Source organism: Granulicatella sp. HMSC30F09 (genome assembly GCF_001806915.1).
GTDB classification, from domain to species: domain Bacteria; phylum Bacillota; class Bacilli; order Lactobacillales; family Aerococcaceae; genus Granulicatella; species Granulicatella adiacens.
Window position 1 is genome coordinate 21189 of record NZ_KV786433.1, and the last position, 57671, is coordinate 78859.

Sequence of the window (57671 nt, forward strand, 5' to 3'; positions counted from 1 at the left end):
TCATCGCCTATAAACGCCTTTTCTCACATCCTTAACGCATCGTCACAAATTCTTCGCTTCCCGTAGGATGAATGGCTACGGTTGCATCGAAGTCAGCTTTAGTGGCTCCCATTTTAATGGCTACTGCGAAGCCTTGAATCATTTCATCAACGCCATATCCAATCCCGTGAAGTCCAACTACTTTTTCATCTTGTCCTGCTGTAATCAGTTTGAAGCTCATTTGTTGGCGATGACTTGTTACTGCTGAATACATTCCAGCAAAAGTTGATAAGTATGTTTTCACGTTTTCTTTCCCATACTCTTTAACGGCTTGTTCTTCACTAAGCCCTACTGTTCCAATGGCTGGGTGTGAAAAAACAACTGTCGGAATCGTTGTGTAGTCCATTTTGGCGTTTGTTTGTCCGTTAAATAAACGTTCTGCTAATGTACGGCCTGCTTTAATCGCTACTGGTGTTAATTCTTTTTCACCAGAAACGTCACCCAGTGCGTACACTCCTTCAGCCGTTGTTTCTTGGTACTCATTCACTTTGATAAATCCACGTTCTGTTAATTCAACACCTGCTGCTTCAAGGTTTAATCCAGCTGTATTTGGAACGCGTCCTGTTGCCCAAATCACTTTTTCAGCAGTGAAACTTGTTCCATCTTCAAATTGAATTTCCACACTATCATTTTCTAATTGAACGAGTTTTTGAGGCACTTTATTAGTATGCAAAGTTGGTCCTGATTTTTCCATTTCCTCAACTAGCACTTCAATAATCGAATGATCGAAGTTACGAAGTGGACGATCGCGGCGAACAAATAGGTCTGTCTTTACGCCTAGAGCATGTAAAACACCCGCAAGTTCTACGGCAATATATCCAGCACCTAAGATGGCTACTGATTGTGGCAACTCATCCCATGCAAATACATCGTCAGAAGTGCCTCCAAGTTCTTTCCCTTCTACATTTGGAATCGCAGGTTTTGCGCCTGTTGCAATCACAATATGTTTTGCACGATACTCTTCCCCATTCACTTCAATCGTGTGGGCATCAACAAAGCTTGCATATCCTTTAATTAAGGTCACGTTGTTACGTTCAAATGTTCCATTATAAGAAGCGCGTGAACGGTCAATATACGCTTCACGATTTTTCTTTAGTGTCTTAAAATCGAATTTTACATTTTCTGCTGTAAATCCATAATCTGGTCCATACGCGTGAATCGCTTCTGCAATTTGCGCTCCATACCACATAATTTTTTTAGGAACACAGCCGATATTTACACAGGTTCCTCCAAGTAAGTTTCCTTCCACTACAGCTACTTTTGCACCATGCATAGCAGCACGATTGGCTGTGGCAATACCACCACTACCGCCACCGATAGAAATTAAATCAAATTCTTTCATTCATTCTTCCTCCTTTTTGTCACATTCATTCTATCAGAACACTTTTGCTTTTGTCTTAAACCCTGCTCATAGAATTAGTTTAGGCACAGAAAAAAATGATTACTTCTAAGCCTTGCGGTTTTATTTTATAATCGCTGTTACGGGGCACCGGACCAAGCCTTAGTCTTGCTCCTTCGAAGCTTCAAACGGGAGTAAGACCAAAGACAAAACAGGACTCACAGTGTGAGTCCTGTTTGCTTTGTAGTCTTACCCCCGCAAGGCTGATTAGGATTAAGCGAATCACAAGTGATGAAGCTTGATTCAATCAGCTACTGCGTCTAACTTTATAAACTGTTTTAACTACGGAACAAGTTCCGACTCCGCGTAGTTCACATTCGATGCGATTCCCGTTACTGCGATTATAAAAATCCGCAGGCTTTTTCGTAATCATTTCTTTAGTGCTATTCATTTTTATGAGACAGAGTTTAAAAATACTCTGATAGAATTATGTGCCCAATAACGGCCTCTTCGCTCCTTACTAATGTGCTAGAACATTATTTCTGTTATTAAGTTTTGGAGCGTAGTGCTGTCTAGTTTGTTCGCTTAGTGCTCAACGATTATAGCTTTTCTAGCCAGATAGCGCAAAGAGTTTGGACAGCTGGGACAACAGTAGTAATCGAACCATGGTTATCGTATGCCTTATACCAGAGTTTGCCAGTTGAATCGAAGGCGTATTGGTACACCACAATCCAGTGATTTTTATACGGGCTACCTAGAGCGGCAGTTGTTCCTACAATAACAGGAACTCCGTCTTCTAGAAGGCTGGGTGTGACTTTTTCACTAAATAAATTAAAGCGTGTCTTATAGCCGTATTTCTTCCACTCGTCATTGAGTCCGCGTTGCACATCCCAATAAAAGGTTCCCCGATATGGGAACGCGTATTCAATGGAAGCTTCCATGCCTTTTAGAAGCTCATCCATCGTTTGTGTCACGACTTCTTCGCGTTTTGCCATCAGTACTGTTAACGCTGCAGCAGCATACGTCCCACAAATTCCTGGCGTCTTTCCATTTACATAAGCTTTAAACGGTTCCATTTCACTTTCAGGAAGACCTGTCCACTCAACAGTCTCTTCTAATGTGTGTTTTTTCTCCCACTTCATTCGCATCCTCCTTATTTTTCAAAATGGTATTCTTTTACTTGTAGATTTTCGTCTAAGTCAAATACAAGCGGTGTTCCAGTTGGGATTTCAAATTTTAAGATTTCGTCTTCACTAAGATTCAATAAATATTTCACTAAACTACGTAGAGAATTTCCATGAGCTACAACAAGAACATTCTTACCGTCTAGTAAATCCACTGCAATCTTATCTTGCCAAATTGGAAGTACGCGTTCTAAAGTTGTTTTCAATGTTTCCCCTTGAGGAAGGTCCTTCACTTGTAAATGTTTGTAGCGTGGGTCTTGGGCTTGTTTAGCGGCTTCTTCCTCACTAAGAAGTGGAGGCATCACGTCATAAGAACGTCTCCAAAGCAACACTTGTTCATCGCCGTATTTTTCACGGGTTTCTTGTTTGTTGAGTCCTTGTAAGGCTCCATAATGGCGTTCATTTAACCGCCAACTCTTCGTCTCTGGTAAATAGTCTTGATTTAATTCAGACAAGACGATATGACCTGTATGGATGGCTCTTTTTAATACGGATAAATATACATGATCAAATTGAATGCCTAATGAGCGTAATACTTTCCCTGCATGATGAGCTTCTTGTTCCCCTTTTTGAGTCAATTCCACATCGCTCCAACCAGTAAATAAATTGAGAGCATTCCATTCACTTTCTCCATGTCGAACAAATACTAATTTCATTTTTATTCCTTCTTTCTGTGAATCTATCTTTATTGTACGCCTGTTTTCTGAAACTTTCAAAGAAGGTTTCCCAACACCTTGCAATTTGCCCTCCCTTATCATTTAGTGGTAAAATAAACTGATATCATTTTCATTAGATTAATTGGTATAAAAATTACCTGAAAGGACCATTATGAAACTACTAACGATTATCGGAAAAATAAAACGATTCTCGAATCAGGACTTAGCGCTATACTTACTCATTATTAGTAGCTTCCTTCCGTTTTATTTATTCCTAACATTGTTTGGCTTATATATCATACTTCTTGCCTTTACCGGGAAATTAACACAAGTTCTAAAAGACCTCGTGTCACACCCATTTTTACTAACATTCATTGGATTTAGCTTTGCCGTTTCGATGGTGTCTGGAAACTATATTGGGGCTGTCATCTCAATTGGCTTTTTGATGTATGCTATATTTTTCAATTATTATCAAAGGCGATTAACACCGGACTTTTTCCATATTGTTCTGCAGACCATCTTACTGCTTAGCATTTTTGCCGCTGGATTTGCATTTTTAGAACATTATGAGATTGTTCATAAATTTAACTACACCTTCCTCTCACCGAAGATGCAAGTATGGCACCAAAACCGTGCCGAAGTAACCTTTTTTAACCCGAATTATTACGGAATCATTTGTTGCTTCTGCATTATGATTGCCTTCTACTTACTTAGCATCACAAAGAGTTGGTTCTGGAAATTCATTGGAGCTGTTGCGATTGGAATTAATCTATTCGGCCTCAGCTTCACTCAAAATAGAACGGCTTTCCCAGCGATTATCTGTGGAGCCATTATTTATCTCTTTACAACGATTCGAAACTCGAAAGCATTCTGGCTTAGTATTGCTGCTTTTGGAATTGGACTGATGTTCCTCTTCTCTAACGATATTGGGGTTCGTATGGGAACTCTTGATTCTTCTATGGAAGAGCGGATTTCGATTTGGAATTCAGGAATGGTTCTCTTTAAACAAAATCCATGGTTTGGCGAAGGTCCTCTAACTTACTTGCACAGTTTTGCAAGAATCGGTGCTCGCTACCATGAACACGCACATAGTTTATATATCGATACACTTTCAAGCTACGGAATTATCGGAACATTGCTTCTTGCAATAGCTTCTTTTAAACCTGTTCGCATGATTTTAGAAATGAGTCGTGATCCAAAGAAACGTCCAATCGTTGGACTCTATGTGTCACTCATCGTTGTACTTTTCGTACACGGCATATTCGATGTGGCCATTCTTTGGGTACAAAGTGCATTCCTATTCTTATTAGTGATGACAAGTATCCCTATGTGGCTAAAACAAGAAGAAAATAAAATGCCTCATGAATAGCAAACAGTAAAACTCCCAACTTTCACTTTCGTGAAGGTTGGGAGTTTTTGTTGCCTTATTTTGTTAAGTTACGGATGTTTTTGAAGATATCTTTATGGTTTTCAATCTTCGTATCATTTCCGATCACGACAAACGCGTTTTGATCCATGATGGCTTTCATCGTTGGAGCGTATGCGCGTACCTTTTCAGGAGTTGCCGCTAAGATTTCATCACGGAACTGTTGCACTTTCTCTTGCGTCAAATGCGTGAAATAACGAGTGAAGGCTACTGCACCTTTTTGAGCAGCTGAAAGTGGACGGTCAATCGTACTGAATGTACCAATCAAGTTCTTTTCAAATTCCGCCTCTGACAAGTTAAAGTTTTCTAAGTACTCCACTTGTCCATCATAACGTTCAAGAGTTTCAACAATATTCGGGTCGCGGTAAGAAAGACCTGCAACGTCCCCTTTATCATTGATGACACTCATACCGCCATACGCCCCCCCTTGAACACGAACCGTATTCCATAAGTAATCGAGTCCTAGAACTGATTTCAAGAATAAGTTCATACCGTTCACTGGAACCCCTAGAAGCGTTTGGTTATATCCTTTTGCGACATAGTTGATTTCTTGGGCTGTCTTGAACCCTTCATTTAAGACTTCCACTGGATTTGTAAAGGCTTGTTTTTCAACTTTGTGATTTCCAAGATGTTTGAAGAAGTCCGCTGATACTTGTTTGAAGTGGTCGAAATCTTCCTTGCTTCCGACAAAGGTTGCCACTAATTGGTCAGTTGTTAAAATCGTTTTTAACACGGCTTTTAAGCGGTCGATAAAGGCTTGAGGTTCTGCGTCAAAACCAGCCGCCACTTCGCAAATAAAGTCATAGTAGTCGATTCCTTCAAGCGATTGTGAGTATTTCGCGCCTTCGTAGTAGTAAGACTCTAAACGACGAAGTGCTGCCACGTGTGAACCATAGTTGAAGTTCATCTCTAAGTCCGCTTTCACATTGAGTAAGAGCTCTTTAATCTTCTCTACATCATCTAAGTTCGAACGATGAACGATTTCTTCAATCAAACTCAAAAGCTGTGGTTGATATTCCGACAAGGCTTTCCCACTCATAGTGAATTTAGGATAGTAGATATTGTCCGCTACGGATTCTGTAATCACTGTCGCGTTAGTGCCGATGCCACCAGTGTAGAAGTCGATTTCTGTGCTGAGTGCTTCATCTGTGAAGTTCTCCGTTCCAACTTCCCCTAACACTTCCGTTAAGAAGGCCACAACTGGAATATCTTCAGTCTTCACGCCTGATAAATCGAAGTAATATTTCACGTAAGAAATGCCTGCTGTGAAGTCTTCATAGTGTAAGAAGGTTGGTTTGCCTTCTTGTTCTTCAACAGTTAGTGGTAATGGCTTCACTTCGCGGTCGATATCTTCAATCGAGAGTTTTGGCAATTTCGCCAAATCTTCTTCCTTGTCAGGAGTTGTTTGACGTTCTAATAATTTTTGAGTTTCTTCAACCAATGCTTCTAATTCTTCGTCACTTAGTGAAGCCTTATAGGCAGCTAAATGTTCTTTTAGCGCTTGGTCTTTACGCTCTAGAAGTCCTGGTTCAGGAGAAAGTGTAATAACTGCTGAGTGCGTATTCTCTAATAGCGTACTTTGAATTAATTTTTCGAAGTATCCATTAGTCATTTCTCTTTGAATCTTATCTAAAATTGGTTGGTACTCAAATGTCTCGAACACATTTCCACCATATAGCCAGCTTGTTAGCGCGTTTAGAGAATACAGAATTCCTTTAGGAGTAGAACCTTCTAAAGCTGTAAGCTCTTTGTATCGGAAAGCTGCTTTGTTTAATGCCGCTTGAATAGCTTTTTGAGGAATTCCTTCTTCAACGAGTCGTTTTAATTCTGTTTCAATAATTGTAATAAATTCTTCTTTTGCAGAAGGATTTGTATCTTTCAGAACAATTTCAAATATAGGTGAATATGTTGCTGCGCCAAAACCACCAGATACATCAGAACCAAGGCCTGATTTCAAAAGTGCTTTTTTAATAGGTGCTGTATTACTTCCTAAAAGAAGTTCGTCTAATACCGCTAAAGCAATTAGCGATTCAGCATTCGTCCCTTTTCCTGCAGCCCAAACATAAGCGAGCAATGTTTTGTTTTCTTCAGATTCTTCTTGAGAAATCGAGAATTTTGCTTCTAATTCATGTCTTTTTTCAAACGGAACTTGTTCAACAGGACCAAAATCATATTCTTTTGGTTCGAACGCATCAAAGTATTCACTTAACTGACCAAAAGCAAGGTCTAAATCTAGATTTCCGTATAATGTTACGCGAGCATTACTTGGATGATAATATTTATCATGGAAATCCACAAATTTCTCTTGTGTTAAGGTTGGGATGCTAGCAGGCATTCCTCCTGAAATATGTTTATACACCGTATCTGGATATAAAGTTGGTTCAATTAAACGATATAATTCTGATTCTGGTTGGGAGAAAGCCCCACGCATTTCGTTATAAACAACGCCTTTATAAATCAGTTCATCGTCTGCATTTTCTAAGTGATAATGCCATCCCTCTTGCATTAAAATTTGAGGATCATGCTTGAAGTTCGGATAGAACACAGCATCTAAATAAACAGACATTAAATTGGTAAAATCTTTTTGATTACGAGAAGATACAGGATAAACTGTTTTATCCGAATAAGTCATCGCATTTAAGAAAGTATTTAGTGATCCTTTTAATAACTCTACAAAAGGTTCTTTCGTTGGATATTTTCTTGATCCATTTAATACTGAATGCTCAATAATATGCGCAATTCCATTATCATCATATGGTGGAGTTCTAAACGCGATATTAAAAGCCTTATTATCGTCTTCGTTCTCTAAATAAAGAACTTCCGCTCCTGTTTTTTCATGTTGATATAAATACCCTACTGAACGGATATCTGGTAAGTCTCTTTTTTCTAATAATTTAAAGCCTTTAAACTCTTTTGGCATAAAATTCCTCCTTCTTCTTAAAAGGTTTTCACTTATTTTAACATTTTTGGTACAAAAAAAGAAGATTAGGGACTGAATTAAGTTGTTTAGCGAAAATGCTGGATTAACAATAAATGAAATCACAAATTTATAGACGTGTGTGTCCATTTATTTACTAGAATATTTTCATATTTTTAAAATGTAACATATATGTTACATTTTACTTTTTTAAGACTTCTTTTCCGTCGAAAATTTACTATTCAAATATTTAATAGAAATTCATTGAACTCATATAATTTTAGTTCAGAATTAAAACGATTCCTCTTTGATTTTGGTAAACTAAGGGGAATATTTTGTTGTGGAAATATCTTTTTCCAATATTTTTTCTATATACGCTCTATTTCCTTGACTAATTATTAGATTTTTATTTATATAAAAATCGCTTCTTTTTATATACTAAAAGTTTACTTTAGGGAATATTTCTTATTTTTGTAAGAAATATTATTTTCAATTTTTTTGAATCTATTTTGTGGTCACCTTCATGAAAATCTCCACATATAGTGTGTTTTTCTAAAATCTATTATTGGTATCTCGCTCTTACCCCTATAAAAATAGAAAAGGAATTAAGCAACCTCCATCGCTTAATTCCTTCAAAAATGTGAGCACTCAAACTTTCTTTCCCTATATACAAAAATCCCTCAATTCACTTATAAGTAAATTGAGGGAGTTTGCTTTTCTATTGCTTGTTTTGTTTTAATTTGTAGGTCGCATATGCTTTTAAAGAAATCGTTCCAAAAATAGCGACGGTTAATAAATTTAGAATACTTGCGATCCAGCCTTGAGTAAATACAATCGTTGTAGAAGACTGATAGAATAAAACATCTAAGGTTGGGGCAATCAACCCAAAGATTGCAATATTCACTGCAGCTTGAACCACGTTAAATCGAATCATATCGTGTTTTGAAAACACTCCTTGTCGAAGGCTATTTCTTCGAATCGCAAATCCAAACGTAAAACCTAACGCAGCTGAACTTATAGCCCAAGAAATCCATAAATGATCTGTATTGATTAAATCAAACAATACATGGCCAGTAAACCCAACAATGGCAGCTGGAAGTGCTCCAGCAACACCAGCAAAGAGCGCAAGGTACCCATATGCCAACTGAATATATACTCCTTCAATCGGTGTTGTAATCGACGTTACGGTCATTAAAGCAGTCATAATTACAATTCCTAAAATTGTATAGACAACTGTTTTTTGTAATCCGTCTTTCACAATCCTCTCCTCCTCTTAATGCGATGTAGGTTCTTCTCCGATAATTCGAACTTCTGGTTCTAGAGAAACTCCATCTTTTTCTAAAATAACTTTTTGAATATGGCGAATTAGATCCATATAATCTGTTGCCGTAGCGTTGTCAATGTTCACGATAAATCCAGCATGTTTATTGGAGACTTGTGCCCCACCAATTTGATATCCTTGTAAGCCAGCGTCTTGAATTAATTTCCCGGTAAAATATCCTTCAGGACGTTTAAAGACACTTCCACATGAAGGATATTCAAGCGGTTGTTTACTTTGACGTAAATGAGTTAATTCTGCAATTTTTTCGTCAATCTCTTCTTGATTCCCTTTATCTAATTGGAATCCCACTTCAATCACTAAATCTCCAGTATTTTGAATGAAACTGTGTCTGTAACTAAACTCTAATTCTTCAGCAGAATACGTCTTTAAGTGGCCTTCTGGAGTAATCACCTCTACGTATTCTACAACTTCACTGACTTCTCCACCATAAGCACCAGCGTTCATATAAATGGCTCCACCTACACTACCTGGAATTCCACAAGCAAATTCCAAACCAGTTAAGCCATTTTTAGCAGCTTCCTTAGAAACGTCAATTAAGGCTACTCCGCCTTCAGCAACAATTTTTGTACCGTCTACTTTTAAATGAGACATATCATTCAACATAATTACAGCACCAGAAATTCCGCCATCTTTAATGATAACATTAGAGGCATTTCCTAAAATTGTCGTCTGAATATTTTGCTCGCGTAACCAATGGGTGACTTCACTTGCTTCTTGTTTATCCTTTGGAAAAATAAGAATTGCAGCATTCCCACCAGTCTTAGTAAATGTATATTTTTTTAGAGGTTCATTGTAAAAAACTTTTACATTCGGAAACTCTTTTGAAAATACTGTATAGTCCATACTATTCTCCTTAATCGTAATCCATTTAATACTACTATTCTAATGAGTTTACGTCAAATGTTAGGAAACCTTGGGGAGCTTTTGCCGTAACAATTCTTTCACAAATCACATGGCTTAACAAGCTACTTTTTGCAGAAACTGGATTTTCTGATTTTGTCTGAACTGCAATGATAAAGCTATGAATAATCGTCTCAAATCCACGTTTGTACAAAGTAGAATCCCAACTCGTAAATCCATCCAAAACATCATCTTGACCTTGAGTAATCACCAAATCCGTTAAGTTTCGAAGAGAATAAGTTCCACTAGGACTTTGCACTTCAATTCTTTCTAAGTTAGCTCCAGAAGTTTCATTGAATTGAACCAAAGCCGTTTCATTTTCATTTTCTAGGTAAACCGTACATTGTTCTAACACTCCATCCTTTTTCTTATAGAAATAAGTACCATTCGTTGGAAGTGAATCCATTAAGTAAAGTGCTGTATCTAAAGGATGAATAAAGACATCAAAGACTCTAGTTCTTGTATCTTGAGAAACAACAGTACAGTTCTTTTCTGCAATAATTCTCTTCTTATCTTCTACACTTTTTAAGACTTCTACTTTAGGAGCAAAACGTCTATTAAATCCAGCCATGATGAAGGTATCGTGTTTTTTTGCTACTTGATATAACTCCAGAGTTTTTTCATAGCTAGGAGCTACCGGTTTATCGATATAAACAGGAATTCCTTTTTCTAAAAATTGTTTTGCCACCTCGAAATGAGCTTTTGTAGACACATGAATAAAGACTCCATCTAAAGGAAATTGCAATAATTCCTCAATCGTATTACAAGGAATACATCTCCCTAATAATTTAGATTCTCGATTCAACACTTCTTGATTTCGAGTACACATATACCATTTGACATTCCCAATCGAACGCATCACCGGTAAGTAAGCTTTTTGACTAATCGCTCCAACACCAACAATCCCAATATTTAACATTCTTTATCCTTCCCATTCTTGTAGTAATTGATGAACCATTTGAGCAGAACGTTTCCCTGCTTGAACGATAAAAGTATCAAAATCAACAGCAGAGGTCCCACGCTCTGGAATATCTGAAATCGCACGAATCACAATAAATGGCACTCCAAATGCGTGACACGCTTGTGCAATCGCTGCCCCTTCCATTTCAGACGCCATGACATCTGGGAAGTGCTTTAAAATATGTGTTCTTTGCTCACGAGTATGGATAAAGCTGTCAGACGAAACGATAAGGCCTGTATGGCTCTTTAAATCCACCTTAGCAATCGCTTGTTCAATGGACGGTAAGAAGTCCTGGTTCATGGCAAAACGCGCTGGCATGCCCGGCATTTGCCCGTATGCGTAATTAAAAGCTGTTACGTCAGCATCGCAGTACGCAAGCTCTGTTCCAATGACGATATCACCAATTTCTAGAGTTGTGCCAAATCCACCAGCAGAACCCGTATTCATCACCAAGTCTACTCCGAAGCGATCGATTAAAATTCCTGCAGCAAGAGCTGACATCACTTTCCCAATCCCGGATTGGACAAGTACGATTGACTTTCCAACAAGTGTCCCTTCAATAAATTCCCAATTGGCAACGGTTGTTTTCTTTTCAATCGTCATCTCTTCTTCGAGCAGACGTTTTTCTTCTTCCATTGCCGCAATAATTCCAAATTTCATTCTTTCACCTCATCATTATCGTTCGATATGTTTCGCCATCAAGACGATATCTTCATATCCATCACCGATTTTTACACCGTTCTTAAGTCGACCTTCTTCTTCAAATCCACACTTTTTATAGAGGCGACGGGCCTTTTTATTGATAGCTACGACCTCAAGTTCAACACGAGAAAGAGTTGAATAATCCCTCACCCAATCAAGCATTTCTTCCATCATCACGGTCGCAATACCTTGCCCCCAATAGGACTTCAATACACTGATTCCTAACTCTCCACGGTGTGAAAATTTAGGATGTAAGCTACCAGCAATCGAACCGACCGCTATAATCTCGTCTCCATCTTTTGCTAGTAACATATATTGATTTTCGTTTTCGTAGAGCGATTCAATAAACAATTCTTCTTGAGCGATAGAATATCTCAACCCTTCAGCTCCAAAAGAGAGAAAGTCTGTTTCGCTTCCTACTTTTTTACTGTAATCTAATAACGCTTTGGCATCGTCTTTGACTGGAAGTGCGAATGTGATTTCTCTTTCTTTACTCATCTGTTGCCTCCAATTTGTTGATAAATTCTTCGTACTCTTTTCCGTGTGGTATTAGACGAATCACACGTTCAGACTCGCCGTCTCCTACACGGTCGATTTTCACCTTTAAGAACGTTGAAGGAAGTTCATCTTCAATATACTGCGCCCATTCAACGACGCACACGCCACCCGCATAGAAGTACTCTTCAAGCCCTACTTCACTGGCGCCACCACTTTCTTCAATACGATACATGTCCATATGAAATAGCGGCAGTCTTCCTTTACGATACTCGCGAATCAATGTATACGTTGGGCTTTTAATCACACGGTCGATGCCTAAGCCAACAGCTATTCCTTTGGTAAGAGTCGTCTTTCCAGCGCCTAAATCGCCTTCTAGGATTACACAGCTATTTTCAAATAACTCTTCGCCTAGACGCTTGCCTAGTGCCATTGTCTCCTCTTGTGATGTTGTATGTACTTCAAACATGATGATACTCCTTCAACCTTATCTCATTGTCTTGCATAAAAAAAGAGCCAAGACAAACTGTCTTAGCTCATTATAGCATATTTCGCTTATTTTAGAACGCGTCCTAAAAATTCTTTTGTACGGTCCACTTGTGGGTTTTCAAAGATTTGTTCTGGAGTACCTTCTTCTGCGATAACCCCTTTATCCATGAAGACAACACGGTCACTCACTTCTTTGGCAAATCCCATTTCGTGCGTTACAACAATCATTGTTAGCCCTGTGTGCGCTAAGCTTTTCATTGTTTCTAATACTTCGTTAACCATTTCTGGGTCAAGTGCTGACGTTGGTTCGTCGAAAAGCAATACATCTGGTTGCATCGATAATGCACGCGCGATAGCCACACGTTGTTTTTGACCACCTGATAATTGACGAGGTTTTGCATTGATATACGCAGACATTCCTACTTTTTCAAGGAATTCTTTTGCGATTTTTTCTGCTTCCTCTTTTGATTTTTTCAACACTTTCATAGGTCCAACAATACAGTTTTCTAACACGTTTAAGTTGTTAAATAAGTTAAATTGTTGGAATACCATTCCTACGTGAGTACGGTATTCGTAAATGCTCTTGTCATGTTCTAAAATGTTTTGGCCATTGTAGTAGATTTCGCCTGAAGTTGGTTTTTCGAGTAAGTTGACACAACGTAAAAGTGTTGATTTCCCAGAACCACTTGATCCGATAATCGTTACTACTTCCCCTTGTTTTACTTCAAAAGAAATATCTTTAAGAACTTCATTAGTACCGAAAGTTTTACTTAAGTTTTGAATGGAAATTACTGCTTCGCTCATTATGCATTTCCTTTCTGTCTAGTTTTTTCTTCGACTGCTGACATTGAATTTGAGTTTAATGGATCTGAATAAATCACTTCATAGTTATCTGGACCATCTAATTTACGCTCGAAGTAACGTAAGATACGAGTCACTGTGAATGTCATGATGAAGTATAAAATTAATGTGACAAAGAATGTATCAAAGTAACGGAAGTTTTGTCCCGCAACTGTTTTTGTCGCAAAGTACAATTCTGAAACTGAAATTACGTTCAATACAGAAGTATCTTTGATGTTGATAACGAACTCATTCCCTACTGCTGGAAGGATGTTACGAAGTACTTGTGGGAAAACAACATAGCGCATTGTTTGCCAGTGAGTCATCCCGATAGCTTGGCTGGCTTCAAATTGTCCTTGGTCGATAGAAATAATCCCACCACGAACGATTTCTGACATATAAGCCCCTGTATTAATCGATACGATGAAAATCGCAGCGAATGTAACATCTAAGTTAATTCCAAACATTAATGCTGTTCCGTAGTAAATTACCATCGCTTGTACGATCATCGGTGTTCCACGGAAGAACTCTGTATAGCAGTTTAAAATGATAACTGCAATTTTTAAAAGGATACGTTTAGGTCCTTTTTCTGGTAGTGGAATTGTTTTAACAAATCCGATGAACATCCCGATTAATGTCCCGATAATTGTACCAATAATTGAAATATATAGTGTAATCCAGGCACCTGTTAAAAACATTTGCCAGTTCTGTTGAATGATTTTTACAATCCAATCAATACTCATTTATTTTCCTACTTTCTATATTTTGTGTATGTATACGCCACACAATGTGGCGGTGTGTTATGTTTGCTTTTTGTATTTAGCGAGTGCCCCTGCGCAGTGGTGTAGTTGAGCTCGCAATCACCCAACATTCACACAGTGAATATTGGCTGAACGCTTTTCCTCACATCCTGTAGTTGAACTCGGGCTCACAGGACTGACGTCCACTTCCTGATATGTCCGCACGACTTGTCCCAAGTCCTTTGCGTCATATCAGTCCAGTGATTCAGTCCTGACCGTTCGCCCTCGTATCCTGTTTATTCTGCTGCAGGCTGATTCTTAATAGCTTCTTCCATGATTTTTTGACGTTCTTCGCTAGAGATTGTTTTTAATGCTTCGTTGATTTCTTTTGTTAGTGAGCTATCTTTTCTCACACCAACAGCTGTTTGTGTGTCTTCTGGTGATGTTTTGAATCCATCTGTTAATTTAACCATTACGAAGTCACTGTTTGCTGCTTGAGCTGAAATTGCTTCTGGTAATTCAGAAACGTAAGCGTCAATTGTTCCAGATTGTAAAGCTACACGCATTGCTGGGAAGTTATCCATCGCAGTTTGTTTGTCGACACCAGGAATTTGGTCGATTACTGAGTAGTGGAAAGTATTTAATTGAGCTGTTACTTTAGCACCAGAGAAATCCGCTAATGAAGTAGCATTTGCATATTTAGAACCTTTTTTAACAACTAATACTAATTGTGAATCATAGTAAGAATCAGTAAAGTCGATTGTTGCTTTACGCTCTTCAGTAGGACTCATACCAGCAATGATTGCATCTATTTTACTTGAAACAAGAGCTGGTGTTAAGCCATCCCACTCCGTTTTAACAATAACTAATTCTTTTCCTAATTGTTTAGCTACACGTTTTGCGATTTCAACGTCATAACCACCAGCGTATTGGTCTGTCCCTTGAATTTTTACCGCACCGTTTGAATCGTCGTTTTGAGTCCAGTTAAATGGTGGATAACCAGCTTCCATCCCTACCACTAATTGGTTTTGATTGGCTGTTCCTTGACTAACAGGGGTTCCACACGCTGCTAATCCTACTGTCATTGCTAAAGCTGCAATTGCGCCTAAAATTTTTTTCATTTTCTTTCTCTCCTTCTCGATTATCAAACCGGTTCACTCATCACACACAAAAAAGGAACCACGAACAAAAGCCGTGATTCCCCATAAAAAAAGTCATAAGTAGTCATTCTTTTGCCCGGTAATTGATTGCACTTCATGAGTATCTGGGCAGATATCATGACAGTGACTGACCTATTATGACCAGCCCCCAACGTTTTCACGTTTCGGCGAAATCCCCTTTCCAGTTTCCTGTACTCTTGTCATCCGCACCTCAGTTCAATAACCATTTGATTTAATTGTTGAACATAAATTAACACATAATTTTTTGAAAGTCAACCCCTATATTTACATTTTTTGAAAATAACTATCAAAACTCCTTTTTATCTCCTCCACCTTCTCTAACATTATGCCTCAGAAAAGCATTATATATTAGTCGATGAAGCAACAGATATATTAATTACGGAAAATCCGCAAGGATTTGGAGTAATTACTGTCTCCTTTCCCCCTCCACTATCAGGTTGCCTTAGAAATGACTGTTTTTTTTGCACTAAAAATTAAATGATTACGAAGGAACTTCGAGTTTCTATAATCGCAGTGGTGGGGAATCGTATTAAATGCGAATTAAAGGGAGTTAGGAATTTATTCCTTACTCCCTTTTTGAGGCTTTAAAGGCGCAAGACCAAGGCTTGCGCCGGTACCCCACTACAGCGATTAAAAAGAAACCGAAGGTTCCGAAGTAATCATTAATTATCTTTTAAGCACAAAAAAGAGTGCCTCATTTCTGAGGCACCCTGTTAGATGAATTATTTATTCACGTTTTCCCATTGCCAGCTCACAACTTCAGGAATATCTTCCCCGTGTTCGCGGATGTAGCTGTGGTGGAATTCCACAGTTTCGTCCATTTTCGCAGCAAATTCGCTAGCTTTGTCGCCGTATACAGCAACTGCAGCGTCTTTAGCAACGTGGAATCGGTCCATTTCAGATAACACACGCATATCGAATGGAGTTGTGATATCTCCGTTTTCACGGTATCCGTGGATATGAACATTATGATTGTTGCGATCGAAGAATAAATCACGAATCATACCTTCATAACCGTGGAAGCAGAATACAACTGGTTTATCAGTAGTAAATAATTTATCAAATTCTTCGTCAGATAAACCACGTGGGTCCACTTTTGGAGAACGTAATTTCAAGATATCTACTACGTTAATGAAGCGAATCTTCAATTCTGGGAATTGTTTGTGCAAGATTGAAATACCTGCTAATGCTTCTAAGTTAGGTTCAGTACCTGCAGCAGCAATTACTACGTCTGGTTCTTCTCCTTCTTTCACTGTTGAAGCCCAATCAATTACTTTGTAACCTTCACGTACTAATTCTTTAGCTTCTTCTACTGAGTAGAATTGTGGACGTGGGTGTTTTGAAGAAACGATTAAGTTAATTTTATCTTCTGAACTTAAAGCTTCAGCCATAACAGCCATCAAGCTGTTTGTATCCGCCGGTAAGTATTCACGAACGAATTCTGGTTTTTTCTCAGCTAAGTGTGTTAATAAACCTGGATCTTGGTGAGTATATCCATTATGGTCTTGTTGGAACACTGTTGATGTTGCAATCAAGTTTAATGATGGATAGTTTTTACGCCATGGAGCGTGAGTTTTAGCTTTACGTAACCATTTGAAGTGTTGAGTAATCATTGAGTCCACTACACGTAAGAATGATTCGTAAGATGCGAAGAATCCGTGACGGCCTGTTAATACATAACCTTCTAAGAAACCTTCTGCTTGGTGTTCTGATAATTGTGAGTCGATAACACGACCAACTGGTGAAATCCATTCATCGTAGCTTTCGTCACGACGACCAACCCATTGACGGTTCGTTGCTTTGAAGACTTCGTTTAGACGGTTAGATTTAGTTTCGTCTGGTCCAAAGATACGGAAGTTATCTGGGTTTGCTTTTACTAAGTCAGCAGCAAATTTACCAAATTCAATCATATCTTGTTTTTGGATAGCACCTGGTTTAGATGTATCGATGGCATGTTTAGTCCAATCAGTAATTTCCATTGGTTTTACAACCCCTGCGTTAGTGATTGGGTTCATGCTCATACGACGTGGGCCTTTTGGAGAAATTGCAGCAATTTCTTCTACTAATTTACCATTTTCATCGAATAATTCTTCTGGACGGTATGATTTCAACCAGTCTAATAAGCTATCGATGTGTTCCATAGCTTCTCCAGATACTGGAATTGGAACTTGGTGAGCACGGAATCCGCCTTCGATTGGTTCATGGTTCCATTCTTTTGGACCTGTCCAACCTTTAGGAGTACGTACTACTAATACTGGCCAATGTGGCATTGTAGCTTCTTCGGCGCTCTTAGCACGAGCTACTTTTTGAATTGCTTGAATTTTTTCAATTGCTTCATCTAATTTAGCAGCCATTAATGGGTGAACTTTTTCAGAATCTGTTCCTTCTACGAAGATTGGATCCCATCCTAAACCATTGAAGAATTGTGTTAACTCTTCATCTGTACGACGAGCTAAAATAGTTGGGTTGTGGATTTTACCACCGTTTAAGTAAAGGATTGGTAAAACTGCACCATCGTTTACTGGGTTGATAAATGTGTTTGAGAACCAACCAGCTGCTAAAGGACCAGTTTCTGCTTCTCCGTCACCAATAACTGCTGCTGCAATTACGTTAGGATTATCTAAAACAGCACCTGTAGCATGTGATAATGAGTAACCTAATTCTCCACCTTCGTGAATTGAACCAGGAGTTTCTGGAGCCGCGTGAGACGCAATTCCTCCAGGGAATGAGAAGATTTTACATAATTGTTTGAACCCTGCTTCATCTTGAGTGATTTGTGGGTATAACTCTGTGTAAGATCCATCTAAGTAAGAGTTAGAAACCATTACTTGTCCACCGTGACCTGGTCCTTCAATGTAGAACATATCTAAATCATATTTATTAATAGCACGGTTTAAGTGCGCATAAATAAAGTTTTGTCCTGCGATTGTTCCCCAGTGTCCGATTGGATGAAGTTTAACGTCTTCTTTTTGGATTGGACGACGTAAAAGTGGGTTATCTTTTAAGTACATTTGAGCTACTGAAATGTAGTTCGCTGCACGCCACCAAGCATCCACCTTTGCTAAGTATTCTGGTGTATCAAATTGTGTCATGTATTTTCTTCCCTTCTTGTTTTTGGTTTCCTAAAAAATCAGAAAAGCCGATTCAAAAAATTATCATTTTTTAATCGACAAGTATCTACCATAGCCTGTAGCCTCTGTCAAGAAGAAGCATTAGAACCTTCAGAAAATACATTAGTTTTCTTTGTTTTGTAGGAAATATTCCTGTTTTCGAAACGGTTATTTAGAAATCGAAAACGTTCATAACCACATTTATTTGACTGTTTTATCTCGATTTTTTGATCATTTAATTCATCGAGCACTCTATATTACCATTTTTTATGTTCATTCCGCAATAAAACGTTCATAAAAAGTATGATAGGATCAAAAAAATCCGAGGTTTCCACCCCGGATTTTCCATATAATAAGGTTCAAACAGATCTTTATTTAAAATATTGAAGAAACTCTCCGTAACCTTCTTCTTCGAGTTTATCAACTGGGACAAAGCGAAGAGACGCTGAATTAATGCAATAACGTAGTCCACCTAATTCTTTTGGACCGTCTTCAAAGACGTGTCCTAAATGTGAATCTGCTTGTCCACTTCTTACTTCAGTTCTTTTACGGCTTAGTTTGTAATCTTCTTTCTCCGTTAGAGTTGTATTTTCAATTGGTTTTGAAAATGATGGCCAACCACATCCTGCATCAAATTTATCCTTTGAGCTAAAAAGTGGTTCACCACTGACGATATCTACATAGATTCCTTCTTCGTAGAAATCATCATATTCTCCTGAGAAAGGTCTTTCTGTGGCTTCATTTTGAGTCACTTCGTATTGAATTTCTGTTAATCGTTTTTTTAGTTCTTCTTTTGAAAATTCCATCGTGGTCTCTCCTATTCAAATTGTTGTCGTTTCGTTTGATGCGGATCTTGAATTCTCTTGAAGAGATGTTCCAAGTCCTTATTCGTTAAATGAACGAGTACGGGTCTACCGTGCGGACAGTTATATGGATTTTTACATTTGGCTAAATCCACTAATAACTGACGTGCTTCCCACTCACTTAAATGATGGTTGGCTTTAATCGAACCTTTACAACTCATCATAATGGCTGTTGCTTCTCTTAATTTAGCAACCGTAATCTTTTCGTCAGCCAAGATAAAGTCGATAATTTCTTCGATAATCGCCTTCTCCTGTCCCTTTTTAATCCATGCTGGATGCGATTGAATTTGGAAGGTATTTTGTCCAAATGGCTCCATCTCAATTCCAAACTCTTCAACAAAAGATAAACGTTCTTCCAATTTCACACTATCTTTTTTCGAAAACTCTAGTAATATCGGAACCATTAGTGGTTGACTCACTCTTCCTACTTGACCAATCTCCACTTTGAACTGTTCATATTTAATCCGTTCTTGGGCGGCATGTTGGTCAATCATATACAAGCCTTTTTCGTTTTGCGCGAATAAATAAGTTCCATGCATTTGTCCAAAATAATGTAATTCTGGGAATTCCTTTTCAAAAGGTTGTGTATCGATTTTCTCAGCCAATTTTAAGTAGTCTGCATGTTCATCGTGGCTGTCCAAGAGTTCTTCTTGCTCGACAGGTTCATCTGCCTGACTTACTTTTAGAGGCGCATCATCGGCTGGTAGAACTTCCACTTCTTCTCTTACATTTTCTGAATAAGAAGGTGTTTCCACGCGAGTAGACTCCACAATAGGTGTCTTCAATTGCCACTCCAAAGTTTGTTGGACTGGTTTTGTAGCCTCTACGCGGTTTTCTTTGCGTTTGAAGGATAAGTCTTCAATCGATTCAGGAATGCGTTGTACGCCTTGTATCGCCTCTCTAATGGCCTTTTGAATCACCTGTGAGAGTTCTTGTTCCTTACTGATTCGAACTTCTTGTTTCGTTGGATGCACGTTCACATCAACGAGTTGTACGTCCATTTCAATCGAAATAATCGTAATCGGGAATCGTCCCACCATTAATGTGGATCCGTATCCTAATGTAATGGCCTTTGCAATCGCCATATTACGGATTGGACGTCCATTAATGAAAATCGATAAGTAATTGCGGTTTGAACGAGTGAGTTCTGGGAGCGACGTATATCCTGATACTTTGAAATCTTCGTCTTCTCCACTAAAAGGTAACATCTTACGAGCATTTACGGGTCCAATATTTCCAGCGACTGCTTGCAGCAACTCACCCTTCCCAGAAGTTTGCAATAACAGATTGCCGTCATTTTTCAAAATAAAGGCAATTTCTGGGTGACTGAGAGATGCTTTACTCACCACATCCGTAATATGAGCTAACTCCGTCTGCAATGTACGAACGAATTTCAACCGTGCCGGTGTATTATAAAACAAATCTTCAACTAAGAATGTCGTTCCTTTTAACGGAGGAACGGTCTTTTCTTCTTTAATTTCACCAGACTCAATCTTCAACTCCACGCCGCTGTCTTCACCGGTAGAAGTCGTCAGCGTCACTTTCGATACGGCCGTAATACTCGCTAAGGCTTCACCGCGGAACCCAAGCGTACGGATTCTAAAGAGTTGTTCCGGCGAATAAAGTTTACTCGTTGTATGACGTTTAATCGACATACGAGCATCCTCTTTCGTCATCCCACTTCCGTTATCTTGAATGCGAATCTTGCGAAGACCACTCTCTTCGATTTCAATCTCGATACGAGTACTGCCAGCATCAATCGCGTTTTCGAGCAATTCCTTCACCACAGAAGAAGGACGTTCGATGACTTCCCCTGCTGCGATTTGGTTTGTCAGTAATGGACTTAATTCTTTAATGGTTCCCATACACTACTCACCCTTTTCTATTTGTTGCCATTTATACAGGATGTTCATTGCATCCATTGGCGTCATACTCATTAAGTTTAATCCTTTAAGCTCATGAACCCATTCAGGTACCGACGCTGTTTCTTCTTCAAAGAGAGATACTTGTTCCACGAAGGTGATATTTTCATTAGCAGCCCCTTTAGCTTCTAAATGATTTAAAATCGTTCTGGCATTTTTCAATAGCTCTGTTGGAAGTCCAGCCAGCTTCGCCACATGAATTCCGTAACTCTTATCAGCAGGACCTTCTAATACTTTATGCAAGAAGACCACTTCGCCATTTTCTTCAACGGCTCCCACATGCACATTGCGTAAATCTGCATATTTCTCGCTGAGTCTTGTTAACTCATGGTAATGCGTTGAGAATAATACTTTTGCAGATAAATGCTCGTGAATATATGTGATGATGGCTTCAGCGAGCGCCATTCCATCATAAGTAGCCGTTCCACGTCCGATTTCGTCAAACAATAGCAAGCTTGTTTCATCGGCATTTCGAAGTGCATGGTTTGTCTCCATCATCTCTACCATGAATGTACTTTGTCCAGAAATTAAATCATCAGCAGCCCCAATACGGGTAAAGATTTTCGTAAAGACTGGAATCGTTGCACTCTTAGCAGGTACAAAACATCCGATTTGCGCTAAGATCACACAGAGCGCTAATTGTCTCATGTAAGTCGATTTACCGGACATATTCGGCCCAGTAATGAGAAGAATATGCTCGTCTGGACTCATTGAAATGCTATTTGGAACATACGTTGATTGTCCCATCACCTTTTCAACAACCGGATGGCGACCATCCTCAATCCAGAGTCTACGGTTCTTCATTGAAATCGTAGGCTTCACCAGGTGATAACGTTCGCTCACCACACTGAACGCTTGTAAGACGTCTATCGTTGCGACCGTCTTTGCCAATTGTTGCAACTCGGCCGTATAATGTTTCACCTGTTCACGCACTTCTACGAATAATTGATATTCGAGTGCACTTGATTTTTCTTCCGCTTCTAGAATGAGCGTTTCTTTTTCTTTTAATTCAGGCGTAATAAAACGTTCCGCATTCGCCAGCGTTTGTTTACGCTCATAGCGGCTACTATCGAGTTTCGATAGATTTGATTTTGTCACTTCGATATAGTACCCAAACACCTTGTTGAAACTAATCTTCAATGAACTGATGCCTGTTTGCTCACGTTCTTGTTGTTGGAGAGAAGCAATCCATTCTTTTCCGTGTTTCATCGTATCGCGGTACGTATCGAGTGTCGCGTTATATCCTGAACGGATAATATTTCCATCTGAAATCGTCAGTGGCGCATCTTCGTCGATGGCACGGTCGATTAAATCGTATAACTCAGGAATGTCGAATAAGTTTTCTCCAAGAGCGCTCCATGCCTCTGAGTCCAAGCTATCCACAATCGATTTAAAGATTGGTACTTGACTAAGTGTTTGTTTAAGTTGCAAGAGGTCTCGTGCATTGGCGGTTCCAAATGACACTTTTCCCACGATTCTTTCTAAGTCGTACACACGTTTCAATGTTTCGATGAAGTCTGTACGCTCGAAGTAATGTTGGTTCAATGTTTCTACTAATGCATGGCGTTTTTGAATCGCTCCTTCTAATACAAGTGGTTTTTCAAGCCATTGTTTGAGGAGACGTCCACCCATCGCCGTTTGCGTCTCGTCTAAGAACCAGAATAGTGACCCATGTTTTTGGTTGGAACGGATTGTCGTCGTTAATTCTAAGTTACGTTTTGTCTCATAATTCATTGAGAGATAGAACTCGCTTTGATATGCTTGTGCTTTTTGTAAGTGCGAGAAACTTCTCTTTTGAGTCAGTTTCAAATAACTTAATAGATTTTGTACGCATCGAACGGAAGCTTCATCTTCTAGTTCTGAGACTAAGTCTGTGCAGTCTTCTGCATTAATTTCATCTTTTTCAATCGTTGAAATCAAGATTTGCATGCTTGTAAACAGATGGCGAAGTTCTTCTGTCACATCACTATCGACAAGAACGACTTCACGGCATAGTAAACTTGAGCATTCGCTACGCACTTCTTCTAAGTTTTCAAGTTGTGTCACTTTTAATTCCCCAGTTGACACATCCACATATGAGAGTGCATATCGTTTCCCAACAAGCGGTAAAATCGATACTAAATAATGGTTTTGATTTTGCGCTTGATATTCTGTATAGGTCCCAGGCGTCAAGACTTGAACAACGTCTCTCTTCACCATTCCCTTTGTAAGCTTTGGATCTTCCAACTGCTCACAAATGGCTACTTTCTTTCCAAGTTCAATCAGCGTTTTTATATATTCTTTTGCGGCATGATGAGGAACCCCACACATTGGAATTGGGTCCTCAGCATTTTTATTTCGACTGGTTAGTGTAATTTCGAGAAGTCGTGCTGCTTCAATCGCATCATCATAAAACAATTCATAAAAATCACCTAGTCGATAAAACAATAAGCAATCAGGATATTTTTCTTTAATCGAAAAATACTGTTGCATCATCGGTGTGTGTTTCGTTTTTTGTGGCATTTCGGACTCTCTTTCTAATCTTTTTATTCAAAAAATGGTGCATCTGGAGTAATGCGAATCAGTTGAATCGATTTCGCCTTCCCTGTTTTATCATCAATATCAATCAAACAAGCGCTTAATTGGCCTTCATCGTCTTCTGCCACTTCAAATCGTGCTGGCAATTGATTAAGGAATTTCGTAATAATAATATCGCGGTCCATTCCGAGAATTCCGTTATACGGACCTGTCATCCCCACATCACAAAGAAAGGCTGTTCCTTGTGGAAGGACGCGTGCATCGTTTGTAGGTACATGCGTATGTGTTCCAACGACGGCAGACACTTTTCCGTCCAAGTACCAAGACAAGGCTTGTTTCTCACTGGTTACTTCGGCGTGGAAGTCGATAAAGATAATCGGTGTTCTCTTTCTAGCTTCTTCAACCGTCTCTGTAATTTTGGTAAAAGGATCGTCCAATGTATTCATAAAGACACGGCCTTGCAAGTTGATGACGGCCACTTCTTTGTCGTTACATTTTACATAAACGATTCCTTTTCCTGGAACTCCTGCTGGATAGTTCAGCGGTCGTACCATTTTTGTGGCATCTTCAATGAAATCAAAAATTGCTTTGTTATCAAAGGCGTGATTCCCAAGCGTTACTACATCTGCTCCAGCCTGCAATAACTCTTTATAAATCTTCTCCGTAATTCCTTTTCCATGGGCAGCATTTTCCCCATTAATCACGGTGATTTGCGGTTTATATTTTTTCTTTAATTTTGGGACGTATTGTGCGACCATCTCTCTTCCAAGAGATCCGACAACATCTCCAACAAATAGTAATTTCATAAGAGTGCCTCTTTCTAAATCAATGTAGCTCTATTTTACCATAAAATAAGGCTAGAAAATACCTAGATACAACCATGAACTAGGTAGCTTAAATTAACAACTATGTTATTTTTACATCACTTGTAATAACACCATATAAATAACCGTTGGGACAAAGATACTCAGCAAAGTATTCTCCTTCCACCATTGCAATAAGACGACAATCGCGATAGCAATGAGTTCTGGAATTCCAAATGGTGCGCTTATAAACGAAATATCCTTTAAACAATAGACAACTAGAATCGTAATAATCGCTTGTGGTAAGACCGCCGAAATAAACTGCATGCGGGAGGATAAATTCGTTTGATTGCGGAGTACTAAAAACGGAAATAATCGAATCGCAAAGGTCACGACTCCACTAGTAATAAGAGCAAGAATAATATACGTACTACTCATTTTCTTCCTCCTTCATTTGTAGTTTCTCACGTTCGAAGATTGCAATTAAACCGATCATCGTTGTAGCTAAGGCGCACACAAGGAAATATTGTTTTCCAACAAGAATTAACCAGAAAATAGCACTAATTCCCCCAATGATGAACGGGAAATAAAGGTCCGCCTTTTTCAATTGGTTTACAAGAATGACCACAAATAGTGCCGTCATTGAAAAATCGATTCCCTTTGTTGAAAATGGAAGGAATTCGCCGATGACAACTCCAATGACTGTACCAAAGACCCAATAGAAATGGTTCAACAGTCCAACATAGACCATCACTTGTTCATTATCTTCACTCTTCGTTTGTTTCATCCCTACTAAGAGAGAAAAGGTTTCATCTGATAGGGCGAAGATTAAATAAAATGCTTTCCAGCCCAACTTTTTAAATTCTTCAATAAAGCCAACGCCATAAAACAACATTCTGGCATTAATAAATAAAGTCATTAAAGCAATCATCCAAAAACTCATCCCTGCGCTCATAAATGAGACAAGAGCAAATTGCATGGATCCTGCATACACAAATATACTTGAAAAAATAGAAGCCCAATCTGGAAATCCTTCTTGTGACATCAAGAGTGCAAATGCAATTCTTAAAAAGATATACCCGAAACAGATGGGTAAACTAATCTTAAATGCTTGTTTCAATTCGTTCATACATTCTCCTAAAAACAAAAAAAGATTGAAAGTCCACTACTTGTGGGCTTTCAATCTTCATTTTAACCTATTTTTATAAAGATTTAAATGTATTCACTACGTTTTCTACAGTGAAGCCTAATGTTTCCATGACTTTATTTCCGTTACCTGATAAACCGAAGCGGTCGATCGTCACAGTAGCTCCGTCAAGGCCAACATATTGTCCCCATCCGAAACTTGCGCCCATTTCAACGGCTACACGTTTTCGAACATCGCTAGGTAATACTGATTCGCGGTATTCTTTTGGTTGTTCTTCGAATAAGTTCATGGATGGCATTGAAACAACTGATACATCAATTCCTTCTTCTGCAAGAACTTTTTGCGCTTCGATGGCAAGAGCAACTTCAGAACCTGTCGCAATCAAGATACCTTCTGGTGTATCGCATTTTTGAGGACTTACTACATATGCCCCACGTTTCACACCTTCATATGCTAATTCCTGTGAATGTTCAAGAACTGGTAAGTTTTGACGTGAGAATACGAGTACTGATGGACGGTCTTTTGTTTCTACGGCCACTTTCCATGCAGCTGATACTTCGTTACCATCTGCAGGACGAATCACGTTTAAGTTTGGAGTTGCACGGAACGCTGCCAATTGTTCGATTGGTTCATGCGTTGGTCCATCTTCCCCAACTGCAATGGAGTCATGTGTATATACATAGATTGCAGGCAGATGAGAAATCGCTGCAACACGCATTGCTGCTTTTAAGTAATCTGCGAATACAAAGAATGTACCTCCGTATACACGATTACCTCCATGAAGAAGCATACCGTTCATCGCAGCTCCCATCGCAAATTCACGAACCCCAAACCAGATATTTCTTCCACCATAATTTTCGTGAGAAAAGTCTGTATCTGCTTTGTTCATTGTGTTATTTGATGAAGAAAGGTCTGCAGATCCACCCCAGAAGAATGGAATATGCTTTCCTAATTCTTGAATCGCTGCTTGGCTTGTTACACGAGAAGCCATTGCTGGGCTACCAAATTCATATGAAGGTAATACTTTTTCTAGATTTACTTCGATGTTTTCTGCAAAGCTATCTTCGAATTCTTTTGCAAGTTCTGGATAAGCTTGTTTATAACCTTCGAATAAAGTTTTCCACTCATTGTAGTCATTTTCACCTGTTTGGACTAATAATTTATCAAAACGGTGTTGTACTTCTTCAGGCACTTCAAATGGGCCATATTCCCATCCGTAGTTTGCTTTTGCTTCCGCAATGCCGTCAGGTCCTAAAGGAGCACCGTGAACTTTGTTAGTCCCTTGGTTTGGAGCACCGTAACCAATAACCGTTTTAACTTCAATAATCGTTGGTTTTTCCTTTTGGCATTGTGCTTCTTCAATAGCTTCTGCAATTTCGTCTAAGTCGTTTCCATCTTCAACACGAATATAGTTCCAACCTAATCCTTTGAAGCGTTTCTTCACATCTTCATTGAACACTTTATTTAATGGTCCATCTAAACAGATGTCATTTGAATCGTATAACACGATTAATTTATTTAATTTCAATGTCCCTGCTAGAGACGCGGCTTCATACGAGATTCCTTCCATTAAGTCTCCGTCACCGCATAATACATAAGTATGGTGATCCACAACTGGGTACCCTTCACGGTTGAATTTTGCTGCTAAATGAGCTTCAGCCATAGCCATCCCAACACCGTTTGCAAACCCTTGTCCAAGCGGACCTGTAGTTGCATCTACTCCATCCGTGTCATGCACTTCTGGGTGCCCCGGTGTTTTACTTCCAAGTTGGCGGAAGTTTTTCACATCTTCAATTGATAAGTCATAGCCAGATAAATGTAATAAAGCATATAACATTGCAGATCCATGACCTGCTGATAATACAAAGCGATCGCGATCGACCCAATTAGAACGTTTTGGGTTCACCTTTAAATATTTAGACCAAAGTACATATGCCATTGGCGCTGCACCCATTGGTAGGCCAGGGTGTCCTGAATTCGCAGCTTGAATGGCATCCATACTTAGTGTACGAATCGTATTCACTGCTAGTTGATCGGTTTTATCAAACATACAATCACTCCTTAAATATAGTTTTCCTTAATAGGAACTTACTACTCTATTTTACTAAATTCAAACATTCTTTTGCAACCGTTATTCTAATCTTTAATAAAATAAAGTAACCCCTTGCAAAATTGATTCAATTTTACTAGAGATACAAATAGTAGAAAAAAAGAGGTTGAAAATCCTCAACCTCCTAATCCTTATTCTTCTCCTCGATTATGTAATCCTTTTTCTTTTTGGATTGCTTTTAGTTTATCGGGAGTCACATCATTTCCCTCTTCGTCAACAATTTTTAATCCTTCAATATGATTACGCATGCCTCCACGAAAAGCCTCCAAATACTCTTGACGTAGGAGTTGTTGTTCTTTTTCTTCTGTAGGTGTTAATTTTCCTTCTTTTTTCTTTTTGGCTAGTTCATTAATACGGTTTAATTTTTCTTCAGATAACATTTTATCATTCCTTTCCTTTTATTCGTCCCTAGTGTATCACGATTTATAAAAACTTCCTAAAAATCCGATTTACATACGAACATTTGTTTGATTTTCTAGTATAGTCTGTGATAAACTATTTTTAAAGAAGGAGATGTTCCGATGACAAATTTAAAAGATTCAAGACAATTAGATGTTTTACAGTTTATTTATAAAGAAGTTCAAGAACACGGTTATCCACCAACAGTGCGTGAAATTTGTAATGCTGTTCAACTTTCTTCGACTTCTACCGTTCATGGCCACTTGTCCAGATTGGAAAAAAATGGATTCATTCAGCGCGACCCAAGTAAACCTCGTGCAATTGAATTAACAATGGCAGGATTAAAGGCTATCGGCGCAAAGGCAAATGCTATTCCAATGCTTGGTGTAGTTACAGCTGGTGAACCAATTCTTGCTGTAGAAGAAGCAAGTGACTTCTTTCCAATTCCACCAGAATTACAAAATGAATCCGACGATCTTTTTATGTTGCGTATTAAAGGGGACAGTATGATTAATGCTGGAATCTTTGATGGTGACTCTGTTATCGTTCGTAAACAATCTACTGCAGCTAATGGGGAGATTGTCATTGCAATGACCGAAGAAGACACTGCTACTTGTAAGAGATTTTACTTGGAAAAGGACCACGTTCGCTTAGAACCTGAGAATGACACAATGGAGCCAATTATTCTTCCAAATTGTACTATCCTAGGAAAAGTAGTTAGCTTATACCGTAGTCATATTTTCTAAAACAGAAAAATCCGCTCTATTGAGCGGATTTTTTTATTTTATTTAAGGCTTCATCGTTGCTTTCCCAACTTCTGATTTTCCATCTACTGACCCTTCAGTCGCGATAGAAAATGTATCTAATTTATCCATATTCGTAAAGAGAACCATCATCGCTGTATCTTTACCAGCTTCCTTTAAAGCCTCTAAATCGACCGTGGATAAAACTGTATTCTCATCCACCTTTTCACCAACCATTACCGTTGTTTTAAACGGAGCTCCTTTTAATTCAACTGTATCGATTCCCATATGGACTAACACTTCAAGTCCTTCAGGAGTTTTAATCCCCACAGCATGTAGCGTTGGAAAGACATTTACAATTTCTCCTTTAACAGGTGAAGTAATCACTCCACTTGTTGGAAGTATCGCAAAACCGTCTCCCATCATTTTACCCGCAAAAACAGGATCATTCACTTGCGTAATTGGAACTATGTCTCCAGACGCTAGTGCATAAACTACTACTTCTTTATCTTTTTTATTCTTTTTAAAAAATCCAAACATTTTATCTTCTCCTTCTTTATTCAGGTTGAATCGCATGCAATGTATTTGAAAAAATAGAATGCTTTCTTTCCTTATCGATTTCCTTGTAATAACTATACAAAATATCAACCACTACTAAAACCGGAAACTGTGGTGAAATTGTCGTCCCTTGTTCCAAAGCATTTTTCATCGCAATAAGAACCAATTCATCGCATTCATGCGACAGTTCCTCACTCTTTTTAGAAGTGATTAGAACCGTTTTTGCTCCCTGATTCTTTGCAATATTTACTGCCTTTACCACACTTTCATTTGCCGAAACTGTGATTCCAATGACAAGACAATCTTCATCTACTAGCACACGATTCATAAGCATTGTATGCAAATCCGTAATCGCCTCACAAATCATCCCAAGTCTCATAAAACGAAATTTCATCTCTAATGCTGCTAGTCCAGAGCTCCCTTGACCATATATATATACCCTTTTAGCACTGCTGAGCAATTCACAAACTCGAATTAATTGAGCTTCATTTACAAGGGAAAAAGACTTCGACAAAAGCTCAGCATAATCTTCAAGAACGATTTTAGTCGAATTAATATGAAGCGTCGACTCTTCCTTACTTCTCTTTTCATAATCATAAATAAATTGTCGATATCCGTTATATCCGCATTTCTGGGCAAATCTTGTCAGTGACGGAATGGAAACGAATAAACGATTGGACACTTCTTGTGCCGAAAGAGACACTCCTTCTGGAATTGGTTCTAGAAAATACTGTGCAATTGTCTTTTCAATCGGTGTTAAAGTATCGTAAATAGACTCTATAATAGGAGCCACTTTTTTCTCGAATGACAACACCTGCATCTCCCCTTTGCATTTGCTTTTTTTATTATAACATACGATGCCTATTCCTATTAAAAATTAAAAGCAGGCAAACTAGACACGAGGGCTAGTTTACCTGCTTTAGTTAAGATTGATTACTAGTCATCTACACCTAAAATTTCATTGATATTATTTTTATAAAGGATGGCTTTAGCTCCATAAATTGCTTGAATGCCGCCTTTTACTTCAAGAACATCAACTGCACCGATTTCTTTTAACGTTGCTTTATTCACTTTTTCAACATCTTTAACAGATACGCGTAAACGTGTGATACAAGCATCTACATCTTCGATATTTTCTTGACCACCCAAAGCATCAATAATACGAACGCTATCTTGTTTTAAGCTATCTTTAGTTTCCACAACTGGTTTTTCATCACTAGCTAAATCATCTTCAACACGTCCTGGTGTAGCAACATTGAATTGAAGAATAAACCATCTAAATACAACATAGTATAAAACGCTCCAAACAAGACCAAATGGAATTTGTAATAACCAGTTTGTCTTATCATTACCTTGTAATACCCCAAATAATGTGAAGTCGATAACCCCACCTGAGAATGTATTACCAATAGAGATATTTAGAATATCAGCGATGAAGAAACTTACCCCATCAAGGAATGCGTGAACAACATATAATACTGGGCTTACGAATAAGAACATGAACTCAATTGGTTCTGTAATACCTGTAATAAATGAAGTTAATGCAACCCCGAAGAATAAACCAGCATATTTTTTACGACGATCTTTAGGAACACAGTGGTACATTGCTAAGCAGGCAGCTGGAAGACCAAACATCATTGTTGAGAAACGACCAGCAAAGAAACGAGTTCCTTCAGTAAATAGTCCTACATGGTTTGGATCCGCTAATTGAGCAAAAAAGATTTTTTGAGCTCCAACCACAGTTTGGCCAGCTACAACTTCCACTCCACCTAATTCTGTAAACCAGAACATTGGATAAATCATATGGTGTAACCCTACAGCACCACATAAACGCATTAAGAAGCCATATAAAAATGTACCAATTGGACCAGCTTGTGAGATATATCCACCAGTAGATACTAATAATTGTTGGAATGGTGGCCATACTAAGAAGAAGATAGCTCCCACAAAGATAGACGCAAATGATGTTACAATTGGAACAAAACGGCTACCACCAAAGAATCCAAGTACTTGAGGTAATTGAATATTGTTATAACGGTTATGTAACCATACAGCCACTGATCCAACTACAACAGCACCGATAACCCCAGTATCAATGGAAGCATCTTTTGCCATAAATAATCCAACAAGCGCTTTAATAGTTGCAGTCATTACTAAGTATCCTGTAACTCCAGCAAGAGCAGCAGTTCCTTTGTCACGTTTTGCTAGCCCGATACAGAGCCCGATACAGAGAAGAAGTGATAGATTTGCAAAGACAACTTCTCCAGCTTGGCTCATCACTTTAAAAATCGCTTGTAATACTTCGTTATTTAATGCAGGGTATGTCGCAACAGTTGTTGGATTGGATAAAGCTCCCCCAATCCCTAATAGCAAACCAGCTGCCGGCAAAATGGCAATTGGCAACATAAATGCCTTCCCTATTTTTTGTAAGACTTTAAACATATGGTTTTCCCCCTAAACTTAAAATGAATAATTCTTATCTTTCCTAGTGTTGATGAATAGCATCAACAAATTTTTTTGTAATGAGTTGTGGACGTGTAATCGCAGAACCTACAACTACACTATAAGCGCCCAACTCTAGCACTCTTTTCACCTTTTCAGGTGTGTCAATATTTCCCTCTGCAATTAAAGGATGTTTGATTTGTTTCAAAACAGTTCTTAAAATTTCAAAATCATTCGCTTCAATTTTATCGCCATTACTTTGTTTCGTATATCCCACTAAAGTACTTCCGATAAAATCAAAACCAAGTTCATCAGCGTGAATCATTTCTTCTACTGTAGAACAATCCGCCATCAATAATTGATTAGGATATTTTTCTCTAATTTCCTTATAAAATTCGTCCAACGATTGTCCATTTGGACGAGTAGATGAAGTCGCATCCAGTGCAATAATTTCTGGTTGAACCGTCATAAGTTCATCTACTTCCTTCATCGTAGCCGTAATAAAAACATCTGAATCGTTATAATCTCGTTTAATAATTCCAATAACTGGTAAATCTACAGCTTCTTTGATTGCTTTTATATCCACTACTGAGTTGGCACGAATTCCCTTTGCTCCTCCTTCCTTTGCAGCAACTGCCATACGAGCCATAATATAATCACTATGCAATGGTTCATGCGGCAATGCTTGGCATGATACAATTAATTGACCATGTATTCTCATAAACAGCCTCCTTTTTAAAACCCTTTCATATTATCAGTATACTAGTCATAGAAACCATTTTCAATACACCTAGTTTTTTTAGTAAGTAGTTTCAAAAACCGTCTCTATCATTTCTTCCTTTATCCTTTTTTCGAAATTACTTTCATGCCCAATCAAAAATTTTACACTAAAAAAGATGCATGGAAATTTCCATACATCTTTTCGTTGTGATTCTTCTTATGATTCATATTCATTCATAACTAATGACCGTAACTAAGTCTACATTTTTATTAACTGATTTTTGAATGCATAAATCGTTGCTTGTGTTCTGTCTTCTACTTCCAATTTGGATAAAATATTTGAAACATGAGTTTTTACTGTTTTTAAAGTAATAAATAATTCATCCGCAATTTCTTGATTTGATTTTCCTTGTGCAATTAGAAGAAGGACTTCCAATTCACGCTGGGTCAAATCATCATGAGGGAAATGTTGTTGTTTCATTTGAATTCTATTCACTAATTTATCAGTCACTTGTGGTTCAAACACGCCATCTCCTTGATAAGTATCACGAATAGCTTTCGCGATTTGAGAAGCCGAAGAAGTTTTTAAAATATAACTTTTAGCACCTGCATTTATGGCTGGAAAAACTTTCTCATCATCAATAAAACTAGTTAAGATGATGATTTTTGCTTCTGGCCATTGACGTAGAATTTCTTTTGTCGCTTCAATTCCATCCATCTCAGGCATGACTAAATCCATTAGAATGATGTCCGGTTTATAGGATAAAGCCTTTTCTACCCCTTCTCGACCATTTTTTGCTTCAGCAATAACATCGATATCATCCTGCATTGATAAATACGAAGACACGCCTAATCGTACCATTTCATGGTCATCTACTAATAAAACATTAATCATAATTTCCCTCCAAATGACGACCAAGCGGAATTTTGATTTCTATTGTTGTCCCTTGATTTGGGAAGCTTACAATCTTCACTTGTCCACCGAGTCCTTGTACTCTTTCTTTCATATTATTAATTCCATAACTACCAGGATGGATGTCCTCTACATTAAATCCGATACCATCGTCTTCGATTTTAAAGATTACATTTGAGTCTTTCTGTCTTAAGTAAACCTCTAAATGTTTCGCATGAGAATGTCTTAGCGTATTCGAAAGCAATTCCTGAGCAATTCTAAAGAGATGATCTTCAACCCCTTCTGGCAAAATAACATCCTCTATATCCCAATGAATTTTCATTTGCACTTTCGTTTGTAATTCGACTAATAAACCTTCGATTCCGGATTTTAAGGATTTATTTTCTAAAGAAATAGGTCTAAGATGTAGTAATAATGCACGCATTTCAGACTGTGCTTGAGAAAGAACATGTTCAATCATGGCTAGTTGTTTTTGTTCTTTTTCATCAAAATGTTGCTTTCTTTCATTCAACGCTGAAATCATCATCATTGCGGCAAATAATTGTTGGCTTACAGAGTCATGTAATTCTCTGGCAATACGTCTTCTTTCTTGTTCAATAATTTGTTCTTTTGTCTCTTCTCCAACATATTGAGGTTTTCTACCTATTTCTTGTAACTCTAGAGATACCGTTTCAATCTGATTCGATATTGCCATTGATTGAGTATAAAAAGCATTTAAATCTAGAATTGTTGCTTCATTCAGCCAATTAGATTCATCTTTATCTTTTACCAACTGAAACTGTGCCTTTTGAATCATTAACAGCTGCTCTGTTATTTTTCTTTCAGCCTGACGATTTAATACATATAAGATAACCGCAGAAATCAATGATAAAAATAGAAGTATTAAAAGAAATAATGTGATAGTCCCAAGTGTTTCCTGAAAACTAATCTCTTCTAAATGATCAAAATTAAACCATTTTCTAAAGAGAAATATAAATACTGTACTGACAATACTATAAAGTGCTGAAAATAGAAGCCAGCTTTTGAGGATTCGTTGCTTCATGCTTCAATCACCTCAATTTTTCCAGCTACAATTGTCGTATAGATTTTTACTCGCTTACTAGTTCTTTGATAATCTTCACTATATAACTGAATAGACTCATTACTTAACGTATAAGATTGCTTTTCAAACTCTAATTCTCCAGCGAAACTATGGTGATGAATCATGACACCGACTCCATACGGAACCAAAATTCGAACTCGTCCAAACCCTTTTCGTATCACAATTACGTTTTCTTTTGCTGGAAGAATCGTATTTCCTAAATCAATAATGGTATCTCCAACTAATTGTCCAGCGTTGATATCGTTCCATTCATAAGGCTCATTTCCAATGATTTGAGATCCTATCCAATCGAATCGTTTAATTTTCTCCGAATCAATCTCTTCTTCTCTAGAATTCACGAAAATATATTCTTGTTGATCCTTTCTTTGAAAAATAGTCGTTACCACAGAAAAAGACGAGCTATCATGACTAAATAATAATATGAGTAATGCTCCTATCATACCTAACCAAATTCCGGCAGTAGATAGTAAAGGCAATATCATAAACAAACTACCAAAACATAAACCCATATTTTTCATAAATTTTACATTTTTAAAAAGAACCAAACTACTTACGATAGTAGCAACTCCAAGTGCAAAGATGATAAATAAGCCCATTCTAGTAGTAATTTCAATGGCTGAAATCATTGTTCCTAGTAACAATACAATGAGCATCTTTTTAATATTTTTCATCTTCTCACCTCCATATAGGTATTAGTATATCATCTTCTCACATACAATCCTATCACGAAATAATTTTAAGACCATCAGTCTAAAGAATGATATACAAAAAAGCTAGGAAGTTCCCTAGCTTTTTACAATATTATGAATTAAGCAGATTGAATATCAATAATTCGGATTTTCATTTCCCCACCTGGTGTTGGAATAACTACTTCTTCATTTAATTTTTTACCAATAATTCCTTTGGCAATTGGAGAATCATTTGAAATCTTACCTTCAATTGGGTTTGCTTCTGCACTACCAACAATCGTATAAGTTTCTTCATCTCCATCTGGTAATTCGATAAACGTAACTTTTCTACCTAATGAAACAACATCTTTTTCAACATTGTTATCGTCAATAATTTCAGCAAAACGAATCATTTTTTCTAATGTTGAAATACGTCCTTCAACAAATGCTTGTTCATCTTTCGCTGATTCATATTCAGAGTTTTCTGATAAGTCACCGTAACTACGAGCAATCTTAATTCGCTCCACAATTTCTTTACGTTTAACGACTTTTAATTCTTCTAATTCGGCCTCAAGTTTTGCTTTTCCTTCAAGCGTCATTGGAAATACTTTTTCAGTCATACAACTCTCCCCTATATTGTTTTTTAGATTATCTCAATCTACAATGCTAAAACTTTAACATTTTATAGTGAAGATTGCAAGCCCTATTCATTATTTTTATATGATTTTAAGAAATTTTAGTGAATTTTTTGTATAGAAAAGACCTTTGAAACAAGTTCAAAGGCCCAAATATTAAGCTAATTCTCTTAAAATAGAAGCTATTTTTGTGGTCATTAAGTCAATTGCAACTGTGTTCGATCCACCCTCAGGAATAATGATGTCTGCAAACTTTTTAGTAGGCTCAATAAATTGATGGTGCATTGGTTTTACAACAGACATATATTGATGAATAATTGAATCGAGTGTTCTTCCACGTTCCACCATGTCACGTTTAATACGGCGAATAATACGAATATCATCGTCTGTATCTACATATACCTTGATGTCCATCAAATCACGCAAGCGTTTATCTTCAAGAATAAGAATACCTTCAATCAGAATAACATCTTTTGGCTCTTGATGGATTGTTTTGTCGCTTCTTGTATGATTTTCGTAATCATATACTGGTTCTTCAATCGATTCAAAATTGATTAATTTATTCATATGTTCAATTAATAAATCTGTATCGAAAGCAAATGGGTGGTCATAGTTTGTTTTTAAACGTTCTTCAAACGGCATATGACTTTGATCTTTATAATAGTAATCTTGATCAATTTTCACAATCGTTAATTCCGGGAAATTCTCCAAAATTTTTCGACTAACACTTGTTTTCCCACTTCCTGAGCCACCAGTAACTCCGATAACAATTGGCTTTCTCTTTTCCATGACCTTACTCCTTATCCACATATTTAGCTTTTAATTCTAAATGTTCTTCATACGTTTTCGCAAAATAAATTTCTTTCGTATGAATATCCGCTACAAAGTATAAATAATCCGTTTTTTCAGGTTCTAGTGCGGCAACAATAGAATCCTCACTTGGACTATTATAAGGTCCTGGCCCTACACCGTAATTTTGGTATAAGTTATATGGAGAATCCACTTCTAAATCTTTCAATGATAGTGCTTCTTTATGTTCTCCTAAAGCATATTGAACAGCAACGTCTGTTTGAAGCATCATGCCTTTTTCAAGACGATTATAGAAGACACTAGCAATCTTCTTACGATCCTCGAGTTTAACCCCTTCTTTTTCAATTAAGGAAGCTAAAGCCATAATTTGTTGTAAAGTATAGGGACTAGCTTCAATTTGGGAGTAATATTTTGATAACACTTCATCTGTTTTAGCAACCATTTCAGTGATTAACATTTGAAGTGTTTTATTATCGTTCATATCATAAGTTGCTGGGAAAAGAAATCCTTCTAGAACATATTTCACATTATATGAATTGTATGACTGCGTTAATAATTTAGGATACTTTTGAACTAACAATTCAATAAAACCACTATCCTGAACTTTAGCCATAAAATCTTCAGCTGAGTATTTCGTTGATTTTGCAACTTCTTTAGAAATATCACTCAGTTGCTCTCCTTCTCGAATCACAACCTTCGTTGCATTCAAGTTTTTCTCTTTTCCTTTACCCGAGAGCTCTTCAATAATTTCATCTAAAGTCATACTTTTTGAAACTTGGTAAGCTCCTGCCTTAAATCCTGCGATATTTTTAAACTTTAAATAGAACGTAAAAAATTTTGAATTACGAATAAACTCTTTTTCCTTCAAATGATTTGCAACATCTTTAACAGATTCTCCTTGGTTAATTTCAAATTCAACCAATTCTGTTTGTTCGCTATCTACAGGTTTTACTTCACCGTTAATGTAGTTCCAAGTAAAGATTCCTCCAATTAGAACAATTGCTAGAAGTGCAATCATGAAGTACTTCATAATCTTTTTAATAATAGACGTTTCCTTCTTTCGGATATCTCTTTTAGAATCCGTCTCGGAAATTAAGGAATGCTTTTTATGTTCATTTTGAGACATTGTTTTCCTCCTAAGATAGTCACATAAGGTAACCATAGTTGTAGTTATTATACCCTATTATTATAAAAAAATGAAGAAACTCAATTACAAAAGGGAGTTAGAACGTTCATATAACAATATTTTAAGCTAGTTTATATTCAATAAAAGGCAACAGTATCTATTCATACTGTTACCTTTTGGGGATTTATTCTACTGAATATCTTAGAATTGTTTTTTGCTTTTCTTCGCTCGTTCTGTTTTTATTTGTTAAATATATTTCCCGATGCACATTAGATGTTCTTTTTAATTGTAATTCTGTAGCCAATTTATCCATCTTCTCAAAAGATTGAGGTTCATCATCAAAACTTCCTAAGTGTAAAATTTGAATCGCTTTTTCCTCTTCAAATTCTTTAAAGGCGATTTCTTCATATAAATCATTAGGCTTTTTTTGCTTTACGATTTCCATAGCTTGATAATATATTTCTTCAGTGATGAGTGTGGGTTGTTTAATCATTAAAATATAACTTAAATCATTTTTATCAAATTCAACCCTATCTCCTTTTTGCCATAGACCTTCTAAAGGAAAAACAGTAAAATCATTAATTTCATTATTCAATGCTGCTTTTTTAAACAGCATCTTTATACCATAAGCGACTGAGTATAAAGCGGAAATTCTATTTGAGAAATCTTCTTCATTTGGATTTCCTTGTCCTTTAATCGTAATGAACTTTTGCTTTGGAACATCTACTAAAACAGCTTTGGTTTTTACACCGTATAATTCTTTCTCTTGTTTTCTCCATTCATACTTCATTTTTCTCACGCCTTTCTATTTGATACTCTTATTATACGATTGAATACTTGCCAACCCATGTCATGTTTTATATTTTTCTCCAATTGTTTGAATCAATTGCTTTATTTGTAGGCGTATTTCTTTTGGTTGAAGTACTTCGACATTTGAGCCATAGGAGAATAAGTAACTAACCACTCTTTCATCATTCGGGAGTTCAATAGTTGTCAATAAATCTCCATTCTCATCAACAGTGATCTCGGTAGTTATTTCATCATAAACGCGATATGCCACTCTTTTATCAAATTTAACCTGAAGAGAAATCATATTATCTGGTACTTTTAATTCATTCAACGAAATTTCCTCAAAAGAATCCTCATATCTTTCTTTCAAAGTCTTCAAATTTTTTATTCTGGATAATTTAAATAATCTATAATTATTTCTAGACAAACAAAATGCATATAAATACCAATTAAAGCTTTTAAACCATAATCGAATTGGCTTGACTATTCTTGTAGTTTCTTGTAGATGGCTATAATAGTCGAATGAAATTAAATTTTTATTCAAAATCGCCAGCTTCAAATTTTGAAATAATGCTGTGTCATGTGTAGAATTCCATCCTTGAAAATCAACCTCAATCCAATTGATCATCTCCATATTAAATAAGGCAGACAATTTCATAAGAAGATTTTTGTCAGATAAGTCACTTGTTGCCTCTAATCCTTGTAAGGAATTCATTATTTGTTCCTTTTCTTCTTGAGATAACAAAGATTGATTCAAAATAAACTCTCTAGAAATCTCAATGCCTCCCCCTTTCCCTTGTGTGGCGTAAATAGGGATACCCGCACTACTAAGATTATCAATATCTCGGTAGATTGTTCTAATTGAGACTTCAAAATGGTCCGCTAGCTGTGATGCTGTGACTTTTCTTTTCGATAGAACATAATATAGCAGTCGAAACAATCTATTATTTTTCATACATTATCTTCACCTCTTAATGGATTATACTCTTTTAATGTTGACATCTTCTGTCAGGTTTTATAAATAAAACTATATTCCTCTAAAAAAAATAAAAGACCAAGGTTACCCTTGGTCTTTTGTGATTATAAATCTTCTTCTGCTAAGAATGTGTTTAATACTTCTTCAATCATATCCCATTCAGCTTCTGTTTCGATTGGGTTTAATTGACCTTCAGTACCATCTTCAGCTTCTACATATGAAAATGCTTGTAATTCTACTTCTTCACCTTCAGGAATTCCTGCTGGATAGCATAAAACATATGATTTATTGTAATCTTCTGATTCAAAAGTAAATAATACTTCGTGTAAAATTTCGTTTCCTTCTTCGTCAACGATTGTAATATGTTCGTGACCTTCATGTCCTTCTAAGTGATCATGTTCATGATCGTGTTCGTGATGTGAATGTTCTGTCATTTTCTTTCCTCTTTCTTTTATTGATTTCCATTTAAATCTAAATAGTTTTGTAAAATCATGACTGCTGCGAGCATATCAATGACTTGCTTTCTTTTTTTTCTTGAAACATTTCCTTCTTCTACAAGCATCCTTTCAGCTTGCATCGTAGTAAGGCGCTCATCATGAAAAACAATGGGAATTTGGAGTCTTTTCTCTAGACTTGCTCCATATCTTCGAGAAGCCTCTACTCTTGGCCCTTCCGTATTATTCATGTTCTTTGGTAGACCAATGACGATTTTTTCAACGCCATACTCTTCCACTAACTCGACAACACGTTTAAAGCCAAATTCAGAAGCATTTTCATTTATCGGAATCGTTTCAACTCCTTGAGCAGTCCATCCCATTAAATCACTAACGGCGACGCCCACAGTTTTACTTCCGACATCTAAGCCCATCAATCTCATATTAGGCATCTCTTCCTGTAGAACGAATATAATGTCTAATGAGTTCTTCCAAAATCTCATCTCTTTCGTGACGACGGATTAAATTTCGCGCATCTTTATGTCTAGGAATATACGCTGGATCGCCAGACAATAAATATCCTACAATTTGATTGATTGAACTATATCCTTTTTCATTCAACGCATCATACACGATAGTTAAAGTTTCTTGAACGCTTTTTTCATCCTTTTCATTAAACTTAAATAGGACTGTTTCATCTATTGAACTCATACTGACACCTCATTTCAATATATATGCTTATTTTACAGGATTTTCAGTAAAACTACAATCGATACTTACCGATTCTTAAACTTTTAGAAAGCCTTTCCTTTGCTATCACAATAAAAACCTTCCTTAAAACTCATTCATAAGCTTAAGGAAGGTTTCCAAATTTTGGCCTTATTTAGCTAAATATTCTTTAAGCAATTCGAATGCTTGTGGAATACCTGCAGGGTTCTTACCACCTGCTTGAGCCATATCAGGACGGCCTCCGCCTCCACCTTGAATAGCTGGAGCAATCGCCTTAATGATATCGCCTGCTTTTAATCCTTTTGCATTAGCATCTTTAGATACGGCTACTAAAAGATTGGCTTTAACCGCAGAAGCAGTACCTACTACGAAGATATCACTCGCACCTTTTTGTCTCCAAGTATCTGCTAATTGACGTAATTCATCCATTTCTTTATTTTCTAGAGAAACGGTAATGAATGAAGTTCCGTTCACCTCTTCTACATTGTTGAAGACATCCGCGACTTCAGCTTTCATGATTTTAGCTTTTAGCTTCGCAATTTCGCCATTTGCTTCTTTCAATTCTTGACCTAAAGTAGCCACGCGTTCTACAACAGTATCTAATTGGATTGCTTTGACTTCAGCAGCCACTTGTTTTAATAAGTTTTCGTGATGGCTTAATAAGTCAAAGGCTTCTTTACTTGTAACAGCTTCGATACGACGAACACCGGCACCGATACCAGATTCAGAAACAATCTTGAACAATCCGATTTCTTGAGTGTTTCCAACGTGGATACCACCACAAAGTTCGATTGACCAGTCGCCAATGTTTACCATACGAACTAATTTACCGTATTTTTCACCAAAGAGTGCCATTGCCCCACGGCTTTTCGCATCTTCTAGTGTAGTTTCAATCGTAACCACTTCTAACCCAGCCCAGATTTTCTCATTTACAATACGTTCCATTTCAGCTAATTCTTCAGAAGTAACTTGTCCGAAGTGACTGAAGTCGAAACGTAAACCAGTTGGTGTTACAAGAGAACCAGCTTGGTTTGCGTGAGTTCCTAGAACATCTTTTAATGCTTGGTGTAATAAGTGAGTTGCTGTGTGGTTTTTAATGATTTTCGCACGTTCAGAAGCATCAACCACTAATGTGTAAGTTGCGTTTACTTGTAAGTCGCCTAACACTTCAACTGTGTGTAATGGTTGTCCGTTAGGAGCTTTCTTCACTTGTAAGACATTCGCTACAACGGTACCGTTTGCATCTTGGATTGTACCGTGGTCTGCTAATTGTCCACCCATTTCAGCGTAGAAAGGTGTACGGTCGAATACTAATTGAGCATGAGCATCTTTATGTGCAGATTCAACTAATTCATCATCCACAACAATCGCTTTTAACACGCCTTCTTCAGTTGTTGAAGCATATCCAACGAATTCACTCTCTACAGTGATATCACGTAATACTGCAGATTGTACGTTCATTGATGTTTCTGTATTACGAGCAGCACGCGCACGATCTTTTTGCGCTTGCATTTCTGCTTGGAAGCCTTCTTCATCGACTGTGAACCCATTGTCGCTAGCGTATTCTAATGTTAATTCATATGGGAATCCGTAAGTGTCATATAGTTTGAACGCATTTTCGCCAGAAAGTGTTGTTTCATTAGAAGCTTTCATATCGGCAAAAATAGTTTCTAAGATTGCTAAACCATCGTGAATTGTTTCTTGGAAACGATTTTCTTCGTTTGCAATCACTTTTTGGATGAATTCCATATTTTCAGTAACTTCAGGATAGTAGCTGTGCATAATTTGAGCAACAGTTGGAACTAATTTAGTTAAGAATGAACCTTGAATTCCCAAACGTTGTCCGTGCATTACAGAACGACGGATTAAACGACGGATGATATATCCACGACCTTCGTTTGAAGGAAGCGCGCCATCCCCAATCGCAAAGCTTACTGCACGAATGTGGTCAGCGATTACTTTGAATGAAACATCTAATTCCTTAGAGTCATTGTATTTCTTACCAGCGCTTAAGCTTTCTAATTGCTTAATAATTGGCATAAATAAGTCTGTTTCGAAGTTTGTTGGTGTGTCTTGGATAACAGAAACTACACGTTCAAGACCCATCCCCGTATCGACGTTCTTATGTGGTAATGGTGGATAAGTTCCGTCTGGCATATGGTTGAATTGAGAGAATACTAAGTTCCAAATTTCTAAGTAACGTTCGTTTTCTCCACCAGGATAGTTTTCTGGATCATCTTCTGCTAAGTTATTATATTTTTCTCCACGGTCGTAGAAAATCTCAGTATCCGGACCGCATGGACCTGCACCGATATCCCAGAAGTTATCTTCTACTGGAATGATGTGATCTTCAGGAAGACCAACTTTATCCATCCACAATGCTTTTGTTTCTGGATCTTTTGGATAATAAGTTACGTATAGGCGGTCTGGATCAAGACCTAACCATTTTTCACTTGTTAAGAATTCCCATGCCCATGGAATTACTTCTTCTTTGAAGTAATCTCCAATTGAGAAGTTCCCCATCATTTCGAATAATGTATGGTGACGAGCTGTGTGTCCTACGTTTTCAATATCGTTTGTACGAATACTCTTTTGAGCATTGGTAATACGTGGAACTTCTGGTGTTTCTGTTCCATCGAAGTATTTTTTAAGAGTGGCAACCCCTGAGTTAATCCATAATAATGTTGGATCGTTTACAGGAATTAAGCTCGCACTTGGATGCACCTTATGTCCTTTTTCTTGGAAGAAATCAAGGTACATTTGACGAATTTCGCTACTTGATAATTTTTTCATCTTCATTCTCCTTCATTTTGTAAATAAAAAAACTGCTCCATTGCTGCAAGGGCGTCCTACCGCGGTACCACCTTGCTTACAATGAAACAGCTGTTCATTCATCTCTAATTCCGATAACGCTGGAAGGGCGTTTGTATTTCTACAAAGTTTTCAATCGGGAGCACGATTTTGATGGCTATTTTCACCAGACAAGCCTCTCTAATAGGTAAAATCTCAATCCGACTGCTTACCTTTAGAAGTATACGAAAAGCGTCTAGTTTTGTCAACTATTGCAAGTCTTGTTGCCTTTTTATCAGAATGCGTAAATAGACTTTTGTATACTCATTTGGTTTTGAGTCAATCGTCATCGTAAATGCTTCCCCAAAAAATAGTTTCAATCGTTCAGTGACATTCTTAATTCCAATACCACCAAGCTGTTTTGATGAAGTTTCTTTCCCACTCATTCCGACGCCATTATCGGCAATGCAAATTTCAATCCATTCATCAATCTTTAGAAGTGTAATATCAATTTGCCCTGGTCTATCGATTTCTTTAATTCCATGATAGATTGCATTTTCTACGAGAGGCTGAATAACAATTTTTGGAATCATAATCGGAGGAATTTCTTCTGAAAAATCGATTCGATAATTTAACTTATCGCCATATCTTTCCTTTTGAATAAATAAATATTGTCGTACATGCTCTATTTCTTGTTGTAATGTTACTAATTCATTTCCCGCATTCAGCGAAAGTCTAAAATAATTAGAGAGTGCTTTTGTAATTTCTACTACTTTTTTATGGTCTTGAAATTCAGCCATCCAAATAATAGTCTCCAAAGTATTATATAGAAAATGCGGATTAATTTGACTCGTTAATGCCTTTAATTCATAAACTCTGGTCAGTGCTTCTTGTTCCTTTTCATCCTGCATGAGTTTTTCAATTTTTTCTAACATTTGATTGAAACTAGCAGCCAACACTTGGAATTCCTGCGCACCGTTCTCCTGTGCTCGAATCGTAGTGTCTCCCTCTTCAACTTTCTTCATGACCTGGCCTAATTGTTTTACAGGAAGCAGTTGATAACGCATCAGAGCATAAATTCCAAACATACAAATCATTAAACTAACAATCCCAACAGCACTCACAATCGCAAGCAATTTGAACGACGTCTCTTTAAAACTACTAAACGAGCTTACCCCAACTAAGACCCAATCACCGTTTCCAATGGTACTCTTATGAACAAAGTAATCTTCAGAAACCATCGAATCCATCGGACTATTGGAGATATCTTGAACAGACATTTGTTTTTCTACCGACTCGAACACTTCAGAATCCGGATGATAAATAATTGTGCCATCTTTTTCAATGACAAAAGCATATCCATTTGTTCCTAAAGAAAGTTCTTTAACATACTTTTCTAATTCTTGATAATCTACATCTAAACGAATCACACCAAGATGTTGTCCATCTTCTCCTTTTATTTCCTGACTAATAGAAATAACCACTTGATTACTATTATTCTTCGTCGATTTGATAATAGGCGTGTTTGATTTTAGGATAGCTTCTTTATACCATTCTTGCGCCATCATATCTGTAGATGTTACCATCTCTTCGTCCATGCCAGTCTTTAAAATTCTACCATCCTTTGTCACAAACAGGATGGCTCTAAAGTCTGGATGACTCTTTAAAATAGTATCAAACAACTGATGAATTGTATCCTTGTTGTTTGCATGGTCGTTTTGGGCATAGGTTTGAATTTCTTTTGATTGCGCTAATGCTATTGAGGTTGATTTTAAATTACTAACATATTGCTCAATATATTTTGCACTCGTATCTATCTCATGAATCGTATGCTCTTCCACTTCTCTATGAAACAGTTCACTACTTTGAACCCAATAGAAGCTACCAATGATGACTACAAGTACACATAGCATTAAACTCAGATATCCAAATAAACGTGTTGCTAAAGACTTTTTTCTCATACATTAGCTCCGTTTCTAAATTTTTTTGGAGTAACTCCCACTATTGATTTGAATCGGTAGGAAAAATAATTCATATCTTCAATCCCTACGGCTTCTGCTATCTCATAAATTTTCATATCGGTAGATAATAAAAGTCTTTTCGCCATTTGAATGCGCTGCTCTGTTACATATTCTTGGAAAGACTTACCAAGTTCTTTCTTTATAAGCATACTTAAATAATTCGAACTAAATCCTAATTGTTTTGCCAGTTCTACTAGAGATAATTCCGGATTAGATAATTTCTCTAAAATCAATTTCTCAAAGTGAACAGATTCAGATTGACTGGTATTCTTACTGGCTAATTCTAATAGTCTTCTTTGTTTTTCTTCTTCATTCAATTTTGAGACAACTTTTATAAGCAAGGATTCAATTTCTGTTTTGGTAACAGGCTTTAGAATATAATCATCGACCCCTAATTTAACTGCTGATAGCAAGTAATCCACATAATCATATCCTGTTAAAAAGATAATTCTTAATTGTGGAAATTCAGCTCTTGCTAATTGAGCCAAAGTAATTCCATCCATTTTTGGCATATTAATATCCGTCATCAAAATATCTGGCGCCTGCTCTTGAATCATTGCTATCGCCTGTTCCCCATTTTCGGCCTCTAGAACGCCTGATATCCCCAAACTTTCAAAATCAACAAGAGAAGCAATCCCTTTTCGGATAACCGGTTCATCTTCTACAATCAAGATTGAATACATAAAATCCCCTCCTGTTTCCATTATACTCTTTCATAAAACTTTTTCGAGTGAGTTTTGCATAAAAAATGCTTTAAAAGAGAGAAATTCCCATCATTAACCCCTCTCCTCTAAAGCATCTATTTCTATTTAACAAAGTCTTTCAAATAACCATATCCTTTAGAATCCATTTCATCCAGAGGAATAAACTTAATGGAAGCACTATTAATACAGAATCGTAGTCCGCCTTTATCACTAGGGCCATCTTCAAACACGTGGCCTAAATGAGAATTTGCAATACGACTTCTTACCTCAACTCGTTTCATATTAAAACTATTATCTTCATGATAAGTAACTACTTCTGAAGAGATTGGTTTCGTGAAACTTGGCCATCCACATCCAGAATCAAATTTGTCTCGTGAAGAAAATAGTGGTTCTCCTGTCGCTACATCTACATAGATTCCTTTTTCATGATTATTCCAATATTGATTTGAAAATGCTAATTCTGTACGATTTTCTCTAGTTACAGCATATTGTTCCTTTGTCAATGTTTTCTTTAAAGTCTCCTCATCAGGAAGTGGATACATATTCGCATCAATAACTGGATCATTTGCTTTTTTCACATCAATGTGACAATATCCATTTGGATGTTTCTTTAAGTAATCTTGATGGTAGTCTTCAGCAACTACGAAATGGCGTAGTTTTTCCGTTTCAACTGCTAATTTTTTTCCTAATTGTTCTTCTTTTTCTTTCATGACCTCCTGTATAATCTTACTATCGGCTTCATCTGTATAATAAATTCCTGTACGATATTGGCGGCCTACATCATTTCCTTGTTTATTCACTGAAAAAGGATCAATCACTCTAAAGTAATATAATAATAATTCTCTTAGGGAAACTTTATCCGCATCATAAGTTACATGAATTGTCTCAGCATGGTCTGTACTATGAATAAGTTGATAATTGGTTGTTTCTACATTCCCATTGGCGTAACCACTAACAACATCAATTACCCCATTAATTCTTGAAAAATATTCCTCAAGCCCCCAAAAGCAGCCTCCTGCCAAATAAATTTCTTTCATATTTGTTGCCTCCTTTTTGGTATTGGATTTGTTTTCTTCTTTTTCAATCAGATTCGTGACCTTTTTTGAAATCGATTCTGATTCAGAAGAACTGACTACTGTATTGCCTTTACCAAAATACAAAGCTCCCGCTAATAAAATAATGAAGGCAAAGACTGAAATCATTAGTTTTTTATCCATTCTGCTTTCTCCTCTTCTAGAGTGTTTCTAAAGTCTTCACGATATCTTCATTCGTTACGTGACCTGGTTGAACTCTTACCACTTTCCCATTTGCATCAATAAAAGCTGAAGATGGGTACCCAACGATTCCTAATTTTTTTAAAAACTGGCCATTATTATCTACTAAAACTGGAAGTGTTTTATAGTCCAACCCAGAAAACCATTCTTTAAAGTCGTCTAAATTTTTTTCACGATTCACACCTGGTGCAATAACAGTCAGAACGACTGCATCTTTGGGAGGCATGTCCGCTAATTGATTAATATCAGCAAGTCCAGCTAAACAGATTGGACACCATGAAGCCCAAAACTTCAAATAAACTTTTTTCCCTTTATAATCTGCTAGAGAAACTTCTTTTCCATCTAGAGTTTTAAAAGTATAATCACTCACTTCATCCATCCCCATTGTTCCATTCATTGAATCTTTATTTTCTGTCTTTTGCTCGCTCATCTTTCCCATTTCTTCAGTCGTAGTTTTCATATCCATTTTATCCATACCCATTTGTGAGTTTTGACAAGCAGCTAATAAAAATGTACTAAATACTGCTAACATTAATTTTCTTTTCATTATGATTTCTCCTTTTCATTAGTGAAGTATTTGTGGCAGCTGTGCCCAAATAATAGCTAAGCCCATCAACACAATCACTAAACCACCAAGTTTTTTTAATAACATTAAACGTTTTTTTGCAAGATTGAAGACTTTAAATGCCAAAGTTGATGCAATCGATAGTATTAAGAATGGAATAGATAATCCAAGAATATAGAGACATAATAAAAGTACTCCATAATAAGGACTAGCTTGTTGTGTTGAAATTAATGACAACACTGCACTGAGTACAGGACCTACACAAGGTGTCCAACCAAAACTAAAGCTAAGTCCCAGTAAGTAACTACTCCATAAAGACTTTTGATTCTTCATTTCAAACTGTACAGTCTTTTGCTTTTGTAAAAATAAAAAATGAAAGAATTCCATCTGATGTAAGCCTAAAATAACAATCATAACTCCTAAAGAAATATTGAACCACGAGTTGTATATCAAGCTTCCTAAGATAGTTGCTGCAAATCCGAGAAAGAAAAAGACTGTTGAGATTCCCGTTATAAAAATCAGTGTCCGGATAATTGGTTTCCAATAAATAGAAACTTTTCCAATCTGAATATGTTTACCATCTTGTTCACTCATTAAAACTCCAAAATATACTGGGAATAGCGGTAAAACACAAGGTGAAAAAAACGATAAAAGCCCCGCCAAAAATACGCTACCCATAAAAACAAAATCCATTATACCCCTCCTTCATTTGTACTTTCAGTATACTCCTAACCTCTATAAAGAAATATAGATTTTCAATCCAAAAAACTTGAATATAATACGATATCTTATGTTTAATTGATTGAAAGTAAGCTCTCAATGCATAGAAAAAGCCACGTGAGCTCTCACTCACGTGGCTAGAATATTTACATTAGAAGAATAAGCTGTTATTCTTTTCTGCTTGGTAGTTTTGACGTACTCGGTTACCTGCACCTGGTTCCACAGTTTCTAACGCTGATTCAATAATTTGTAATGATTCATCGTATTTGAATGTATGGTTAAATTGGTCAAGGGCACGACCAATGGCTGTTTCGATTTCAGGATGGGATAAACGGTAACGGTTCGCATGTTGAATCATATACTCCGTTAATTGAGCGTTATCCACAATTTGCTCTGTAAGGATATCTAATTTCTCAACATCCTCTTCAATCACATTATTTGCGGCGTTAATTTCACTCATATCTAACTTCACACGATTCATTTTTTGCCATAATTGCTCAATACGATTGCTTGTTGCAAAGAACAATTCTAAGTATTCTTTTGGAAGACCTGGTAAATGGTACTTCTCAATTGTACGTTTCATATTTCGTAAGTCTAATTCGAAGACATCTAATCCATCACGAATCGCTTTTTCTTGGCTACGTAAGTCAGATAATGTATTCACTAAATCCGTTTGATCTTCATCAATACTATTTAATTTATCAAGGACGAGTTCGTAATGTTCTTTAACAACTGAGTAAGGCACTTGATGATTTTCCATCGCCTTGCTGTAGTATTGAATAGCTTCTTGTTCTTTTTCTAATTGTTCAGCAAATTCTTGAACACGAACAAACTCATTATTCGATAAAATATAATTTTGTGATACACGATCAACCTCGATATTCACATAACGGTTGCTTTGTAATACTTGGTTCAATCGTTTTTCAACTTGCGCTTTGTTACGATATACAAATTCACGTGCTTCAATTTCCGCTTCCATCACATCGTAAAGTTGGTCGATTTCACGAGCCACTTTATCTAATTGTTGACGAGCTTCCTCTAATTCTGTAGCAGCAATATGGTTACGGGCCACTTGAATCGTTTTTTCAATGCTCTCAATTTCATCAGGAATAGAAATTTTTGAGAATTGATAATGTTCTTCAACCATTCTCTTGTAGCCTTGTTTTAGATCTTCCACTTGCTCATTATAGACAGTATCGATTTCTTTTAAGAGTTGAGGAACTTGTTCTACGATGGATTCAAATTCTTTCATCTCTTTCTCAATACGTCCAAGTACTTCCTTAGCTTCTAAGTGATCTCCTTCGTTTGTTAAAGTATTAAACTTCGCGAAGTCTAACTCTAAGTATGCCAAACGTTTTTCTAAAGTCTCTAAGGCTTCTCCAAATGAAAAACTATGTGCTAATAAATCTTTTCTCATTGAAGCATAGCGTTCTTGTAATAAATCTAACTCAGCTCTATTTTGTTTCTCACTATCTAGTAATTTTTGTAATGCTGAATAAATTTTATCAACTTCCGCTTTTGTTTCTTCAATTAAGTTCTCAGCTTGTTGAGTAACTTGTCTACCTTTAAAGAAGTTTAATTTTTGAATATATTGTTCTGCGCTTACTAGAGCAGCTTCAATTTCAGGAAATCTAAAACGTGTGATTGTTTGCCAAGTCGCTTGCCATGTTTCGTATGTTCTCTTTGTTTGACCTGTTAGATTTAGATTCTTCAAAGTATAGAAAGTATCCGCAATTGGCACTGCCATTAACTTATCTTTTTTCTCAGATAATTCCTCAATCACTTTATTTTGTTTTCTTGTTAAATAGATTGCTGTTCCATATACTGCAGCACCTAGTACTACAATCAGCACTAGAAAGATTATAAATCCCATGCTTTAGCCTCCAAAAATGAATAATTTACAGTTTTCACACATAATATCATTAGTAGTATAGCACGTTTTACAAACGAATAGCAAAGAACTTTTAAGAAATCACGGGATTTTTTGTAATTCTAATGCAAAAAGAAAAGGTGGATGAAGATCATCCACCTTTCCCGAAAATTTTACTTAATTAATTCGTAAATCGCTTCTGCATAAATCGCTGTAGATCTGAATAAATCCTCTAAAGCGAAGAATTCATTTGCTTGGTGCATTGTATCGATTGAGTCTGGGAATAGCGCTCCATACGCTACACCACGTTCGAAGATACGTCCGTATGTACCACCACCGATTGATTGTTCATGTGCAGGTAATCCCGTTTGACGGTGATATACCTCTAATAAGGTTGACACTAACTCATCTTCTGGAGATACATAGTGAGGCACTTGTGCTTTACCGTGAGCAACTGTGAAGCCATATCCTGAAGCAACTACTTCTGTCTTAATTTCAAGACCTTCAGCAGTGACCCCTAGTGGATAACGGAAGTTTACTACAGCTACCCCACCTAATTCTGGAGTATAAGTGAAGATTCCGGCATTAGCTGTTAATGGTCCCATCACTTCATGGTTATAAGCCACTTTTAAGTTTTTACCTTCTGTATCTTCATGTAATACTTCAGCGGCAAATGCTAAATATTTCTTCGCATTGCCTTTGAAGTTAAATTGGTTTAAGAATTTCGCTAAGTGTGTTCCGGCGTTGATACCTTTATCCGGAGTTGAACCGTGCGCTGATTTACCAACCACATCAAGAACTACTTTCCCGTCCAAAACTTGAGCAGTTCCTTCAATAGGATTTGCAGCAACATATGCAAAGAAGCGGTCCACCACTTCGTTTTCATTTGGCACAATAATTTCCGCATGCGCATCTTGAGGAACCATGTTTTCACGTAAGCCTGCATCGAAGCTTAGTAATTGGTAATCCCCTTCTGATGCTTCACCTGGAATATCATAGTGTAATGACAGAATTCCTTTTTCCCCGTTAATAATTGGGAATGTTGCATCTGGCGAGAAACCAAAATCTGGCATTTCTTCTGTTTGGAAGTAACGATCCATACATTTCCAACCGGATTCTTCGTCTGTTCCGATAATGAAACGAACACGTCTAGAAACTGGTAATCCTAATTCCTTAATGATTTTTAGCGCGTAATAAGCTGCCATACTTGGTCCTTTATCATCACTTGATCCACGTGCATAAATACGATCATTGATGATTTGTGGTTCAAACGGATCTGTCTCCCATCCTGTCCCCACTGGAACAACGTCCACGTGACCTAAAACTCCAAGAGTTTCTTTAAAGTCAGGATTTGGTGCAAATTCGATATGCCCTGCTAAGTTACCAACTTGTTTTGTTGTGAAACCATCACGTTCACCGATTGCCAAGAAAGCTTCTAGTGCTTCTTTAGGCCCAGGACCTACAGGCGCTTCCTCTGTCGCTTTTAAATCATCACGTACACTGTCAATACGTAATAATGTAAATAAATCTTTTAATAAATCTTCTTTACGAAGTTCTACTTCTTTTTTCCAATCAATTGTCATCCAATCGCTCCAATCTCTATCAAGTAGATTCAATAGTCTTATCTTACCATTTTTACAAAGCGATGAAAAGCGGTTAAACACTTTCTAAAACAAATAAAAGCTTAGGATTTCTCCTAAGCTTTCGTTATTCATTGTTCATTAATGATTGTAGTTCTTCTTCGGTTAATGGTCTGCTCTCTCCTAACGTGAGACGCTCATCTAGATTGAGTGGCCCCATCGTGAGTCGCTCTAAATCTACAACGGTTTTCCCGCAAGCTTTGACCATTCGTTTCACCTGATGGAATTTTCCCTCTTTCAGGTGAATCTGAACAACCGATTCATCCTGCGTCGTTGAAAGAATATCCAAACGTGCAGGCATGCACTCCATCCCATCCGATAACACAATGCCCCTCTCAAAAGCAGCGGCATCTTCAGGAGTCATCACCCCATCAACTCTTGCTTGGTAGATTTTTGTGACGTGTTTCTTCGGAGAAAGAAGACGGTGCGCCAACTCTCCATCATTGGTTAGAAGCAACAAACCATGAGTATCGATATCCAAACGACCTACCGGAAAGACCCCTTTTTTTAAATAGAGCGGATCGATTAAATCCAGAACCGTTTTATGAAGATTATCTTCTGTGGCACTGACGACTCCTTTAGGTTTATTCATCATAATATAAACAAATTCTTCATACTGAATTTTTTCACCATCGAATAAAATCTCATCCGTTTCAGGATTCACTTGAACTTTCCCATTCGTTACGACTTTCCCATTAACGGTAATTTTTTTTGACTTTAATAAAGATTTGACCTCGGAACGAGTTCCAAGGCCACAATCTGCTAAACATTTATCTATTCTCATTATTTCATCCTCAATTTACGACGAATGCCACCAATACGAGCGCCAAGCATTTCATCTGCTAATCGATTCTTCAGCGTAATCAGTCCGTATGTCGCTACTCCGACAAGACCAACTACAGCAACTGCAATTAAAGCACGTACTTTACCACCAATTGGCATGACTTGTTTAATTGCAAATAATGTAATCGCAGAAGTCACAGCCATTGCAAAAGAAGCAAGAAGCACTTGACCAAATTTCTTCAATACGTAATTCAAATCGAATCGAGTCAATCGAAGAACGTGGCGACACATATACAGTGTAGCTACAAAGAACGCAACCGAACTCGCAATTAACGGACCTGCTCCGCCAAGGAAGTACATCATCATTGGTTGCCATAGCAATTTAATAATCACTGTAAATCCTAAAGCTTTAATGGCGATGATATGTTGTTCCATCGATTGTAATATGTATGTGAACGTTACAAATAATCCTAAGAACACACACATGACGCATGAGACAACTAATAAATACGTTCCAGTTGGATCTGGTGAATAGAACACATTATATATTGGTTCCGATACAATCGCCATCCCGACAGAAGCTGGAATCATAATATACGCAAATAATCCAAGATTGTTCGCTATGACACGTTTGACTTCTTCACGGTCATTCACAGAATAATGAGCCGCAAGCAGTGGTAGTGCCGCTGTCGAAATACTCATTGCTAGAGAAATCACGATCATAATAATCTTATTCGCATTAAATCCAAACAAGGTGATGAGTTCTTTACCTTCTTCAAAAGAGTAAGTTGTAAAGATTGGCACGAAACGTTGGAAGGTTTCTTGGTCAATCAAACTGATGATTTGAATACTTGAAGTCACTAATACGAAAGGTAACGCCTCCCGCATTACTTCCAGAATAATCTTCCAGAAACTTAATGGACGTTCAGGACGACCCTCTTCCATTAATTCCATCATGCCTTTATGGTCGCGTAACATCTTATAAGCTAAGTATAAGAACGCAATGACCGCTCCGACAAAGGCCGCAAATGTAGAATGTGCTACAGCGATTACGAATCCGCCGTTTATAACACGCATCACAAAATACGTTAATCCTAACATATACAAGATACGGACTACTTGCTCCCATAATTGAGATTTCGCAGAAGCAGCCATCTCATTATATCCTTGATAGTATCCACGCATTAAGCTAAGCGGTGGAATAATGAGTACCGCTGGCGTTAGCGAACGGATAACCAAAATACTATCCGCAATCTCTTCAGGAGTAGCTCCTTTTGCAAACAGTGGCGCTGCAAAATACATTCCTGCCGCAAATACAAACCCTAAGAACGTCATAAAGAGCATTGTTCCTTTGAACAATCTCCAACTCGTCTTATAGTCTCTTCTTGCATGGTTGTCCGCTACGATTTTAGAAATTGCAACCGGAATTCCAGCTGTTGATATTTGTAATACTAATGCATAAATATTATAGGCGATAAAATATAAGTAGTTCGCATTATCTCGGTCGGCACCCATCCACATTCCCCAAGGAATGATATAGAGCGCTCCAAGTAATCTTGAGACGATATTCCCAATCGTTAACCAAGATGAACTTTCCAAGAGAATTTGTTGCGAATTTTTCTGATTTCGAATTTTATCACTTAGGCCTACATAAGGCTTTCTTTTAAACATATATTGATAAATCCTCTTTCTTAAATTATACCAACCATAAGAGTACATTATTTTAAAGTAAAATGCTAGCATTCTTATGAAACCTTAAGCAGTTACTAAACTTTGCATAAAAAAGAACCGAGCCATTAGCCCGATTCTTTTTATTGATTTGATTAGTCTAATAAACTTGTTTGTCCTTCTTCTTCCACTTCAACAGGAGCTGCCACTCCAATGCCATAGTGAGCACGAACTTTTTGGTTCAAGTCAGCAACGACTTCAGGATGGTCTGCCAAGTATGCTTTTGCATTCTCACGACCTTGACCAATCTTCTCGTCGTTATAAGCGTACCATGCACCACTCTTCTTCACGAAGTCAAGGTCTGCTGCCATGTCGAGTAATTCCCCAAGTTGAGAAATTCCTTCTCCGTACATGATATCCACAACAGCTGTTTTAAATGGTGGAGCCACTTTATTTTTAACAACTTTAATTTTAGTTTGGTTCCCTAAAATTTCCGTACCTTGTTTGATTTGATCTGCACGACGCACTTCTAAACGAACAGTCGCGTAGAATTTCAATGCACGTCCACCAGGCGTTGTTTCAGGATTTCCGAACATAACGCCCACTTTTTCACGAATTTGGTTGATAAAGATCGCGATTGTTTTTGTTTTGTTAATAGAACCTGATAACTTACGTAGTGCTTGAGACATTAAACGAGCTTGAAGCCCTACGTGTGATTGTCCCATGTCGCCATCGATTTCGGCACGCGGAACTAACGCAGCAACTGAGTCAACGATCACAATGTCAACTGCTCCTGATGATACTAACGCATCTGCAATTCCTAATCCTTGTTCCCCTGTATCTGGTTGAGATAATAGTAATTCATCAATGTTTACGCCTAAAGCTTTTGCGTATTCCGGATCTAGAGCATGCTCAGCATCGATAAACGCTGCTACTCCACCACGTTTTTGAACTTCTGCAACCGCATGAAGTGCAACGGTTGTTTTACCTGATGATTCTGGTCCGTATACTTCGATGATACGTCCACGTGGGAACCCACCTACGCCTAATGCGATATCTAATGCAAGAGACCCTGAAGATACTGTTTGGATTTGTGTATCTACTTTTTCTCCTAATTTCATTACGGCACCTTTACCGTAGCTCTTTTCAATTTTCTTTAACGCATCTTCCAATGCTCTTTGACGATTTTCATTTTCTGCCATGTTTTAATTCCTCCACGAATTTTAAGTCAAACTTATTGTACACTATGTTCTATTCCATGCGCAAGCAATATGCGAACATTTGTTCTTATTTTGTTCGAACTTGTTTTAATAAATATTTTCTGAGTAAATTCCATCCATGTTGTACTGCGAATTCACGATTATCGTTACGATTACGTGCAAGGTGTAATTCAAGAACTTCTACGTCTGTCCTGGAAGCTAATGCGACGAAAATCGTTCCGACTTCTTTTCCTTCCATTTCACTTGGCCCTGCAACTCCCGTAAATGAAATGCCTAAATCACTTTGATAATGGAGTCTTGCTTGTTCCGCCATGGCCTTGGCACATTCTGCACTAACCATTCCGTATTGTTCCAGCAAGGTACTATCGATTCCTAGTTGCGTTTCTTTCGCTTCTCTTTGATAAGCGACTGTTCCTCCTTGGAAGTAGGATGAGCTTCCTTCAAAGGCAACGACACTTGCTGCAAACAATCCTCCTGTCAAACTTTCGGCAGAGGCAATCGTGAGTCCAGATTCTTTTAGTAAACCGACCGTCACTTCTTGTAATGTATTGTGGTCCCCGTATCCATAGAAAAATTCTCCTACTTGCGATTGGATAAGTAGTTCCATTCCATCCAGAAGATCTCTGCACTCTTCTTCTGTTTCCCCATTGGCCGTTAAACGAAGCATTACTTCAAATTTACCAGCATATGGTGCAATCGTCGGATTTGTTTGTTCTTCAATTAGATTTTCTAAAATGGTTACTAAGCGTGATTCTCCAATTCCAAAGAATCGTAAATAACGTGATTCGAATAAATCCACTTTGCCCACTTTCTTACGTAAGAAAGGCAACACTTCTTTTTGCATCATCATTTTCAATTCATTTGGTGGTCCAGGTAAGACAATGAATTGTCGTCCATCTTTTTCAAAACCGCACCCTACTGCAAGTCCGTTATGATTTTTAAAAACCGTTCCACCTTCAAAGGCTAATGCCTGTCTACGATTATTTTCACTCATATCCCTATGAGAACGCACATGAAACTCAATCACTTTTTGAAGAGCTTTTTCATCTTCAACTAGTGGCACTTCTAAAAAGCGCGCCAATACTTGCTTAGTTATATCATCTGTTGTTGGCCCAAGTCCGCCAGAGAGAATAATCAACTCACTTCTTGAAGCGGCTAATTCAATTGCTTCAACCATTCTTTCTTCATTATCACCAACCACTTGTTGATAGTAAGTTGGAATCGAATTTTTTGCCAATTCTTGAGCTAAATACGCGCTATTCGTATTTACAATTTGACCCATAAGTAGTTCAGTTCCGACTGCTATAATTTCCGCATTCATTTTTTCGCCTTCCTTACACTCTTTTTCGTAAAAATATAAAGCCCAAAACAATAATGTTTCAGGCTTCATTAGTTATTCTGTTTTAGTAAATGAATCCGCAAATACATGTCGATTCTTTACAAAATAATCCAAACCTGAATAGATTGTAAATACTAAGCAACTATATAATAAGATTTGTCCAATTGGAACTCCAATTGGCTTAAAGAACAAATCATCCGTCAACAGAAAAATAATCGCCAACATTTGAGTAGCAGTTTTCACTTTTCCTGGCCAGGCCGCAGCCATAACTTCTCCATCAGTTACTAGTAATAGTCGTAGACCAGTTACTGCTAATTCACGACAGACAATGATACTAACCACCCATGCAG

51 protein-coding genes, 1 pseudogene and 1 riboswitch (1 of these 53 only partly in view) are annotated in these 57671 nt (G+C 37.4%); of the genes and pseudogenes, 2 read left to right on the plus strand and 50 right to left on the minus strand.

The annotated features are described in order from the left end of the window. Positions 1-31: 31 nt before the first annotated feature. The 3 genes from gorA to gpmA form a co-directional block, all read right to left on the minus strand. Positions 32-1381, minus strand: coding sequence for a glutathione-disulfide reductase (gene gorA, locus HMPREF3103_RS07295; protein WP_049554674.1), 1350 nt, complete (start codon positions 1379-1381; stop codon positions 32-34). 596 nt (positions 1382-1977) lie between these two features. After that, positions 1978-2520 (minus strand): cysteine peptidase family C39 domain-containing protein, encoded by a 543-nt coding sequence (locus HMPREF3103_RS07300; RefSeq protein WP_070438757.1) that lies wholly within the window; start codon positions 2518-2520, stop codon positions 1978-1980. An 11-nt stretch (positions 2521-2531) separates the two neighbouring features. Next, positions 2532-3218 (minus strand): 2,3-diphosphoglycerate-dependent phosphoglycerate mutase, encoded by a 687-nt coding sequence (gene gpmA, locus HMPREF3103_RS07305; RefSeq protein ID WP_070438912.1) that lies wholly within the window; start codon positions 3216-3218, stop codon positions 2532-2534. 172 nt (positions 3219-3390) lie between these two features. On the opposite strand from gpmA, the gene HMPREF3103_RS07310 reads away from it, so the two are divergent. After that, the gene (locus HMPREF3103_RS07310; protein ID WP_070438759.1) at positions 3391-4587 is read left to right on the plus strand and encodes an O-antigen ligase family protein; all 1197 of its coding nucleotides are present in this window, start codon (positions 3391-3393) and stop codon (positions 4585-4587) included. Positions 4588-4642: 55 nt separating this feature from the next. Here HMPREF3103_RS07310 and HMPREF3103_RS07315 read toward each other — a convergent pair whose 3' ends face one another. The 19 genes and pseudogenes from HMPREF3103_RS07315 to HMPREF3103_RS07405 form a co-directional block, all read right to left on the minus strand. Beyond that, positions 4643-7564: an insulinase family protein gene (locus HMPREF3103_RS07315; protein WP_070438762.1), complete on the minus strand. Its 2922-nt coding sequence runs from the start codon at positions 7562-7564 to the stop codon at positions 4643-4645. Between the two features lie 715 nt (positions 7565-8279). Beyond that, on the minus strand, positions 8280-8819 hold the full coding sequence (locus HMPREF3103_RS07320) for an ECF-type riboflavin transporter substrate-binding protein (RefSeq protein WP_083278765.1): 540 nt from the start codon (positions 8817-8819) through the stop codon (positions 8280-8282). Between the two features lie 15 nt (positions 8820-8834). Further along, the gene (gene murB / locus HMPREF3103_RS07325) at positions 8835-9746 is read right to left on the minus strand and encodes a UDP-N-acetylmuramate dehydrogenase (protein WP_070438768.1); all 912 of its coding nucleotides are present in this window, start codon (positions 9744-9746) and stop codon (positions 8835-8837) included. Between the two features lie 34 nt (positions 9747-9780). After that, on the minus strand, positions 9781-10722 hold the full coding sequence (locus HMPREF3103_RS07330) for a Gfo/Idh/MocA family protein (protein ID WP_070438771.1): 942 nt from the start codon (positions 10720-10722) through the stop codon (positions 9781-9783). A gap of 3 nt (positions 10723-10725) precedes the next feature. Beyond that, positions 10726-11424 carry a 5'-methylthioadenosine/adenosylhomocysteine nucleosidase gene (locus HMPREF3103_RS07335; protein WP_070438774.1) on the minus strand — a complete coding sequence of 233 codons (699 nt, stop codon included), beginning with the start codon at positions 11422-11424 and terminating at the stop codon, positions 10726-10728. Between the two features lie 15 nt (positions 11425-11439). Beyond that, positions 11440-11964, minus strand: a complete 525-nt coding sequence (locus HMPREF3103_RS07340; protein WP_070438777.1) for a GNAT family N-acetyltransferase — start codon at positions 11962-11964, stop codon at positions 11440-11442. Continuing rightward, a complete protein-coding gene (tsaE, locus tag HMPREF3103_RS07345) occupies positions 11957-12430 on the minus strand; it encodes a tRNA (adenosine(37)-N6)-threonylcarbamoyltransferase complex ATPase subunit type 1 TsaE (protein ID WP_070438785.1) in 474 nt (157 codons plus the stop codon). The genes HMPREF3103_RS07340 and tsaE overlap by 8 nt, the downstream gene beginning before the upstream one ends. Before the next feature lie 86 nt (positions 12431-12516). Next, the gene (locus HMPREF3103_RS07350; protein ID WP_070438787.1) at positions 12517-13254 is read right to left on the minus strand and encodes an amino acid ABC transporter ATP-binding protein; all 738 of its coding nucleotides are present in this window, start codon (positions 13252-13254) and stop codon (positions 12517-12519) included. After that, positions 13254-14018: pseudogene (locus HMPREF3103_RS07355) on the minus strand (amino acid ABC transporter permease); the annotation flags it as partial. The gene HMPREF3103_RS07350 and the pseudogene HMPREF3103_RS07355, both read right to left, overlap by 1 nt. A 308-nt stretch (positions 14019-14326) precedes the next feature. Continuing rightward, positions 14327-15151, minus strand: a complete 825-nt coding sequence (locus tag HMPREF3103_RS07360; protein ID WP_070438790.1) for a transporter substrate-binding domain-containing protein — start codon at positions 15149-15151, stop codon at positions 14327-14329. 118 nt (positions 15152-15269) lie between these two features. Then, positions 15270-15413: riboswitch (Lysine riboswitch) on the minus strand. Positions 15414-15933: 520 nt separating this feature from the next. Beyond that, a complete protein-coding gene (locus HMPREF3103_RS07365) occupies positions 15934-18303 on the minus strand; it encodes a phosphoketolase family protein (RefSeq protein ID WP_070438792.1) in 2370 nt (789 codons plus the stop codon). A 389-nt stretch (positions 18304-18692) separates the two neighbouring features. Next, positions 18693-19127 (minus strand): peptide-methionine (R)-S-oxide reductase MsrB, encoded by a 435-nt coding sequence (gene msrB / locus HMPREF3103_RS07370; protein WP_070438795.1) that lies wholly within the window; start codon positions 19125-19127, stop codon positions 18693-18695. Between the two features lie 11 nt (positions 19128-19138). After that, entirely contained in the window at positions 19139-21049 is a 1911-nt protein-coding gene (mutL, locus tag HMPREF3103_RS07375) for a DNA mismatch repair endonuclease MutL (protein WP_070438797.1), read from the minus strand. Positions 21050-21052: 3 nt separating this feature from the next. After that, positions 21053-23608 (minus strand): DNA mismatch repair protein MutS, encoded by a 2556-nt coding sequence (gene mutS, locus HMPREF3103_RS07380; RefSeq protein ID WP_070438802.1) that lies wholly within the window; start codon positions 23606-23608, stop codon positions 21053-21055. Between the two features lie 23 nt (positions 23609-23631). Further along, positions 23632-24429 (minus strand): TIGR00282 family metallophosphoesterase, encoded by a 798-nt coding sequence (locus tag HMPREF3103_RS07385; RefSeq protein WP_070438804.1) that lies wholly within the window; start codon positions 24427-24429, stop codon positions 23632-23634. 111 nt (positions 24430-24540) lie between these two features. Then, on the minus strand, positions 24541-24864 hold the full coding sequence (locus HMPREF3103_RS07390; RefSeq protein WP_070438808.1) for a branched-chain amino acid transporter permease: 324 nt from the start codon (positions 24862-24864) through the stop codon (positions 24541-24543). Then, positions 24857-25555 (minus strand): AzlC family ABC transporter permease, encoded by a 699-nt coding sequence (locus HMPREF3103_RS07395; protein ID WP_070438810.1) that lies wholly within the window; start codon positions 25553-25555, stop codon positions 24857-24859. Before HMPREF3103_RS07395 ends, HMPREF3103_RS07390 begins: the two co-directional genes overlap by 8 nt. A 73-nt stretch (positions 25556-25628) precedes the next feature. Next, positions 25629-27623 (minus strand): transketolase, encoded by a 1995-nt coding sequence (tkt, locus tag HMPREF3103_RS07400; RefSeq protein ID WP_070438813.1) that lies wholly within the window; start codon positions 27621-27623, stop codon positions 25629-25631. A 191-nt stretch (positions 27624-27814) separates the two neighbouring features. Continuing rightward, on the minus strand, positions 27815-28063 hold the full coding sequence (locus HMPREF3103_RS07405; RefSeq protein WP_070438816.1) for a DUF896 family protein: 249 nt from the start codon (positions 28061-28063) through the stop codon (positions 27815-27817). Positions 28064-28204: 141 nt separating this feature from the next. Between HMPREF3103_RS07405 and lexA the strand changes: the two genes are divergently transcribed. Then, the gene (gene lexA / locus HMPREF3103_RS07410; protein WP_070438818.1) at positions 28205-28828 is read left to right on the plus strand and encodes a transcriptional repressor LexA; all 624 of its coding nucleotides are present in this window, start codon (positions 28205-28207) and stop codon (positions 28826-28828) included. A 42-nt stretch (positions 28829-28870) separates the two neighbouring features. Here the strand turns inward: lexA and HMPREF3103_RS07415 are convergent, their stop codons facing one another. The 28 genes from HMPREF3103_RS07415 to pgsA all read right to left on the minus strand — a co-directional run. Next, positions 28871-29365, minus strand: coding sequence for a PTS sugar transporter subunit IIA (locus HMPREF3103_RS07415; RefSeq protein ID WP_168132853.1), 495 nt, complete (start codon positions 29363-29365; stop codon positions 28871-28873). A 16-nt stretch (positions 29366-29381) separates the two neighbouring features. Further along, the gene (locus HMPREF3103_RS07420) at positions 29382-30197 is read right to left on the minus strand and encodes a MurR/RpiR family transcriptional regulator (protein ID WP_049554694.1); all 816 of its coding nucleotides are present in this window, start codon (positions 30195-30197) and stop codon (positions 29382-29384) included. Positions 30198-30319: 122 nt separating this feature from the next. Then, a complete protein-coding gene (locus tag HMPREF3103_RS07425) occupies positions 30320-31825 on the minus strand; it encodes a PTS transporter subunit EIIC (protein WP_005605121.1) in 1506 nt (501 codons plus the stop codon). A 43-nt stretch (positions 31826-31868) separates the two neighbouring features. Then, entirely contained in the window at positions 31869-32546 is a 678-nt protein-coding gene (locus HMPREF3103_RS07430) for an N-acetylmannosamine-6-phosphate 2-epimerase (RefSeq protein ID WP_049554695.1), read from the minus strand. A gap of 258 nt (positions 32547-32804) precedes the next feature. Continuing rightward, positions 32805-33440 carry a response regulator transcription factor gene (locus HMPREF3103_RS07435; protein WP_070438823.1) on the minus strand — a complete coding sequence of 212 codons (636 nt, stop codon included), beginning with the start codon at positions 33438-33440 and terminating at the stop codon, positions 32805-32807. Then, the gene (locus tag HMPREF3103_RS07440; protein WP_070438826.1) at positions 33433-34500 is read right to left on the minus strand and encodes a sensor histidine kinase; all 1068 of its coding nucleotides are present in this window, start codon (positions 34498-34500) and stop codon (positions 33433-33435) included. The genes HMPREF3103_RS07435 and HMPREF3103_RS07440 overlap by 8 nt, the downstream gene beginning before the upstream one ends. Then, positions 34497-35231 carry a cell wall-active antibiotics response protein LiaF gene (gene liaF, locus HMPREF3103_RS07445; RefSeq protein WP_049554697.1) on the minus strand — a complete coding sequence of 245 codons (735 nt, stop codon included), beginning with the start codon at positions 35229-35231 and terminating at the stop codon, positions 34497-34499. The genes HMPREF3103_RS07440 and liaF overlap by 4 nt, the downstream gene beginning before the upstream one ends. A 137-nt stretch (positions 35232-35368) precedes the next feature. Further along, complete coding sequence (gene greA, locus HMPREF3103_RS07450; protein ID WP_049554698.1) at positions 35369-35848, minus strand: transcription elongation factor GreA; 480 nt, start codon at positions 35846-35848, stop codon at positions 35369-35371. 171 nt (positions 35849-36019) lie between these two features. After that, positions 36020-36652, minus strand: a complete 633-nt coding sequence (gene udk / locus HMPREF3103_RS07455; RefSeq protein WP_049554699.1) for a uridine kinase — start codon at positions 36650-36652, stop codon at positions 36020-36022. 4 nt (positions 36653-36656) lie between these two features. Further along, on the minus strand, positions 36657-37799 hold the full coding sequence (gene mltG, locus HMPREF3103_RS07460) for an endolytic transglycosylase MltG (RefSeq protein ID WP_049554700.1): 1143 nt from the start codon (positions 37797-37799) through the stop codon (positions 36657-36659). 184 nt (positions 37800-37983) lie between these two features. Continuing rightward, positions 37984-38589, minus strand: coding sequence for a GyrI-like domain-containing protein (locus tag HMPREF3103_RS07465; protein WP_070438828.1), 606 nt, complete (start codon positions 38587-38589; stop codon positions 37984-37986). Positions 38590-38649: 60 nt separating this feature from the next. Further along, positions 38650-39543 (minus strand): helix-turn-helix transcriptional regulator, encoded by an 894-nt coding sequence (locus HMPREF3103_RS07470; protein ID WP_070438831.1) that lies wholly within the window; start codon positions 39541-39543, stop codon positions 38650-38652. Positions 39544-39668: 125 nt separating this feature from the next. After that, positions 39669-39998 carry a DUF1292 domain-containing protein gene (locus HMPREF3103_RS07475; protein WP_005605104.1) on the minus strand — a complete coding sequence of 110 codons (330 nt, stop codon included), beginning with the start codon at positions 39996-39998 and terminating at the stop codon, positions 39669-39671. A 17-nt stretch (positions 39999-40015) separates the two neighbouring features. Then, complete coding sequence (ruvX, locus tag HMPREF3103_RS07480) at positions 40016-40441, minus strand: Holliday junction resolvase RuvX (protein ID WP_049554702.1); 426 nt, start codon at positions 40439-40441, stop codon at positions 40016-40018. Between the two features lies 1 nt (position 40442). Next, positions 40443-40709 (minus strand): IreB family regulatory phosphoprotein, encoded by a 267-nt coding sequence (locus HMPREF3103_RS07485; RefSeq protein WP_005605102.1) that lies wholly within the window; start codon positions 40707-40709, stop codon positions 40443-40445. Positions 40710-40877: 168 nt separating this feature from the next. After that, a complete protein-coding gene (alaS, locus tag HMPREF3103_RS07490) occupies positions 40878-43520 on the minus strand; it encodes an alanine--tRNA ligase (protein WP_070438832.1) in 2643 nt (880 codons plus the stop codon). Positions 43521-43786: 266 nt separating this feature from the next. Continuing rightward, positions 43787-45478, minus strand: coding sequence for a cache domain-containing sensor histidine kinase (locus tag HMPREF3103_RS07495; protein WP_070438834.1), 1692 nt, complete (start codon positions 45476-45478; stop codon positions 43787-43789). Beyond that, positions 45475-46221, minus strand: a complete 747-nt coding sequence (locus tag HMPREF3103_RS07500) for a response regulator transcription factor (protein WP_049554705.1) — start codon at positions 46219-46221, stop codon at positions 45475-45477. Before HMPREF3103_RS07500 ends, HMPREF3103_RS07495 begins: the two co-directional genes overlap by 4 nt. A 122-nt stretch (positions 46222-46343) precedes the next feature. Beyond that, on the minus strand, positions 46344-47459 hold the full coding sequence (gene msrB / locus HMPREF3103_RS07505) for a peptide-methionine (R)-S-oxide reductase MsrB (RefSeq protein WP_070438839.1): 1116 nt from the start codon (positions 47457-47459) through the stop codon (positions 46344-46346). Between the two features lie 16 nt (positions 47460-47475). Further along, positions 47476-48063 carry a redoxin family protein gene (locus HMPREF3103_RS07510; RefSeq protein WP_070438842.1) on the minus strand — a complete coding sequence of 196 codons (588 nt, stop codon included), beginning with the start codon at positions 48061-48063 and terminating at the stop codon, positions 47476-47478. An 18-nt stretch (positions 48064-48081) separates the two neighbouring features. Then, positions 48082-48774: a cytochrome c biogenesis CcdA family protein gene (locus tag HMPREF3103_RS07515; RefSeq protein ID WP_070438845.1), complete on the minus strand. Its 693-nt coding sequence runs from the start codon at positions 48772-48774 to the stop codon at positions 48082-48084. A gap of 178 nt (positions 48775-48952) precedes the next feature. After that, positions 48953-50674 carry a septation ring formation regulator EzrA gene (locus tag HMPREF3103_RS07520; protein WP_070438848.1) on the minus strand — a complete coding sequence of 574 codons (1722 nt, stop codon included), beginning with the start codon at positions 50672-50674 and terminating at the stop codon, positions 48953-48955. A gap of 170 nt (positions 50675-50844) precedes the next feature. Further along, the gene (gene pepV / locus HMPREF3103_RS07525) at positions 50845-52254 is read right to left on the minus strand and encodes a dipeptidase PepV (RefSeq protein ID WP_049554710.1); all 1410 of its coding nucleotides are present in this window, start codon (positions 52252-52254) and stop codon (positions 50845-50847) included. A gap of 124 nt (positions 52255-52378) precedes the next feature. Beyond that, on the minus strand, positions 52379-53095 hold the full coding sequence (locus tag HMPREF3103_RS07530; protein ID WP_070438851.1) for a pseudouridine synthase: 717 nt from the start codon (positions 53093-53095) through the stop codon (positions 52379-52381). Beyond that, the gene (locus HMPREF3103_RS07535) at positions 53095-54765 is read right to left on the minus strand and encodes a putative polysaccharide biosynthesis protein (protein ID WP_070438857.1); all 1671 of its coding nucleotides are present in this window, start codon (positions 54763-54765) and stop codon (positions 53095-53097) included. The genes HMPREF3103_RS07530 and HMPREF3103_RS07535 overlap by 1 nt, the downstream gene beginning before the upstream one ends. Positions 54766-54917: 152 nt before the next feature. Beyond that, the gene (gene recA / locus HMPREF3103_RS07540) at positions 54918-55964 is read right to left on the minus strand and encodes a recombinase RecA (RefSeq protein WP_048712013.1); all 1047 of its coding nucleotides are present in this window, start codon (positions 55962-55964) and stop codon (positions 54918-54920) included. 85 nt (positions 55965-56049) lie between these two features. Beyond that, a complete protein-coding gene (locus tag HMPREF3103_RS07545) occupies positions 56050-57303 on the minus strand; it encodes a competence/damage-inducible protein A (RefSeq protein ID WP_070438860.1) in 1254 nt (417 codons plus the stop codon). Positions 57304-57375: 72 nt separating this feature from the next. Beyond that, on the minus strand, positions 57376-57671 hold the final stretch of the coding sequence (gene pgsA, locus HMPREF3103_RS07550; RefSeq protein WP_070438864.1) for a CDP-diacylglycerol--glycerol-3-phosphate 3-phosphatidyltransferase. It continues 298 nt past the right edge of the window; only the last 296 of its 594 coding nucleotides appear in the window; the start codon falls outside the window, past its right edge — the gene reads right to left on this strand; the stop codon is at positions 57376-57378.

Excerpts from the sequence above, each read along its gene's own strand:
- murB (WP_070438768.1), bottom strand. The coding sequence starts at position 9,746 with ATGGACTATACAGTATTTTCAAAAGAGTTTCCGAATGTAAAAGTTTTT.
- greA (WP_049554698.1), bottom strand. The coding sequence starts at position 35,848 with ATGACTGAAAAAGTATTTCCAATGACGCTTGAAGGAAAAGCAAAACTT.
- HMPREF3103_RS07415 (WP_168132853.1), bottom strand. The coding sequence starts at position 29,365 with ATGTTTGGATTTTTTAAAAAGAATAAAAAAGATAAAGAAGTAGTAGTT.
- tsaE (WP_070438785.1), bottom strand. The coding sequence starts at position 12,430 with ATGTTTGAAGTACATACAACATCACAAGAGGAGACAATGGCACTAGGC.
- HMPREF3103_RS07495 (WP_070438834.1), bottom strand. The coding sequence starts at position 45,478 with ATGAGAAAAAAGTCTTTAGCAACACGTTTATTTGGATATCTGAGTTTA.
- gorA (WP_049554674.1), bottom strand. The coding sequence starts at position 1,381 with ATGAAAGAATTTGATTTAATTTCTATCGGTGGCGGTAGTGGTGGTATT.
- mutS (WP_070438802.1), bottom strand. The coding sequence starts at position 23,608 with ATGCCACAAAAAACGAAACACACACCGATGATGCAACAGTATTTTTCG.
- HMPREF3103_RS07365 (WP_070438792.1), bottom strand. The coding sequence starts at position 18,303 with ATGACACAATTTGATACACCAGAATACTTAGCAAAGGTGGATGCTTGG.
- HMPREF3103_RS07465 (WP_070438828.1), bottom strand. The coding sequence starts at position 38,589 with ATGAAGTATGAATGGAGAAAACAAGAGAAAGAATTATACGGTGTAAAA.
- liaF (WP_049554697.1), bottom strand. The coding sequence starts at position 35,231 with ATGAAAAATATTAAAAAGATGCTCATTGTATTGTTACTAGGAACAATG.
- HMPREF3103_RS07535 (WP_070438857.1), bottom strand. The coding sequence starts at position 54,765 with ATGTTTAAAAGAAAGCCTTATGTAGGCCTAAGTGATAAAATTCGAAAT.
- udk (WP_049554699.1), bottom strand. The coding sequence starts at position 36,652 with ATGGAAAAGAGAAAGCCAATTGTTATCGGAGTTACTGGTGGCTCAGGA.
- HMPREF3103_RS07500 (WP_049554705.1), bottom strand. The coding sequence starts at position 46,221 with ATGTATTCAATCTTGATTGTAGAAGATGAACCGGTTATCCGAAAAGGG.
- msrB (WP_070438839.1), bottom strand. The coding sequence starts at position 47,459 with ATGGATAAAAAACTAATGATTTCAGTCTTTGCCTTCATTATTTTATTA.
- HMPREF3103_RS07545 (WP_070438860.1), bottom strand. The coding sequence starts at position 57,303 with ATGAATGCGGAAATTATAGCAGTCGGAACTGAACTACTTATGGGTCAA.
- mutL (WP_070438797.1), bottom strand. The coding sequence starts at position 21,049 with ATGGGAACCATTAAAGAATTAAGTCCATTACTGACAAACCAAATCGCA.
- HMPREF3103_RS07425 (WP_005605121.1), bottom strand. The coding sequence starts at position 31,825 with ATGTTTAAAGTCTTACAAAAAATAGGGAAGGCATTTATGTTGCCAATT.
- HMPREF3103_RS07395 (WP_070438810.1), bottom strand. The coding sequence starts at position 25,555 with ATGAACGAATTGAAACAAGCATTTAAGATTAGTTTACCCATCTGTTTC.
- HMPREF3103_RS07475 (WP_005605104.1), bottom strand. The coding sequence starts at position 39,998 with ATGACAGAACATTCACATCACGAACACGATCATGAACATGATCACTTA.
- alaS (WP_070438832.1), bottom strand. The coding sequence starts at position 43,520 with ATGAAAAAATTATCAAGTAGCGAAATTCGTCAAATGTACCTTGATTTC.
- HMPREF3103_RS07385 (WP_070438804.1), bottom strand. The coding sequence starts at position 24,429 with ATGAAATTACTATTTGTTGGAGATGTTGTCGGATCTCTTGGAAGAGAG.
- HMPREF3103_RS07310 (WP_070438759.1), top strand. The coding sequence starts at position 3,391 with ATGAAACTACTAACGATTATCGGAAAAATAAAACGATTCTCGAATCAG.
- HMPREF3103_RS07360 (WP_070438790.1), bottom strand. The coding sequence starts at position 15,151 with ATGAAAAAAATTTTAGGCGCAATTGCAGCTTTAGCAATGACAGTAGGA.
- HMPREF3103_RS07485 (WP_005605102.1), bottom strand. The coding sequence starts at position 40,709 with ATGAGTTCAATAGATGAAACAGTCCTATTTAAGTTTAATGAAAAGGAT.
- HMPREF3103_RS07390 (WP_070438808.1), bottom strand. The coding sequence starts at position 24,864 with ATGAGTAGTACGTATATTATTCTTGCTCTTATTACTAGTGGAGTCGTG.
- HMPREF3103_RS07430 (WP_049554695.1), bottom strand. The coding sequence starts at position 32,546 with ATGAGAATACATGGTCAATTAATTGTATCATGCCAAGCATTGCCGCAT.
- ruvX (WP_049554702.1), bottom strand. The coding sequence starts at position 40,441 with ATGAGATTGATGGGCTTAGATGTCGGAAGTAAAACTGTGGGCGTCGCC.
- gpmA (WP_070438912.1), bottom strand. The coding sequence starts at position 3,218 with ATGAAATTAGTATTTGTTCGACATGGAGAAAGTGAATGGAATGCTCTC.
- HMPREF3103_RS07330 (WP_070438771.1), bottom strand. The coding sequence starts at position 10,722 with ATGTTAAATATTGGGATTGTTGGTGTTGGAGCGATTAGTCAAAAAGCT.
- HMPREF3103_RS07520 (WP_070438848.1), bottom strand. The coding sequence starts at position 50,674 with ATGGGATTTATAATCTTTCTAGTGCTGATTGTAGTACTAGGTGCTGCA.
- HMPREF3103_RS07470 (WP_070438831.1), bottom strand. The coding sequence starts at position 39,543 with ATGAAAAATAATAGATTGTTTCGACTGCTATATTATGTTCTATCGAAA.
- tkt (WP_070438813.1), bottom strand. The coding sequence starts at position 27,623 with ATGTTTGATAAAACCGATCAACTAGCAGTGAATACGATTCGTACACTA.
- lexA (WP_070438818.1), top strand. The coding sequence starts at position 28,205 with ATGACAAATTTAAAAGATTCAAGACAATTAGATGTTTTACAGTTTATT.
- HMPREF3103_RS07315 (WP_070438762.1), bottom strand. The coding sequence starts at position 7,564 with ATGCCAAAAGAGTTTAAAGGCTTTAAATTATTAGAAAAAAGAGACTTA.
- HMPREF3103_RS07405 (WP_070438816.1), bottom strand. The coding sequence starts at position 28,063 with ATGTTATCTGAAGAAAAATTAAACCGTATTAATGAACTAGCCAAAAAG.
- HMPREF3103_RS07340 (WP_070438777.1), bottom strand. The coding sequence starts at position 11,964 with ATGAGTAAAGAAAGAGAAATCACATTCGCACTTCCAGTCAAAGACGAT.
- HMPREF3103_RS07350 (WP_070438787.1), bottom strand. The coding sequence starts at position 13,254 with ATGAGCGAAGCAGTAATTTCCATTCAAAACTTAAGTAAAACTTTCGGT.
- recA (WP_048712013.1), bottom strand. The coding sequence starts at position 55,964 with ATGGCAGAAAATGAAAATCGTCAAAGAGCATTGGAAGATGCGTTAAAG.
- mltG (WP_049554700.1), bottom strand. The coding sequence starts at position 37,799 with ATGTCTCAAAATGAACATAAAAAGCATTCCTTAATTTCCGAGACGGAT.
- HMPREF3103_RS07435 (WP_070438823.1), bottom strand. The coding sequence starts at position 33,440 with ATGATTAATGTTTTATTAGTAGATGACCATGAAATGGTACGATTAGGC.
- HMPREF3103_RS07510 (WP_070438842.1), bottom strand. The coding sequence starts at position 48,063 with ATGAAAAGAAAATTAATGTTAGCAGTATTTAGTACATTTTTATTAGCT.
- HMPREF3103_RS07300 (WP_070438757.1), bottom strand. The coding sequence starts at position 2,520 with ATGAAGTGGGAGAAAAAACACACATTAGAAGAGACTGTTGAGTGGACA.
- msrB (WP_070438795.1), bottom strand. The coding sequence starts at position 19,127 with ATGGAATTTTCAAAAGAAGAACTAAAAAAACGATTAACAGAAATTCAA.
- HMPREF3103_RS07335 (WP_070438774.1), bottom strand. The coding sequence starts at position 11,424 with ATGAAATTTGGAATTATTGCGGCAATGGAAGAAGAAAAACGTCTGCTC.
- HMPREF3103_RS07440 (WP_070438826.1), bottom strand. The coding sequence starts at position 34,500 with ATGAAGCAACGAATCCTCAAAAGCTGGCTTCTATTTTCAGCACTTTAT.
- HMPREF3103_RS07515 (WP_070438845.1), bottom strand. The coding sequence starts at position 48,774 with ATGGATTTTGTTTTTATGGGTAGCGTATTTTTGGCGGGGCTTTTATCG.
- pepV (WP_049554710.1), bottom strand. The coding sequence starts at position 52,254 with ATGACAATTGATTGGAAAAAAGAAGTAGAACTTCGTAAAGAAGATTTA.
- HMPREF3103_RS07530 (WP_070438851.1), bottom strand. The coding sequence starts at position 53,095 with ATGAGAATAGATAAATGTTTAGCAGATTGTGGCCTTGGAACTCGTTCC.